The organism is Paracidovorax avenae ATCC 19860 (assembly GCF_000176855.2).
GTDB classification, from domain to species: Bacteria; Pseudomonadota; Gammaproteobacteria; order Burkholderiales; family Burkholderiaceae_C; genus Paracidovorax; species Paracidovorax avenae.
The window spans coordinates 1853785-1909915 of record NC_015138.1 but is presented as its reverse complement, the minus strand read 5'-3'; the positions used below and the strand labels follow the sequence as shown (position 1 = coordinate 1909915).

General features: G+C 69.4%; 52 protein-coding genes and 2 tRNA genes (2 of these 54 running past the window's edge). 17 read left to right on the top strand and 37 right to left on the bottom strand.

The genetic code is table 11. The features are described from left to right. From ACAV_RS08500 to ACAV_RS08475, 6 genes are all read left to right on the top strand, one after another. A protein-coding gene (locus tag ACAV_RS08500) for an aldehyde dehydrogenase family protein (protein WP_434799803.1) crosses the window boundary here: on the top strand, positions 1 to 1110 show its 3' portion. It extends 348 nt beyond the left edge of the window; 1110 of the gene's 1458 nt are visible here — the last part of the coding sequence; its start codon lies off the left edge, out of view; the stop codon is at positions 1108 to 1110. A 47-nt stretch (positions 1111 to 1157) separates the two neighbouring features. Continuing rightward, positions 1158 to 1829 (top strand): cytochrome b, encoded by a 672-nt coding sequence (locus ACAV_RS08495; RefSeq protein ID WP_013594157.1) that lies wholly within the window; start codon positions 1158 to 1160, stop codon positions 1827 to 1829. Positions 1830 to 1900: 71 nt separating this feature from the next. Next, a complete protein-coding gene (locus ACAV_RS08490) occupies positions 1901 to 3298 on the top strand; it encodes a DUF1329 domain-containing protein (protein WP_013594156.1) in 1398 nt (465 codons plus the stop codon). Between the two features lie 24 nt (positions 3299 to 3322). Then, a complete protein-coding gene (locus tag ACAV_RS08485) occupies positions 3323 to 4972 on the top strand; it encodes a DUF1302 domain-containing protein (RefSeq protein ID WP_013594155.1) in 1650 nt (549 codons plus the stop codon). Between the two features lie 39 nt (positions 4973 to 5011). Further along, complete coding sequence (locus ACAV_RS08480) at positions 5012 to 7402, top strand: efflux RND transporter permease subunit (protein ID WP_041828657.1); 2391 nt, start codon at positions 5012 to 5014, stop codon at positions 7400 to 7402. Between the two features lie 21 nt (positions 7403 to 7423). Then, on the top strand, positions 7424 to 8428 hold the full coding sequence (locus ACAV_RS08475) for a WD40/YVTN/BNR-like repeat-containing protein (protein ID WP_013594153.1): 1005 nt from the start codon (positions 7424 to 7426) through the stop codon (positions 8426 to 8428). An 86-nt stretch (positions 8429 to 8514) separates the two neighbouring features. Here ACAV_RS08475 and ACAV_RS08470 read toward each other — a convergent pair whose 3' ends face one another. From ACAV_RS08470 to ACAV_RS08415, 12 genes are read right to left on the bottom strand one after another with little or no spacing between them, the layout of a single operon-like run. After that, positions 8515 to 9129: a nitroreductase family protein gene (locus ACAV_RS08470; RefSeq protein ID WP_013594152.1), complete on the bottom strand. Its 615-nt coding sequence runs from the start codon at positions 9127 to 9129 to the stop codon at positions 8515 to 8517. A 46-nt stretch (positions 9130 to 9175) separates the two neighbouring features. Continuing rightward, positions 9176 to 10624: an NAD-dependent succinate-semialdehyde dehydrogenase gene (locus tag ACAV_RS08465; RefSeq protein WP_013594151.1), complete on the bottom strand. Its 1449-nt coding sequence runs from the start codon at positions 10622 to 10624 to the stop codon at positions 9176 to 9178. Between the two features lie 23 nt (positions 10625 to 10647). After that, positions 10648 to 12069, bottom strand: a complete 1422-nt coding sequence (locus ACAV_RS08460; RefSeq protein ID WP_013594150.1) for an NAD-dependent succinate-semialdehyde dehydrogenase — start codon at positions 12067 to 12069, stop codon at positions 10648 to 10650. Positions 12070 to 12080: 11 nt separating this feature from the next. Then, positions 12081 to 13724, bottom strand: a complete 1644-nt coding sequence (locus ACAV_RS08455; RefSeq protein WP_013594149.1) for a bifunctional 3-(3-hydroxy-phenyl)propionate/3-hydroxycinnamic acid hydroxylase — start codon at positions 13722 to 13724, stop codon at positions 12081 to 12083. A gap of 38 nt (positions 13725 to 13762) precedes the next feature. Continuing rightward, a complete protein-coding gene (locus ACAV_RS08450) occupies positions 13763 to 14059 on the bottom strand; it encodes an NIPSNAP family protein (RefSeq protein ID WP_013594148.1) in 297 nt (98 codons plus the stop codon). A gap of 22 nt (positions 14060 to 14081) precedes the next feature. Further along, the gene (locus ACAV_RS08445; RefSeq protein ID WP_013594147.1) at positions 14082 to 14942 is read right to left on the bottom strand and encodes an alpha/beta fold hydrolase; all 861 of its coding nucleotides are present in this window, start codon (positions 14940 to 14942) and stop codon (positions 14082 to 14084) included. Between the two features lie 9 nt (positions 14943 to 14951). Further along, complete coding sequence (locus ACAV_RS08440; RefSeq protein ID WP_013594146.1) at positions 14952 to 15557, bottom strand: amino acid synthesis family protein; 606 nt, start codon at positions 15555 to 15557, stop codon at positions 14952 to 14954. 59 nt (positions 15558 to 15616) lie between these two features. Continuing rightward, positions 15617 to 16096, bottom strand: a complete 480-nt coding sequence (locus ACAV_RS08435) for a VOC family protein (protein ID WP_013594145.1) — start codon at positions 16094 to 16096, stop codon at positions 15617 to 15619. After that, the gene (locus tag ACAV_RS08430) at positions 16089 to 17147 is read right to left on the bottom strand and encodes a WD40/YVTN/BNR-like repeat-containing protein (protein WP_013594144.1); all 1059 of its coding nucleotides are present in this window, start codon (positions 17145 to 17147) and stop codon (positions 16089 to 16091) included. The genes ACAV_RS08435 and ACAV_RS08430 overlap by 8 nt, the downstream gene beginning before the upstream one ends. Positions 17148 to 17170: 23 nt before the next feature. After that, positions 17171 to 17965, bottom strand: a complete 795-nt coding sequence (locus ACAV_RS08425) for an SDR family NAD(P)-dependent oxidoreductase (protein WP_013594143.1) — start codon at positions 17963 to 17965, stop codon at positions 17171 to 17173. A gap of 58 nt (positions 17966 to 18023) precedes the next feature. Continuing rightward, positions 18024 to 19607, bottom strand: a complete 1584-nt coding sequence (locus ACAV_RS08420) for an acetolactate synthase large subunit (protein WP_013594142.1) — start codon at positions 19605 to 19607, stop codon at positions 18024 to 18026. 43 nt (positions 19608 to 19650) lie between these two features. After that, positions 19651 to 20646 carry a Bug family tripartite tricarboxylate transporter substrate binding protein gene (locus tag ACAV_RS08415; protein ID WP_013594141.1) on the bottom strand — a complete coding sequence of 332 codons (996 nt, stop codon included), beginning with the start codon at positions 20644 to 20646 and terminating at the stop codon, positions 19651 to 19653. A 263-nt stretch (positions 20647 to 20909) separates the two neighbouring features. Between ACAV_RS08415 and ACAV_RS08410 the strand changes: the two genes are divergently transcribed. After that, positions 20910 to 21167 carry a ParD-like family protein gene (locus ACAV_RS08410; protein WP_013594140.1) on the top strand — a complete coding sequence of 86 codons (258 nt, stop codon included), beginning with the start codon at positions 20910 to 20912 and terminating at the stop codon, positions 21165 to 21167. After that, the gene (gene map, locus ACAV_RS08405) at positions 21167 to 21958 is read left to right on the top strand and encodes a type I methionyl aminopeptidase (RefSeq protein WP_013594139.1); all 792 of its coding nucleotides are present in this window, start codon (positions 21167 to 21169) and stop codon (positions 21956 to 21958) included. The genes ACAV_RS08410 and map overlap by 1 nt, the downstream gene beginning before the upstream one ends. A gap of 62 nt (positions 21959 to 22020) precedes the next feature. Here map and ACAV_RS24530 read toward each other — a convergent pair whose 3' ends face one another. Continuing rightward, positions 22021 to 22320: a hypothetical protein gene (locus ACAV_RS24530; RefSeq protein ID WP_128098538.1), complete on the bottom strand. Its 300-nt coding sequence runs from the start codon at positions 22318 to 22320 to the stop codon at positions 22021 to 22023. A 132-nt stretch (positions 22321 to 22452) separates the two neighbouring features. On the opposite strand from ACAV_RS24530, the gene ACAV_RS08400 reads away from it, so the two are divergent. Next, entirely contained in the window at positions 22453 to 22917 is a 465-nt protein-coding gene (locus ACAV_RS08400; protein WP_049791071.1) for a carboxymuconolactone decarboxylase family protein, read from the top strand. A gap of 54 nt (positions 22918 to 22971) precedes the next feature. Here the strand turns inward: ACAV_RS08400 and ACAV_RS08395 are convergent, their stop codons facing one another. Continuing rightward, positions 22972 to 23838, bottom strand: a complete 867-nt coding sequence (locus tag ACAV_RS08395; protein WP_013594137.1) for a LysR family transcriptional regulator — start codon at positions 23836 to 23838, stop codon at positions 22972 to 22974. Between the two features lie 140 nt (positions 23839 to 23978). On the opposite strand from ACAV_RS08395, the gene argH reads away from it, so the two are divergent. Together argH and ACAV_RS08385 are read left to right on the top strand one after the other, a co-directional pair. After that, a complete protein-coding gene (gene argH / locus ACAV_RS08390) occupies positions 23979 to 25481 on the top strand; it encodes an argininosuccinate lyase (protein ID WP_013594136.1) in 1503 nt (500 codons plus the stop codon). A gap of 53 nt (positions 25482 to 25534) precedes the next feature. Further along, positions 25535 to 26503 (top strand): Bug family tripartite tricarboxylate transporter substrate binding protein, encoded by a 969-nt coding sequence (locus ACAV_RS08385; protein WP_013594135.1) that lies wholly within the window; start codon positions 25535 to 25537, stop codon positions 26501 to 26503. Positions 26504 to 26708: 205 nt separating this feature from the next. On the opposite strand, the gene ACAV_RS08380 is transcribed toward ACAV_RS08385, so the two are convergent. From ACAV_RS08380 to ACAV_RS08290, 19 genes are all read right to left on the bottom strand, one after another. Further along, positions 26709 to 26784: transfer RNA gene (locus ACAV_RS08380), tRNA-His, on the bottom strand. A 52-nt stretch (positions 26785 to 26836) separates the two neighbouring features. Then, a complete protein-coding gene (locus tag ACAV_RS08375; protein ID WP_013594134.1) occupies positions 26837 to 28765 on the bottom strand; it encodes a SurA N-terminal domain-containing protein in 1929 nt (642 codons plus the stop codon). Positions 28766 to 28825: 60 nt separating this feature from the next. Then, positions 28826 to 28901: transfer RNA gene (locus tag ACAV_RS08370), tRNA-Val, on the bottom strand. A gap of 18 nt (positions 28902 to 28919) precedes the next feature. Then, on the bottom strand, positions 28920 to 29192 hold the full coding sequence (locus ACAV_RS08365; protein ID WP_011794801.1) for an HU family DNA-binding protein: 273 nt from the start codon (positions 29190 to 29192) through the stop codon (positions 28920 to 28922). Between the two features lie 308 nt (positions 29193 to 29500). Then, on the bottom strand, positions 29501 to 30067 hold the full coding sequence (gene pgsA, locus ACAV_RS08360; protein WP_013594133.1) for a CDP-diacylglycerol--glycerol-3-phosphate 3-phosphatidyltransferase: 567 nt from the start codon (positions 30065 to 30067) through the stop codon (positions 29501 to 29503). A gap of 37 nt (positions 30068 to 30104) precedes the next feature. Continuing rightward, complete coding sequence (uvrC, locus tag ACAV_RS08355; protein WP_013594132.1) at positions 30105 to 32117, bottom strand: excinuclease ABC subunit UvrC; 2013 nt, start codon at positions 32115 to 32117, stop codon at positions 30105 to 30107. 74 nt (positions 32118 to 32191) lie between these two features. Next, positions 32192 to 32956: an aspartate/glutamate racemase family protein gene (locus ACAV_RS08350; protein WP_013594131.1), complete on the bottom strand. Its 765-nt coding sequence runs from the start codon at positions 32954 to 32956 to the stop codon at positions 32192 to 32194. Between the two features lie 276 nt (positions 32957 to 33232). Further along, on the bottom strand, positions 33233 to 34051 hold the full coding sequence (locus tag ACAV_RS08345) for a M55 family metallopeptidase (RefSeq protein WP_013594130.1): 819 nt from the start codon (positions 34049 to 34051) through the stop codon (positions 33233 to 33235). Positions 34052 to 34109: 58 nt separating this feature from the next. After that, the gene (locus ACAV_RS08340) at positions 34110 to 35177 is read right to left on the bottom strand and encodes a DmpA family aminopeptidase (protein WP_013594129.1); all 1068 of its coding nucleotides are present in this window, start codon (positions 35175 to 35177) and stop codon (positions 34110 to 34112) included. Beyond that, positions 35174 to 36109, bottom strand: coding sequence for a glutathione ABC transporter permease GsiD (gsiD, locus tag ACAV_RS08335; RefSeq protein WP_013594128.1), 936 nt, complete (start codon positions 36107 to 36109; stop codon positions 35174 to 35176). The genes ACAV_RS08340 and gsiD overlap by 4 nt, the downstream gene beginning before the upstream one ends. A gap of 40 nt (positions 36110 to 36149) precedes the next feature. Further along, positions 36150 to 37070 (bottom strand): glutathione ABC transporter permease GsiC, encoded by a 921-nt coding sequence (gene gsiC, locus ACAV_RS08330; RefSeq protein WP_013594127.1) that lies wholly within the window; start codon positions 37068 to 37070, stop codon positions 36150 to 36152. A 96-nt stretch (positions 37071 to 37166) separates the two neighbouring features. Continuing rightward, entirely contained in the window at positions 37167 to 38717 is a 1551-nt protein-coding gene (gene gsiB / locus ACAV_RS08325) for a glutathione ABC transporter substrate-binding protein GsiB (RefSeq protein WP_013594126.1), read from the bottom strand. 26 nt (positions 38718 to 38743) lie between these two features. After that, entirely contained in the window at positions 38744 to 40639 is a 1896-nt protein-coding gene (locus ACAV_RS08320; protein ID WP_013594125.1) for a dipeptide ABC transporter ATP-binding protein, read from the bottom strand. Positions 40640 to 40691: 52 nt separating this feature from the next. Then, positions 40692 to 41681: an isoaspartyl peptidase/L-asparaginase family protein gene (locus tag ACAV_RS08315; protein ID WP_013594124.1), complete on the bottom strand. Its 990-nt coding sequence runs from the start codon at positions 41679 to 41681 to the stop codon at positions 40692 to 40694. 76 nt (positions 41682 to 41757) lie between these two features. Then, on the bottom strand, positions 41758 to 42723 hold the full coding sequence (locus ACAV_RS08310; RefSeq protein WP_013594123.1) for a MurR/RpiR family transcriptional regulator: 966 nt from the start codon (positions 42721 to 42723) through the stop codon (positions 41758 to 41760). Between the two features lie 192 nt (positions 42724 to 42915). Beyond that, positions 42916 to 43899 (bottom strand): Bug family tripartite tricarboxylate transporter substrate binding protein, encoded by a 984-nt coding sequence (locus ACAV_RS08305; RefSeq protein WP_013594122.1) that lies wholly within the window; start codon positions 43897 to 43899, stop codon positions 42916 to 42918. A gap of 51 nt (positions 43900 to 43950) precedes the next feature. Continuing rightward, entirely contained in the window at positions 43951 to 44952 is a 1002-nt protein-coding gene (locus ACAV_RS08300) for a Bug family tripartite tricarboxylate transporter substrate binding protein (RefSeq protein ID WP_013594121.1), read from the bottom strand. A gap of 85 nt (positions 44953 to 45037) precedes the next feature. After that, a complete protein-coding gene (locus tag ACAV_RS08295; RefSeq protein ID WP_013594120.1) occupies positions 45038 to 46024 on the bottom strand; it encodes a hydroxymethylglutaryl-CoA lyase in 987 nt (328 codons plus the stop codon). Continuing rightward, on the bottom strand, positions 46021 to 47259 hold the full coding sequence (locus ACAV_RS08290) for a CaiB/BaiF CoA transferase family protein (RefSeq protein WP_013594119.1): 1239 nt from the start codon (positions 47257 to 47259) through the stop codon (positions 46021 to 46023). Before ACAV_RS08290 ends, ACAV_RS08295 begins: the two co-directional genes overlap by 4 nt. 105 nt (positions 47260 to 47364) lie before the next feature. Here ACAV_RS08290 and ACAV_RS08285 point away from each other — a divergent pair, with 105 nt between their 5' ends. From ACAV_RS08285 to efp, 3 genes are all read left to right on the top strand, one after another. Then, the gene (locus tag ACAV_RS08285; RefSeq protein WP_013594118.1) at positions 47365 to 48270 is read left to right on the top strand and encodes a LysR family transcriptional regulator; all 906 of its coding nucleotides are present in this window, start codon (positions 47365 to 47367) and stop codon (positions 48268 to 48270) included. Beyond that, on the top strand, positions 48267 to 49382 hold the full coding sequence (earP, locus tag ACAV_RS08280; RefSeq protein WP_013594117.1) for an elongation factor P maturation arginine rhamnosyltransferase EarP: 1116 nt from the start codon (positions 48267 to 48269) through the stop codon (positions 49380 to 49382). The genes ACAV_RS08285 and earP overlap by 4 nt, the downstream gene beginning before the upstream one ends. A 171-nt stretch (positions 49383 to 49553) precedes the next feature. Then, complete coding sequence (efp, locus tag ACAV_RS08275; RefSeq protein ID WP_013594116.1) at positions 49554 to 50108, top strand: elongation factor P; 555 nt, start codon at positions 49554 to 49556, stop codon at positions 50106 to 50108. 112 nt (positions 50109 to 50220) lie between these two features. Here efp and ACAV_RS08270 read toward each other — a convergent pair whose 3' ends face one another. Continuing rightward, positions 50221 to 50784, bottom strand: a complete 564-nt coding sequence (locus ACAV_RS08270) for a helix-turn-helix domain-containing protein (protein WP_013594115.1) — start codon at positions 50782 to 50784, stop codon at positions 50221 to 50223. A 155-nt stretch (positions 50785 to 50939) separates the two neighbouring features. Here ACAV_RS08270 and ACAV_RS08265 point away from each other — a divergent pair, with 155 nt between their 5' ends. Continuing rightward, positions 50940 to 51821: a DMT family transporter gene (locus ACAV_RS08265; protein ID WP_013594114.1), complete on the top strand. Its 882-nt coding sequence runs from the start codon at positions 50940 to 50942 to the stop codon at positions 51819 to 51821. 36 nt (positions 51822 to 51857) lie between these two features. Here the strand turns inward: ACAV_RS08265 and ACAV_RS08260 are convergent, their stop codons facing one another. Then, complete coding sequence (locus ACAV_RS08260) at positions 51858 to 52421, bottom strand: hypothetical protein (RefSeq protein ID WP_013594113.1); 564 nt, start codon at positions 52419 to 52421, stop codon at positions 51858 to 51860. 145 nt (positions 52422 to 52566) lie between these two features. Between ACAV_RS08260 and ACAV_RS08255 the strand changes: the two genes are divergently transcribed. Then, on the top strand, positions 52567 to 53103 hold the full coding sequence (locus tag ACAV_RS08255; protein WP_013594112.1) for a hypothetical protein: 537 nt from the start codon (positions 52567 to 52569) through the stop codon (positions 53101 to 53103). Between the two features lie 7 nt (positions 53104 to 53110). Here the strand turns inward: ACAV_RS08255 and ACAV_RS08250 are convergent, their stop codons facing one another. Further along, positions 53111 to 54400, bottom strand: a complete 1290-nt coding sequence (locus ACAV_RS08250) for an MFS transporter (protein WP_013594111.1) — start codon at positions 54398 to 54400, stop codon at positions 53111 to 53113. A gap of 133 nt (positions 54401 to 54533) precedes the next feature. Continuing rightward, the gene (locus ACAV_RS08245; protein ID WP_013594110.1) at positions 54534 to 55856 is read right to left on the bottom strand and encodes an Nramp family divalent metal transporter; all 1323 of its coding nucleotides are present in this window, start codon (positions 55854 to 55856) and stop codon (positions 54534 to 54536) included. Between the two features lie 106 nt (positions 55857 to 55962). Between ACAV_RS08245 and ACAV_RS08240 the strand changes: the two genes are divergently transcribed. Then, positions 55963 to 56131, top strand: partial view of a nucleotidyltransferase domain-containing protein gene (locus ACAV_RS08240; protein WP_013594109.1) — the 5' end (the start) only. The gene runs 653 nt beyond the window's last position; only the first 169 of its 822 coding nucleotides appear in the window; it begins with the start codon at positions 55963 to 55965; its stop codon lies off the right edge, out of view.

Sequence of the window (56131 nt, the reverse complement as noted above, 5' to 3'; positions counted from 1 at the left end):
GCGGCGGCGGGCTGGGCGAACCAGCTCGAGGGACGCACCATCCCGACCAGCGGGTACATGGGCATGCGCACGCTCTCCTATACCGTGCGCGAGCCGGTGGGCGTGGTGGGGGCCATCGTTCCCTGGAACTCGCCGCTGATGATCACCACGTGGAAACTGGCCGCCCTGCTCGCGGCCGGCTGCACCGTGGTGGTGAAACCGTCGGAAGAAACGCCCCAGTCCGCACTGCACCTGGCCGCGCTGTGCAAGGAAGCCGGCTTCCCCGACGGCGTGGTCAACGTGGTGACGGGCTACGGTGCCGTGGTGGGCCGCGCGCTGTGCGAGCACCCCGACGTCGCCAAGATCAGCTTCACCGGCAGCCCCGAGGCCGGCCGCGCGATCCAGCAGATCGCCGGGGCCTCGTTCAAGCGCGTGACCCTGGAGCTGGGCGGCAAGAGCGCACAGATCGTTTTCGACGATGCCTCGTTCGAGCAGGCACTGCGCGGCTGCGCGCTGGGCCTGTTCGTGAACCAGGGCCAGGTCTGCGCGGCGGGCTCGCGCATCCTGGTGCAGCGCAGCCTGGCGCAGCGCTTCGCGGCCGCGCTGGCCGAGGCCGCCGATGCCGTGGCAGTGGGCGATCCGCGCCAGCCGGGCGTGCAGATGGGCCCCGTGGCGAAGAAGGCGCAATTCGAGCGCGTCAACCGCTACATCCGCATCGGACTGGAGGAAGGCGCCGAACTGCTCGCGGGCGGCGTCTCGTCGCCCGACAAGGGCTGGTTCGTGAAGCCCACGATCTTCGCCAACGCGACCAACGCCATGACCATCGCGCGCGAAGAGATCTTCGGCCCGGTGGGCACGGTGATCCCGTTCGACACGGAAGAGGAAGCGATCGCGCTGGCCAACGATTCCAGCTACGGCCTCGCGGCCACGGTGTGGACGAACGACCTGGCGCGCGCGCATCGCGTCGCCGCTGCGGTGCGCGTCGGTGCCGTGGGGGTCAATTGCTGGAGCCCGCTGGAGGCCAACCTGCCATGGGGCGGCGTGAAGGACAGCGGCATCGGGCGCGAGGGCGGGCTGGCCGGCGCCATCGCCTACACCGAAGAGAAGGTCATCACCATCCTGCTGCCCTGAGCCGGCGGCAGTTCTGCCCCCTGACCTCCGTGCGAAAGAGACCCACCATGCGATGGCGCAATACCCTCGATGCCTACGGCAGCGTCTCGATGCTGTTCCATTGGGCGATGGCCGCGGCCTTCATCGCCGCGTACGGGGTCGCGTACTACGTGATCTGGGTCGTCGATCCGGAGACCAGCGTGCGTCCCCCGCTGTTTGGCTGGGCACCCGATGCGCAGCGCGTGGTGCCGATCCTCAACATCCACTGGGTGCTGGGCATGACCATCGGCTTCCTGGTGCTGCCGCGGCTGCTGTGGCGCATTTTCGGCACCACCCCGCGGCACGCCCCGGCCTCCCGCCTGGAGGTACTGGCGGCGGATGCGGCGCACTGGGCGCTCTACGCGCTGCTGATCCTGATGCCCGTGTCGGGCTACATGACCACGTACGACCCCACGAACTTCGGCCTGTTCGTCATTCCCGCGTGCCGCGACACGGCGTTCGCGGAATGGATCCGCTCCCTGTTCGGCCTGACCACGCTCCAGCTTGAAGACGCCATGTGGACGGTCCACAGCTTCCTCGGCAAGAGGGTGGCCTGGGTGCTCGTGGCGCTGCATATCGGAGCCGCGCTGATGCACCACTTCATCCGGCGCGACGACGTGCTGCGCCGCATGCTGCCACTGCGCCGGCGCGCCCCTGCCGCACCGCCGGCGGGCGCCAAGGCCCCGCCGTCGCACCGCTAGACAGTGCCCCGCACGCCGCCGCCATGGCGCGCGGGCGACCGATCGAACCCACCCAACCCACGGAGAATCCCATGGTCCGCAAGCCCCCAGCCCCCTTCTTCCGCGCCACCTGCACGGCCGTCCTCGCGGCCCAGCTGCTCGCGCTTCCCCTCGCCGCCCCCGCGGCCGACCTCGCCCAGCTGGACAAGCTCACGCCGTCCGGCGCGGAAAAGGAAGGCAACAAGGACGGCTCCATTCCCGCATGGCAGGGGGCCGAAGCCCCGCAGGCCGGATGGGAATGGGGCAAGCTGCGCGTGGAATCCTGGAAGCACAAGGATGAAAAGCCGCTGCTGACCATCGACGCATCCAACGCGGACAAGTACGCGGACAAGCTCAGTGCCGGCCAGCTGGCCATGCTCAGGCAGCGCAAGGACTACCGCATGGACGTGTACCCGTCGCACCGCACCTGCGGCGTGCCGGATTTCGTCGCCGCCAACACCCGCAAGAACCTGGGCACCGCGAAGCTCAACGACGACGGCTGGAGCCTGAAGGAAGCCACCGTGCCCGGCTATCCGTTTCCCATCCCCTCCTCCGGCGTGGAGGCGATGTGGAACTCCAAGATGCGCTACCGCGGCGTGGGCATCGACTACAAGGGCACGATCACCGCGGTGTCGCCGCGGCGCGGCAGCACGGAATGGATCCGCGCCGATTCGGAGCAGACCGTGTTCATCCCCTCCGGCGCCAAGGGCTCCACCCAGCTGTCCTCGCTGCCGCCCGTGGAGTTCTACGTGTATTTCGGCTACGTGGCTCCTGCCGCACTGGCCGGCCAGGCCCTGGCGATCACGCAGTACATCAACCAGGCAGAGAACGAGACCTTCTACTACTTCCCCGGCCAGCGGCGGGTGCGGCGCATGCCCACCTATTCGCATGACGCGCCGCAGATCGGCATGGAGAACCAGTACACGCTGGACGAGCCCCAGGTGTTCAACGGCGCGCTGGACCGCTTCGACTGGAAGCTGGTCGGCAAGAAGGAAATGTACGTGCCCTACAACGCGTTCGGCGCGTTCGACTTCAAGGCGAAGTTCGAGGACGTCGCCAAACCGGACTTCATCGCGCAGACGCACCGCCGCTACGAACTGCACCGCGTGTGGGTGATCGAGGCGACGGTCAAGTCCGGCATGCGCCATTCCGCCCCGAAACGCACCATCTATCTGGACGAGGACAGCTGGGCCCCGGTGCTGATGGATGACTTCGACGGCCAGAACAAGCTGGCCAAGATGCGCGAGGGCTTCCTGATTCCCGTCTACGAGACCGGCAGCTGCGACGTGATGGCCATGGTGCAGAACAACCTGGCCGAAGGCCGCTACGTCTTCGACACGCACACGGTCGGCGTCGGCAAGGACATCCGCTGGTTCACCGAGCCCACCGGCCCGCGGTTCAAGCCGGGCTTCTACACCTCCGACAACCTCCGCGCCATCAGCGAGCGCTGATCCCCCGCCCCCCAGGAGAACAGCATGACCACCAAGCACTCCCTGCACCTGCGCACGACCGCCCTGGCCGCCGCCGCGCTGCTCGGCACCGGCGCGGACGCCATGACCTTCGAGACGGAGAACATCCGCGGAAGCTTCGATTCGACCGTCACCATCGGCACCGGCATCCGCATGAAGGACCCGGCCTGCACACTCGTCAACGCCGGCGCCACCGGCGACGGGGCACCCGCAGGCTGCCTGGCGCCCACCTCGGCCCTGGGCGACCAGGGCAACCTCAACTACGCCAAGGGCGATGCCTTCACCACCTACCTCAAGGGCAGCCACGAACTGCTGCTGAAGCTGCCGTCCGACATCACCTTCCTCGGGCGGGTGAACTGGATCAAGGACTTCACCGCCTCCGATACCACCGGCTACCTGGCTGCGGGTGCGCCTTCCGGGCTGCGGGACGGACTGGCGCCGGATGCGCGCCGTGACCTGCGGTTCAAGGCGCGGTTGCTGGACCTGTGGGTGAGCAAGTCCTTCGACATCGGAGACCAGCGCGCGCGCGTGCGCGTCGGCAACCAGGTGATCAACTGGGGCGAAAGCCTGTTCCTGTCCGGCGGCATCAACAGCACGAACGCGGTGGACGTGATGCGCGCCTCGCAGCCCGGCACCCAGCTCAAGGAGGTGCTGCTGCCCGCGCCGATGGTGAGCGTCGCCAGCGGACTGGGCCACGGCCTCAATGTCGAGGCCTACGTGCAGACGCACTGGAACGGCAACTACATGCCCCCCACGGGCAGCTACTGGTCCACTGCCAACGGCCTCGGCAAGGGCCACGACACCTACGGGCTCGTCGAGGCCAAGCCCAGGAACAGCGGGCAGTGGGGCGTGGCGCTGCGCTACCAGCCCGAGGGCACTTCGCTCAATCTCGGCGCCTACGTGCTGAATTACCAGGACAAGGGTGCGAATTTCAGCAGCAACGTGAACGGCACGGGGCGCGCGGGATGGGCGTTCGCGGAGAACCGCCGGCTCTACGGCGTGAGCGCGAACATGCCCGTGGGCGACTGGTCCGTCGGCACGGAACTGTCCTACCGGCCGCGCGATGCGGTGTCGCTGAATTCCGCCGCCACCGGGTGCGCCTCGCAGGGCGGCAACTGCTGGGTGGACGAGAAGAAGTTCCAGTGGCACCTGACCGGCCTCTACAGCGTCACGCCCAGCAACGGCCAGTGGCTGCTCGACCTGCTGGGCGCCAGCACCGCCACCCTGATGGCGGAAACCGTGGTGGTGCGCTACCCGCACCTCAGGCAGCTGTACGGCGCCGATCCGATCTCCGCGGGCGCCTGGGGCTGGGGGCAGGAGTTCGACGCGGGGGCGTCGCCCTCGCCCATGGGCTCGAAGACGGCGTGGGGATACAACCTGGACTTCAGCTGGGTGTACGACGGCACGGTCATCCCCGGCTGGCAGGTGATCCCCGAGATCTACTACTTCCAGGCCGTCAAGGGCCGCACGCCCAATGCGGCCGGCCAGCTCATGGAGGGAGCGAAGTCGATCAACCTCACGGTGAGCTTCGTGCAGAACCCGGCCAAGTGGCAGGCTTCTATCAACTATGCGGCCTTCTTCGGCGGCAAGCGGGTGTTCGACCAGCCGCTGCGCGACCGCAACTACCTGGGCTTCACCCTGTCGCGGAACTTCTGACCGCCCGCCCGCCACCCGACCGCCTGCCGAAAGCCGCCCGTGCCCGACTCCGCATCTCCTTCCCGGTCCGCCCTTGTCCGCGCCGTGCAGCGCGTCGAACAGATCGTCTTCCACCACAGGACGGTGCTGCTCGCCGCGCTGGTGCTCTTCACCGTGGTGATGGCCTGGTTCGCGGTGCAGCTGCGCATGGACGCGGGCTTCGAGAAACAGATGCCTGTCGGGCACGAGTACATCGAGACCTTCAAGGAGTACCGCAACGACGTGCTGGGCGCCAACCGCCTGAACATCGTGGTGAAGGCGCGGCACGGCAGCATCTGGACGCCCGCCGCGCTGCAGCGGGTGTACGAGGTCACCCAGGCGGTCGGCTACCTGCCCAATGTCGAGCGGCTGGGCGTGCGCTCGGTCTGGACGCCCAACAGCTTCGTCAACGAGATCACCGAGGAAGGCTTCCGGGCCGACCCGCTGATCGACAGCACCATCACGCCCGGACAGCTCACGCCCGAGTCCATCGCGGGCATCCGCCGTGCCGCCTCGCAGGGCGGATTCGTGGGTACGCTGGTCTCGCGCGACGAGACGAGCGCCATGGTCACCGCCGAGCTGCTGGAGGTGGGCGCCGACAACACGAAGCTGGACTACGTGGCCTACAACCACCTGCTGGAAGAGCGCATCCGCGCGAAGTTCGAGGACGCGGATTTCGAGATCCAGATCATCGGCTTCGCCAAGCAGATCGGCGACATCGCCGACGGCGCGCGCTCGGTGCTGAAGTTCTGCGCCATCGCCCTGGTGCTGACGGCGCTGGCGGTGTACTGGTACTGCCGGTCGGTGCGCTTCACGCTGCTGCCGATCGTGTGCTCGCTCACCTCGCTGGTGTGGCAGTTCGGCACGCTCAAGCTGCTCGGCTTCGGCCTGGATCCGCTCGGCGTGCTCGTGCCCTTCCTGGTGTTCGCCATCGGCGTATCGCATGGTGTGCAGCAGATCAACTTCATCGTGCGGCAGATATCGCACGGCCGCTCCAACTACGACGCCTGCCGCGACAGCTTCACCGGCCTGCTGATTCCGGGCACGCTGGCCCTGGTGACCGCCTTCGTCTCGTTCGTCACCCTGCTGCTCATCCCGATCCCGATGGTGCGCGAGCTGGCGATCACCGCCTCGCTGGGCGTGGCCTACAAGATCGTCACCAACCTGGTGATGCTGCCGGTGGCGGCTTCGTACTTCGACATCGGCAAGCGCTACGCCGACGCGGCGCTGGTGCAGCGCGAGCGGCGTTCAGGCTGGCTGCGGGTGCTCGCCCGCGTGGCCGAGCCGCGCAACGCCCTGCTGGTGCTGGCGGCCACAGCGGTGGTGTTCGCCGCCGCCGTCTGGCAGAGCCGCGACCGCGTGGTGGGCACGCTGCAGCCCGGCGCGCCGGAGTTGCGCGCGGACTCGCGCTTCAACCGCGACGCGGTCGCCATCTCCGGCAGCTACGACACCGGCCTGGACTGGCTGACCGTGGTCTTCGAGGCGCCACCCGACAGTTGCGGCAACGTCAATGTCGGGCTATACCAGGACCGCTTCACCTGGACCATGCAGCCGGTGGAGGGCGTGCTCTCCGTGTCTTCGTATGCGGGGCAGCTGCGGCTCTACAACGAGGGCTACAACGAAGGCAATCCGAAGATGGCGGTGATCCCGCTGGACCCCGGCAATTACGCGGCCCTGTCCACCGAGATCGCCCGCCTGCCCGGGATGATGCGCAAGGACTGCAGCATGACGGCGGTCCACCTGTTCCTGACCGACCACAAGGCGGCCACCATCCAGCGCGTGATCGACGCCGTGAAGCGCTTCCGCGAAGGCGACAGGCAGGACGGCATCGTCATCCGCCTCGCCTCAGGCAACGCCGGCGTGCTGGCGGCGATCGACGACGAGGTGGAAAAGAGCGAACTGCCGATGATGCTCTACGTGTATGCCGCCATCATCGTGCTGGTGTTCCTGGTCTACCGCGACCTGCGCGCCGTCGTGGCCTGCTGCCTGCCCCTGACCGTGGGCACCTTCATCGGCTACTGGTTCATGAAAGAGCTGGAGATCGGCCTGACCGTGGCCACGCTGCCGGTGATGGTGCTGGCGGTGGGCATCGGCGTGGACTACGCCTTCTACATCTACAACCGGCTGCTGATGCACCTGGCCCACGGCCAGAGCATCGTCAAGGCCGTGGAATCGGCCATCCTCGAGGTCGGCACGGCGACCATCTTCACGGCCATCACGCTGGCCATCGGCGTGGCGACCTGGTCGTTCTCGCAGCTGAAGTTCCAGGCCGACATGGGCAAGCTGCTGGCCTTCATGTTCATGGTGAACATGGTGATGGCCATGACGGCCCTGCCAGCGGTGGCCGTCTGGCTGGAACGCCTGTTTCCCCGCCGCAAGCCCGTGCTGGCCACCGGGCTGCAGCACGATTGACTCCTTTTCAGGACCCGCCCCATGCGCCCCAGCATCCCCCCCCTCCTGCTGTCCGCGGCCCTGTGCCTGCAGGGAACTGCCATTGCCCAGCCCGCGCCGGCCACGGGCTCCGCGACCATGCCGCACATCTCCGCGGCGCGGCAGGCTACCTACGCCGCCCAGGCCATGGTGCTGGCCAGCGCCCTGGCGGGCTCACGGCTGGTGGCGGTCGGCGACCACGGCGTGGTGCTGCTGTCCGACGATGGCGGCCGCACGCACCGCCAGGCCCGTTCGGTGCCCGTGGACGTGACGCTGACGTCCGTGGCCTTCGCGGACGCGCTCAACGGCTGGGCAGCGGGCCATGCCGGCGTGATCCTGCACACCGCCGACGGCGGCGAGACCTGGACACTGCAGCGCAAGGACCTGCAGGAAGACCGCCCGCTCTTCGCCGTGCACTTCTTCGACGCCGCCCACGGCGTGGCGGTCGGCCTGTGGTCGCTGGTGCTGACCACGGACGACGGTGGGGCGACGTGGCGGAAGGTGGACCTGGCCCCGCCCGAGGGCGCCCGCAAGGCCGACCTGAACCTGCTGGGCCTGTTCACGGATGCCCGTGGCCGGCTGTTCGCCGCCGCAGAGAAAGGCAATGTGCTGCGCTCGGACGACCAGGGCCGCAGCTGGACCTATCTTCCCACCGGATACCAGGGTTCGTTCTGGACCGGGGCGGCCACGCCGGACGGCACGCTGCTGGCGGCCGGCCTGCGCGGCTCCCTCTACCGCAGCGGCGACGACGGCCGCACCTGGCAGCGCGTGGAAACGCACAGCCAGTCCTCCATCACCGCGCTGCAAGCCCGCGGCAGCACCGTCGTGGGTGCTGGCCTGGACGGGTTGGTGCTGCGCAGCACCGACGGCGGCGCCACCTTCTCCACCGAAGTCCGGCCGGACCGGCTGGCCCTGACCAGCGTGGTGGCCGGTGCCGGCACTCCGGACCGGCCCGATGTGTTCTATTCGCGGCAGGGGCCGGTCGCGACGCCCGCCACCGCCCGCTGACGCCACGCAGGCAAAAGAAAACCCGCGGCGCCAGGCACGGCACCGCGGGCAGCCCATGGGCCGGGCAGGAGACAGCCTGCGGAATGTCAGGCGCCCGCAGCCCCTGCAGGAAAGCGCCCTTCCGAGGCCAGTTGCGCCAGCGGCAGGCGGCCGTTGGGCGACTCGCGCGACTGCAGGCCTTCGGGCAGCACGCCCTTGTCACCGCGCCGGCCTATCGCCACCACCGCCTGGACCGCATAGCCCCCGGGAATGGCCGCCGCCTCCCGCACGAGGGCGGCATCGAAGCCGGCCATGGCATGGGCCGACCAGCCCGATAGCGTCGCCTGCAGCGCAAGGTTGGCCCAGGCGGCACCCGCATCGAAGGCATGCCAGGCATTCGGCGCGGGCGCGGATTCGCCCGGGAACACGGCCTGCTCGGCCGAGACGATCACCACCAGGGCGGCCGCCCGCTGGGCCCATCCCTGGTTGAAAGGCTCCAGCGCCTGGAAGATGGGATCCCAGCTCGGGGTATCGCGCCGGGCATAGATGAACCGCCACGGCTGGGCGTTGTAGGCCGAAGGTGCCCAGCGGGCCGCCTCGAGCAAGGCCAGCAGGCCGGACTCGGGAATGGGCTCGCCGGTGAAGGCACGGGGCGACCACCGGTCGGTGAACACGCTGTGGATCGCATGGTCGGGCTGCCGGGACGAGAGCGACTGGGACATGGAAAACTCCTGGTTGCTTGAAAGAAAAGAGCGCTCGCGGGCCGCGTCAGATGCCGGCCATGTTGATGTACTTGAGGGTGAGGTAATCGTCCATGCCATGGCGCGAGCCCTCGCGCCCCAGGCCGGACTGCTTGATGCCGCCGAACGGAGCGACCTCGTTGGAGATCAGTCCCGTGTTCACGCCCACCATGCCGTACTCCAGGCGCTCGGCCACTCGCCATGCGCGGCCGATATCGCGGGCGTAGAAATAGCTCGCCAGTCCGAACTCGGTGTCGTTGGCCATCGCCACCACTTCGTCCTCGGTCTCGAAGCGGAACAGCGGCGCCAGCGGCCCGAAGGTTTCCTCGCGCGCCACGCGCATGCCCTGCGTCACGCCCGTGAGCACCGTCGGCTCGAAGAAGCTGCGGCCCAGCGCATGGCGCCGCCCGCCCAGGGCCACCTGCGCGCCGCCGGCGACGGCGTCCGCGATGTGCTCCTCCACCTTGCGCACCGCGGCCTCGTCGATCAGCGGGCCGATCCGCACGCCCTCTTCGGCGCCCGGGCCGACACGCAGCGCCCGCAGGGCCTCCACGAGCTTGCGAGCGAACGCGTCGTACACGCGCGCGTGCACGTAGAGCCGGTTGGCGCACACGCAGGTCTGGCCGGCATTGCGGAACTTCGAGACCAGGGCGCGCTCCACTGCGGCGTCCAGGTCGGCATCGTCGAACACGATGAAGGGCGCGTTCCCGCCCAGCTCCATCGACACCTTCTTCACCGTGGCCGCCGTCTGCTGCATCAGGTGCCGGCCCACCTCGGTGGAGCCGGTGAAGCTCAGCTTGCGCACCAGCGGATTCGTCGCCAGCTCGGTGCCGACCTCTCCGGCCGGTCCGGTCACCACCGACAGCACGCCCGGGGGCATCCCCGCGCGCTCGGCCAGCACCGCCAGGGCGAGCGCGGTGAGCGGTGTCTGGCTGGCGGGCTTCACGACGATGGTGCAGCCGGCCGCCAGGGCCGGCCCGGCCTTGCGGGTGATCATCGCGGCAGGAAAGTTCCACGGCGTGATGGCGGCGCACACGCCCACGGGCTCCCGGACCACCACGATGCGCTGCGAGGCCACGGGCGCGGGAACGGTCTCGCCATAGACACGCTTGGCCTCCTCGGCGAACCACTGGATGAAGGAAGCCGCGTAGCCGATCTCGCCGCGCGCCTCGGCCAGGGGCTTGCCCTGCTCCGCAGTCATGATGCGCGCCAGATCGTCCTGGTTCGCCAGGATCAGCGCATGCCAGCGCGCGAGCAGCGCGGCACGCTCGCCGGCGGTGCGCGCGCGCCACGCGGGCCATGCGCGGTGCGCCGCATCGATGGCCTCGCGGGTTTCCGCAGGGCCCATGCGGGGCACGTGGCCCACGGTGGCGCCGGTGGCAGGGTCGGCCACGGCCAGGGAGCGCTCGCTGGCGGTCCAGCGGCCGTCCACGAAGCAGCGGTCGCGCAGCAGGGAAGGATCTTGCAGGTTCAACATAGAGGAAGCCGTGCCATGCCGGCTCAGAGTTGGGTGACCATCTTGGTCACGAGAAAGCTGTCGAAGGACTCGGTGCCGCCCTCGCTGCCGAAGCCGCTGTCCTTCACGCCGCCGAAGGGCAGCTCGGGATGGGCCATGCCGGAATGGTTGATGTTGACCATGCCGGCCTCCAGTCCGCGCGCCACGCGCGTGGACACCGGCAGCGATTGCGTGAAGACGTACGACGCCAGCCCGAAGGGCAGCGCATTGGCCTGGCGCAACGCATCGTCCACGGTGTCGAAGCGTGCGAGTACCGCCAGGGGGCCGAAGGGCTCCTCCCGCAGGATGCGCGCGCCCGGGGGCACGTCCCGCAGCACGGTGGGGGCCAGGAAGTGGCCGCGCCCACGCACGCGCTGTCCGCCGGTGAACGCCTTCGCGCCCGCGCCGACGGCATCGTCCACCAGCCCCTGCACCGCCTGCAGCCGGCGCGCATGGATGAGCGGCCCCATCTGCACGCCCTCCTCCAGGCCGGGGCCCATCTTCACCGTGCCCAGCGCGTCCATGAAACGATCGGCGAACCGGTCGTAGATGCCGGATTGCACGAAAAAGCGCGAGGGCGACACGCACACCTGCCCGGCGTTGCGCACCTTCATGCGCGCCAGCGCGGCGGCGGCCTCGTCCACGTCGGCATCGTCGAACACCAGTACGGGGGCATGTCCGCCCAGCTCCATCGTGGTGCGCTTGAGGTGGGTTCCGGCCAGGGCGGCGATCTGCCGGCCCACGGGCACCGAACCGGTGAAAGACACGACCCGCACGCGCGGCGATTCGATCAACTGGCGGGAGATGTCCGCCGGTACGCCCCACACCAGGTTGAGCGCCCCGGCGGGCAGGCCGGCGTCGTGGAACAGCCGCGCCAGCGCGACGATGGCGCTCGGCGACTCCTCGGGCCCCTTGAGCACCACCGTGCAACCCGCGCCCAGCGCGGCGGCCAGCTTCTTCGCGGCCTGGCCGAAAGGAAAGTTCCAGGGGCTGAACGCAGCCACCACGCCGGCGGGTTCGCGCACCACCCACTGCCGCACCGACGGATGGCGCGGCGGTACCACGCGGCCGTAGATGCGCCGGCATTCCTCCGCGTGCCACTCCAGGTGCTCCGCGGCGTTGAGCACCTCGGCCACGGCCTCGGCCAGGGGCTTGCCGTTGTCCATGGTGATGCCGCGGCCGATGTCCTGGGCCCGCTCGCGCGCGAGGCCGGCGGCCTTGCGCAGCACGGCGGACCGCTCCATCGGCGAGCTGTCGCGCCAGTCGGGAAAGGCGCGGTACGCCGCCTCGATGGCTGCATCGACCTCGGCAGGGCCGGCCCAGGGCAGGTGCCCCAGCACCTCGAGCGTGGCCGGATCGTGCACGGGCTGCCCGGCACCTCCACCCTGGAAGCAGCCGCCGATGAACAGGGAAAGTTCGGGATACATCTCGGAATCTTTCACGCCGGCAGGGCCGGCTCTGCCAGGGGCTGGAGCACGGGCGGCAGCACGGCCTGGCAAAACGCCGCGAGCTGCGCGACCGCATCGCCCCGGCGGCCGGCGGCCGCCACGAAGCGGTCGGGTCGGATCAGCACCCAGTCCACGCCCCGGTCCTGGAACCAGAAATGCAGCGTGTTCTCCACGTCCTCGATGCGTCCTCCGCGGGCCGGCGTGCAGGCATCCGCCGCGGCGCCGCGCGAGCGCACCGCCACGTAGCGCCCGCAGCCCAGCCGTTCCAGTTGCTCCAGCAACTCTGCGGGCGCATCGGCCAGCGCGTCCTCGCACCAGCTCAGCACCGCGAAGCGCGGGCCGACCACGTCGTCCAGGCGCTGGTGGCGGCCGGGCGCGCACTCCACCACGGGCTGGATGAACATGCGGCCCACCACCTCGTCGCGCCGCGCGTCTCCGCTGTCCTGCACAATGCCCCGCGTGAAGCGCGGCATGGGCTTGAACTTCATCTGCAGCACGTAGTCGCGCACCCGCGGGATGTTGCGCACCGACAGGAAGAAGCGGTCGCGCAGCCAGGCCAGGGCCCGGTTGCGCTGCGACAGCATGGCCCCGAACAGGTCCGCGAGGTCGATCATCGCCCTGGCATGCGCATGGCGTTCGTCGTGGTAGCTCGAGAGCAGCTCGGGGCGCAGGCGCCCCTGCAGGATCCAGGCGAGCTTCCACGACAGGTTGAACGCATCGCGCAGCCCTGCGTTCAGCCCCTGGCCGATCCAGGGCGGGGTGATGTGCGCTGCATCGCCCGCCAGGCACACGCGCCCGACCACGAAAGATCCCGCCACGCGCGAGTTGTGGGTATAGACACGCGCCCGGATCACGTTCAGCGACTCCGGCCGCGCCACGTGCCGGCCCAGCAGTTCGCGCACCTTGGCCGGAGCCAGCATCTGCTCGCCGTCCTCGCCGGGAAACAGCATGAATTCCCAGCGGCGCAGGCCGTACGGCAGGCGCAGGCACACGTAGGGCCGCTCGGGGTCGCAGTGCAGCGCCGTGTAGGGCGCGTCCAGCGGATCCTGGTCGCACTCGATGACCACCCACTTCGCGGGATGGGTGCGCCCCTCGAAAGGCAGTTTCAGGATGCCCTCGCGCACGCGGCTGCGCCCGCCGTCGCATCCGACCAGGTACCCCGCGCGCACCCGGTGCTCCGCCCCCTGCGCGTCGCGCAGCACCGCAGTCACGCCATGCGCATCCTGCTGCAGGTCCAGCAGCTCCGTCTCCAGGCACAGGTGCACATGCGCAAATCGCTGCAGCCCTTCGCGCAGCACCGCCTCGCCCAGCGGCTGGGAAAACAGATTGCGCCGGAACCAGCCGAACTCGCGCGTGCTGGGCAGGATCTCCGCGAAGCAGCGGCGCGACGCGGTGTACATGCGCATGGGCACGTTCTGGATCATGTCGCGCAGCATGCGCTCTGCGAGGCCCGCCGCCTGGAAGGTGCGCAGCGCCTCGTCGTCGAGCCCGACCGCGCGCGGATAGTCGAGCACCTGCGGGCTGCGGTCCACGGCCAGCACGGACACGCCGTAGCCGCCCAGCAAGTTCGCGATCGTGGCCCCGACCGGCCCCGCGCCGACGACGAGGACCTGGACTTCAGTGGGAAATGTCATTGCCTTGCAGCCTTTCGTGGACACACGCCCCGGGCCGTTCAGGCCGGGCTGAGCAGCCGGCTGTCCTGGCTCACCAGCAGGTGGCGCACCGACTTGCGGAACTCGGTGAAGGCCGGGTCGGCGATCAGTTGGGCGCGGCGGCGCACGCGCTCCTCGTAGCTGTCGAAGACCCAGTGGTAGATGAGCTGGTTCAGGTCGCCGCTCTCCGGCGTGAGCACCGCCACCAGGCCGCCCAGCAGGCGGGTCTGCACTTCGCGGCCCGCTTCGTTGTACAGGCGCAGGTACTCGCGCGTGCCGCCGGGCACCAGCGTGTAGGTGCGGATTTCATGGATCATGAGGCTCTTTCTTTTCAGTGGATCAGGCGGCTTCGCGGACCGCCGCGCTCCGCAGGAATCCGGCCACCGCCTGCGCGAAAAGCGCCGACTGGTCGTCGTGGATGTAGTGCCCGGCATCCGGGATCTCGATGGCCTCGATGCGCGGGTTCAGCGCGCGCATGCGCTCGGCCATGGCCGGCTGCAGGTAGTCGGAGCGCCCGCCCCGCACCACCAGCGTGGGGCACGCGATCGCGCGCAGGCTGGCCTCCAGGTCCACCGCCCGCGTGGGATCGGGATGCAGCCGCGTCGCGGTGATGCCCGCATGGTCGTAGCGCCAGGTGAAGCCGCCCTGCGGCAGCGGCGAGAGCATGCTCTGCAGCCGCTGCAGGCGTGCCTCCTCGGTCACCGTGGGCCGCAGCGCACGCATGAAGTCCGCCGCCGCCTCCCAGTCCGGGAAGGACGCGGGCGTCATGGCCAGCTCCCTGCGGATGCGGGTCGCGCCCTCGCTGGCATCGAAGGCGCCCGGGCCGGCATCCTCGATCACCAGCCGCCGCACGCGCTCCCGGTGCCGGCCCGCATAGACGATGGCGTTCATCCCGCCCATCGAATGGCCCAGCAGGTCGAAGGCGTCCAGGCCCAGCGCATCCACGATGCCCTCCAGGTCGGCCACGTAGGTGTCCGTGTAGTAGTTGCCCGCCGGATCCCAGTCGGTCTGGCCGCGCCCCCGCTGGTCGAAGGCGATCACGCGGAAATCCGGCTGCAGCGCTGCGGCCAGGCCCGCGAAGGTCTCGGCATAGCCGCGGATGCCGTGCAGCATCACCACGGGCCGGGCCGCCGGGCTGCCCCACTCGGTGAGGTGGAACCGCAGCCCCTGGAGGGACATCACCTGTTCGCGCCGTTCCATGGCCCGCCCTCAGACCAGGCCGTCCCGGCCCTGGATTTCCGAGGCTTTCAGTCCGCCCAGGCGGGCATTGAGCCGGCCGCGGGTGGCGAAGGCCCAGATCAGCACCACCTCGTCGCGGTTGGGGCCGTCCGCGAACTGCGCAGTGACGGTGTCGTAGTGCGAGCGCACGTACAACGCATCCTTGTGCGCGAGCGGGATGTCGATCGAGGTGCCCGGGCCACCACGCTTGCCGGACGACGGCACCCAGGACTTTCCGCCCCCGATGGCGTCGCGGATGGGATTGGCCGCGGGGTTGGTCAGCAGCGCATTGCCGTGCTCGTACTCGCCGTCGATGCCCACCACGATCGCCTTGCCGTAGCTCTCGATCGCGCGGCCCGCGGCGGCTTCCTGGATGCGGCGGCCGAACTCGCGGCCCAGCTCCGGGGAAGGATCGATCCAGGACGACAGGTCCGGCTCGTAGCGGCCAGCGAACGGGTTGTGGAGGCACGCGGCGATGACGATCTTGCGCAGCGGTTCGCCGTCCGCGGGCGCACCGGTCTCGCCGGCCAGGGTGTCCTCGATCTGGAGATACCACTTGCGGATATGGAAGACGCTGAAATTGGCAGCCTTGGTCATGATGGTGTGGAAGGAATGGAGGGGAATGGAAGGGAGGACGGAATCCGGCGCGGGCCGCGTCAGTCGAACAGCGGCTCGAGCCGGAACGGCTCGCTGGGCGCGTGGTGGGCCTGCAGCACGCGCTTGCCCTCCTCGTCGTCGTGCACCATCTCCAGGAAGAATTCGAAGCGGTGCCCGTCCGGGTCGTTGAAATAGAGGCCGTAGCCCACCTTGTGGTCGGTGGTCTTCACCACCTCCACGCCGGCACGCAGCAACTGGCCGTAGAGCCGGCGCAGCTCGTCCATGTCGCCCTCGATCTCCAGGCCATAGTGCTGCAGCGCGCAGCCGCCCACCACCTGCCCGGGCTCGGGCTTGATCAGGGCGATGTCGTGGTGCTTGCGGCCGAAGCTCATGAACACCCAGCGCTCGCCCCGGGCGGTTTCCTGCATGCCCAGGATGCGCTCGTACCAGGCGGCCGAGGCGAACGGGTCGGTCACGAACAGCGACAGGTGGGTGCGTCGGATGCGGGGTCGCACCACCCCGGCCTGGGCGTCAGTCATGGTGGGGCTTCGCTCCGAGAGTGGACTTCGGGTGGGCCTTCACGGCGGCGGCGACAGGGGTCCACGCCACGGCCGTGATCTCGCTGAAATCGCGCCAGTCCTTGAACCAGCTCCGCCCCCCGTCCATGGAGCGGAAGAGATGGCCGTACTTGGTGCCCGCGAACACGAGGTCCGGATCGGCGGCATGCGTGCCCAGCGCCCAGAACGTCGAGTTGGGCACGGCATGCAGCAGCGACGGGGCCCAGGTCCGGCCGCGGTCCTGCGAGCGGTAGATTTGCGTGCGCGTGCCCGGCGTGCCGTCGCCGATGGCCGCCAGCAGCACCTCGCGGTCGCCTTCCAGCGGCGTGAGGATGCGCGTGTAGTACATGCCGTCGAATCGGTCGGCGGAACTCTCCGCGGCCCAGGGCCCGGCCGGCCCCTCGGTGCTCGTATAGACCGAATTGACCGTGGCGATGATGTGCGTTTTCGGCTGGCCGGCCGCGGCCGGCAGGATGCGAATGCAATGGATGTCGCTGTTGGCGATGCCGCTCTCCGCATCGTCCACGCGCCGCCAGGTGTCGCCGCGGTCGGTGCTGTGCCAGGCGCCGCCTTCTTCCACGCCGAACCAGACGGAGCCGTCGTCCGGGTCCACCGCGATCGCGAGGATGCGGGGGCGGTTCACGCCCGCGCAGAACTCCGGCAGCTCGATGGGCAGGCGCGTCCAGCTGGCGCCACCGTCCAGCGAGCGGAACATCACCGCCCGCGACGGCGCGCCCGTGCCCGCGTAGATGACGCGCGCATCGCGCGGATCGATCGCCAGCGCCCACACGTGCATGCCGTTGGCCGGCGACTCCAGGCGCCGGAAATGCGCGCCCGCATCCTCGCTCAGGCAGATGCCGGCGTCCGCGCCCGCGAAGATCCGCTGCGGATCGTGCGGATCCACCAGCAGGCTGCGCACCACGCCGTCGAATTCGATGGCCTCCTTCAGGCCGAGGCGGTGCCAGCTCGCGCCGTCGTCCGCGCTGCGCAGGATGCCCTGCCCGGCCGTCCCCACGAGAATCGTTCCCTGCATGATCGGGTCCTTCCTGGATGCGTTCAGATGAAGATGCCGCGGGTGATGCCGCCATCCACCGCGATGGATTCGCCGGTGATCGCGCCGGCGCGCTCGGAAGCGAGGAACAGCACCGCGTCGGCGATCTCTTGCGGCTGCAGCACGCGGCGGATCGGCGTGGCCTTGGCGTAGTTCGCCTCGACCTGCTCCGGCGTCAGGCCCTGCAGGCGCGCCTCCTTGGCGTAGAGCTCGTGGATGTGCGGCGTCTCCACCACCCCGGGGTGGATCACGTTCACCGTGATGCCCGAGGGGCCGAGCTGGTCCGACAGCGTCTTGGTGAGGTGGCAGATCGCCACATTGCGCATGCCCGAGAGCTGCTTGCTGCCGCGCCCCGTGAGCCCGCCGATATTGATGATCCGGCCGAAGCCGCCCTCCCTCATGTGCGCCGCAGCCGCCTTGGCGCAACGCATGTAGCCCACCACCTTGATGTTGATGTCCTCCAGCAGGCCATCGGGGTCGGCGTTCTCGATCTCGCTGCGCACCAGGCCGCCCGGGTGGGCCGCGCCGTTCACCAGGATGTCGATGCGCCCGAAATGCGCCGCCACCTTCGCCATCATCGCCTCCACCTGCGCGGTGCTGCCCACGTCCGCGGGCGCGGCGAGGATCTCCACGCCCGTCTTCTCGCCGATCTCGCGCGCCGCCTGCTCCAGTGCGCCCTGGCTGCGCGCCACGATCGCCACGCGCACGCCCTCTGCAGCCAGCGCTTCGGTCACCGCCCGGCCGATGCCGAGGCTGCCTCCGGTCACCACCGCGACCTTGCCCTTCAGTTTCAGATCCATTGCACACTCCTTTGGATGGATGGAAGGCCGCGGCACGCGCCCCGGCCGATGAACCCCGTCACAGCGCCATCTCGATCAGCGCCGGCCCCTTGCGCCCGAACGCGCGGCGCAGCTCGCCGGCCAGCGCCTGGGCCGTGGACACGCGTGCCGCCGGCACGCCGTACGACTGCGCCAGCCCCACCCAGTCGATGCGGGGGTGGTCCAGCGCCGTGAGCGCCTCGGCGCGCGCGCCCAGCACGCCGCCGTCGCGGCGCAGTTCGTTGCGCAGGATCGCGTACTGGTGGTTGGCCGCGATCAGCACCACCACATCCAGTTGCTCATGGGCCAGCGACCACAGCGCCTGGACCGTGTATTGCGTGCTGCCGTCCGACAGCAGTCCCACCACCGGACGGTCCGGACACGCGATGGCCGCGCCCAGCGCCACCGGCAGGCCCTGCCCGATCGCGCCGCCGGTGTTGGTGAGCGTGGTGTGCGGCCGCGCCGCCGCCGAGGCGGCGTAGAACGGATAGCCGCAGGTGCCGCCTTCCACCGACACGATGGCGCGCTCCGGCAGCTCGCGCGCCAGCACCGCCGCGATGCGCGCAGGCGTCAGCTCGCCCTCCGGCATCGCGGGCATCTCTGCCGCCGGAGCCTCGTAGGCCGGCGCTCCCAGCGCATCCGCCAGTTGCTCCAGCCGCTCGGCCACGGCATGGCCCGGCGCTGCGAGCACCAGCAGCCGCTCCGCCGGCACCAGCGCGCTCGGATGCCCCGCATATCCAAAGTACGTGATGGGCGGCAGCGCGCCGGCCAGCACCACCAGGTCCGCCGCATCCAGCACCGCGCGCGCCGGCTCGGGAAAATACGGCAGCCGGTCGAATGCCGGCAGGCCCTGGCCCCGCTCCGACCGGGCGGGAAAGGTCTCGGCATAGGCCGAAGCGCCCAACTGCCCGCACAGCCGCGCCGCGGCGCGCTGGGCGCGTGCGCCCAGGCCGCTGTGCTCGCCGCCGCCGCCCAGCAGGAAGACCACCCGGCCCACAGTACGCAGACGCTCCAGGGCCAGCGCAGGGTCGTAGCCGTCCGGCGCGCCCTCTTCGGCGGGGCGGGACGGCGCGGGGGATGGCGTGGATGCCGGCACGCCCGCGACGGCGTCCGGCAGCGCCGCGGCCTGGAAGTCCGCCGGAAAGATCAGGGTGGCGCCCTGCCCGCCCTGCGCCAGGCTCTCGCGCACCGCCTCCGCGCCGGCCTGCGCGCATTCCTGCACGCCGCCGATGCGGCGCACCCAGCCCGATACCGGCCGCGCCAGCGATTCGATGTCCGAGGTCAGCGGCGCGTCGTAGGGCAGGTGCCAGCTCGTGTGGTCGCCGATGACGTTGACGATGGGCGTATGCGCACGCCGCGCGTTGTGCAGGTTCGCGATCCCGTTGGCGAAGCCGGGCCCCAGGTGCAGCAGCGTCGCCGCGGGCCGGCCGAGCATGCGGCCGTAGCCGTCGGCAGCGCCGGTACATATGTTTTCCTGCAGGCCCACCACGCAGCGGATGCCGTCCAGGGGCTCCAGCGCACGCACGAGGTCGAGTTCGGTGGTGCCGGGGTTGGCGAAGCAGGTATCCACCCCTTCGGCGGCGAGCGCGGTCCATAGCGCGTGCGCGCCGGTCAGTCGGTTCATGGTCTTGGGTCCTTTGGAGAGAATCGGAAGGCGCGCGGTCCGGCTACTGCGCCTGGATGTGCTGCTCGCGCACCAGCCGCCCGACACGCTCCGCATCGGCCGCGATCCGGGCGTCGAGTTCCTGCGGCGACGATGCACCGGCCCGCAGCCCGCGGTCGGACGCCCAGGTCCGCAGCGCGGGGGCGGACAGCACCTTGTCCAGCGCCGCATGCATGCGCTCCAGCACCTGGGGCGGCGTGCCGGCACGAGCATGCAGCGAATACGAGGTGGACAGCAGCATGCCGGGGGCCCCTGCCTCGGCCATCGTGGGCACGTCGGGCGCCACCGGCGTGCGCGCATCCGCCCCCACCGCGAGCAGCTTCAGCGTACCCTTGCGCACATGCGGCAGCAGGGCCTCCACTCCGCCGGAAGTCGCATCCACCTGCCCGCCGAGCAGCGCCGGGATCACTTCGGCCAGCGCCTTGTAGGGCACGTGCAGGAACTGCGCGCCCGTGCCGGCCTGCAGCAGCTCCATGTTCAGGTGCATCACGCTGCCCACGCCGCCGGTGCCGAAGGGCACCTGCCCGGGTCGTGCCTTCGCATAGTCGATGAACGAGCGGAAGTCGCCGGCCGGCACCCGCGCGCTCACCACCAGGTAGAGATCCACGTCGGCGATGTTGCTGACCGGCACGAGGTCTTTCTTCGGATCGAACGGCAGCGGCTTGTAGAGCAGCGGGTTCACCGACAGCGTGAGCCGGTCCACCAGCAGGAAGGTGTGGCCGTCGGCCGGAGCCTTCGCCACCTCGCCCGTGCCGATGATGGCGTTGGCGCCCGGCTTGTTCTCCACGACGAAGGTCGCCTTCAGCTCGCGGGCCAGTCCTTCGGACACCAGCCGCGCCATCACGTCGGGGCCCGTCCCCGGGGGATAGGGCACCACGATGCGGATCGGCCGCGCGGGCCATTCGGCCGCGGGTTGCGCCTGCGCCACGCCAGGCGCCAGGCACACGGCCAGCCAGGCCGCAGAGACCGCCCAGGCCCGCTGCAAGAAATGCCTTCTCATCGCCCACCTCCACACCGAACGTTGACGCCAACGGCAAGAGGCTGCCGGTGGCCTGCATAAAAAACAGGCCATCCGAACCAGACTTTCACCACCGAATTTGACGCAAGTTTATCGTTTAGACAAAAACATGCAATATTTTCGACTCAGCACAATCCCTTGGAATGCGGAATTTCCGCAGTCTGCGAGCGGGTGCACAGGAGGGCTTCAGGGCATCAACATACGAAATACATACAATTCATCTGCGTTTCATACAAAGGAAGACCATGGGCATCGTCAAGATCTCCGACCGAATGCACGAAAACCTGCGCGTCGCCGCAAGCGCGCTGAGCCGTTCCATCAATGCCCAGGCGGAGCACTGGATGCGCATCGGCATGCTGAGCGAGCTGTATCCGGACCTCGACCACCGGCAGATCTGCCAATGGCTGGTCCGCACCGAACTCGCGGGGGGACTGGACGTCGCCACCGCCGTCGGTTCGGGCACATCCCCGGCGCCCATCTCCGTGGCGCAAGGCGCACGCTGATGGCGCGCACCATCTCACTCAAGTCGGCACAGGACCTGAACCAGGCGCGCGAGGCCGGCAGGCTCGCCGCGGAGGTGCTGGCCATGATCGGCCCGCATGTCGTACCGGGCGTGAGCACGGAGACGCTGGACCGCCTCTGCCACGAGCACATCGTCGGCGTGCAGGGCACGGTGCCGGCCAACGTCGGCTACCTGGGCTACCCGAAAACCATCCTCACTTCGGTGAATCACGTGGTCTGCCATGGCATCCCCTCGGCCAACACGGTCCTGCAGGACGGCGACATCGTCAACATCGACGTCGCCGTGCAGCACGGCGGCTGGTTCGGCGACACGAGCCGGATGTTCTACGTGGGCACTCCGGGTGCGCAGGCCCGGCGACTGGTCGAGGGCACCTACGAGGCCCTGTGTGCCGGCATCCGCCAGGTGCGGCCCGGCGCGACCCTGGGCGACATCGGCCATGCGATCGAAACGGTGGCCCGCCGGGAACGCTTCAGCGTCGTGCGCGAATACTGCGGCCACGGCATCGGCCGCGCCTACCACGAAGCCCCGGACGTGCTGCACTACGGCAACCGCGGCGAGGGCCTGCGGCTGGAACCCGGCATGGTCTTCACCATCGAACCCATGCTCAACGCCGGCCGCGCCGCAACCCGGCAGCTCGACGACGGCTGGACCGTCGTCACGCGGGACCGGTCGCTATCCGCCCAGTGGGAACACATGGTGGCCGTGACGCACGAGGGCTTCGAGGTGCTGACGCGCTGGCCCGACGGGACGGGCGGACATGCGGGGATCTGAGCTTGCGCCATGCATGGGCAAGCCCCTTGGGGGGCCAGTGCCGCAACGCCCAGCCCGGACCATCAGGCCCATTGCGCGGCCAGAATGGCAGCAGCGATGAGCAATGAAGACGCGAGGGCGATCCATGCGACGGCAGATTTGAACCCCTCGTTGTCAGCGCAAGGCCGGCAGTACAGATAGGTACCGCCTTTGCCATGGCTGACCGGGCGCAATGTCCGGCTCTTGTTACCGCAGGCATAGCACCGTTCCGACGCATTGCGGCGCCCTCCCCGGAGGTCGCGCCACACGTGCCATGCAAGGACAATGGCTGGAAGGCTCAGCAGGACCACGAGGGCGACGAGGGCGATCAGGGAAGAATGCACGGGCTGATTGTCGCGGGCACGGGCGCCAGCCACCAGCACCACACCAACCCCATCTCCATCCGTCGGCCTCGCCCACCACGCCGTTACGCGCCGCACAGGCCTCCACTGCCCCGCATGACCACCATGACACAAATGCCTCTTCCTCCACAGGACTCCGCCGCCTCTTCCGCTTCCACCACCCGCAGCGAGGATTTCGAGGCCGGCCTGCGCAACCGCCGCCGCATCCTGGGCGACGCCTGGGTTGACCGCTCGCTGGAAAACCGCACGCCGTTCAATGCCGAATTCCAGGAGCTCATCACCCGCCACGCCTGGCAGGACATCTGGGGACGGCCGGCGCTGGGCGACCGCACGAGGCGCTTCATGGTGCTGTCGATGATGCTGGGCATCCATGCCTACGAAGAGTTCGCGCTGCACGTGCGCGCCGCGCTCGACGGCCCGCCCGAGTCGCGCCTCACGCCCGACGAGATCAAGGAGGTGATCCTCATGGCCGCCATCTACTGCGGCGTGCCGGTCGCCAACCATGCCTTCGGGATCGCGACCGGCATCCTGCGCGAGAAGGGGCTGCTGCCGCCACCGGGGCCGGTGCCGCAAGGCTGAGCGCCCCTTTTCGCTCGCTTCAGGCCCCGCCGGCGCACCTGCCCCCGGTCCGGCTCACACCTCGGCCAGGCATTCCAGGAATGCCGCCATCAGGGCGGATTCCACGTGCTGCTGCGACAGCAGGATGTACCGCGGGAACGGCACCTGCGGCCGGAACGCAATCGCCTTGATGCCGGGGATGTTCAGATGCCGCACCACCAGCGGATTCACGACGCTGACGCCCAGGCCGATCGCGACCATGCGGCAGATGGTCGCGGCATACGGCGTGTCGAGCGTCAGCCTGCGCCGGTCGGGCTCGAATGCCCCGTCGATCGCCGCGCGCGTGCCATCGCCGGGGGACAGGGACACGAACGGCTCGTCGTCCAGGTCCCCGGCCACGATCCGGCGCTTGCGGGCGAGCCGGTGCCCGAGCGGAACGATGCACACGCCTTCATCCGTGGCCCAGTGCCGGGCCTGGACGCCCGGCGTGTCCGCCAGGTAGGACGCCAGACCGATGTCGCAGTAACGGGTCGCCGTCCACTTCGCCACGGCCGGTGAATCGCTGGTCTGGATGGACACCGGCGCCTCCGGATAGCGCTGCCGGAAGGCCCGGATCACCTGGGGCATCACGCTCATGGCGATGGATGGCGACGCGGCCACGCGCAGGGTACCCGTGCCCAGCCGGCGGATCAGGCGCACCGACTCCTCCAGCGTATCCAGCCCGATGAACGACCGCTGCACCTCCTGGTAGAAGGCCTCGGCCTCCGGCGTGGGGCTCAGCCCCCCGGCCTTGCGTTCGAACAGCTTCATGCCCGTCTCGGCCTCGAGCTGGGTGATGAAGCGGCTGATGTTGGGCTGCGAGGTATGCAGTTCGCTGGCGGCCAGCGTCATGGAGCGGGTCAGCATCACCACGCGGAACGCCTCGATCTGCTTGAACTTCATGGATAGGTGGCTTTCGTGTTTGGTGGATAGCGCATAACAAAACCGTATGGACTTGACGGAACCTCGTATTTGACCGCATGTTACGAGGTTTCGATACTGGCCCCATCGTCACAGCGCATGGATGCGCATCGAGAAGGCCCATGGAATCGAAAGTCAGCCGCCGCCTGCAGCAGGCCACCGCCCAGGAGGTTTGCGAGCACATCTACCTGCCACGCCTGGAACGCGAGTTCGCCAGCGGCTTCGCCTGCCTCTCCGACATCAACCAGGCACACCTGGTGATGCTCCACAAGGCGGGTCTGGTTCCCGGGGACATCGCCGCACGTCTGGCCGAAGCGCTGCTGCGGATGGAAGAGGAAGGCCCCGGCGCCGTGGCGCTCGACCCGCAGCGCGAGGATGCCTACTTCAATTACGAGGCCCACCTGATGACCCTGGCCGGCGCAGACACCGGCGGGCGGCTGCACGTGGCGCGCAGCCGCAACGACATCCTGGCGACCTCCGACCGGATGCGTGCGCGGGACGCCGGGCTGCGGGTACTGGAAGGGCTGAATGCAGTCCGCGAGGTGGCCATCGAACGCGCCTCGGAGCATGCCGGCGTGGTCATGCCGGGCTACACCCACCTGCAGTCGGCGCAACCCATCACGTATGGCCACTACCTGGCCGCCCTGGCGGATGCGCTGGCCCGCGATGCCCGGCGCATCGAGGTCGCCATCGAAGGCTTCGACGCCTGTCCGCTGGGCGCCGGCGCCATCGCGGGCACGGCGTTCCCGATCCAGCGGCAGGAAACGGCCCGGCTGCTGGGCTTCTCGGGATGCGTCGGCAACTCCCTGGATGCAGTCGCGTCCCGCGATTTCGCCTGGGAGCTGATGTCGTCGATGGCCATCGCCGCTGTGACATGGGGACGCATCGCCCAGGATTTCTACGTGTGGGCCACACCGGAATTCGGCCTGATCGAGTTCCCGGACAGCGTCGCGGGCACCTCCAGCATCATGCCGCAGAAGAAGAATCCGGTGGTGATCGAATACCTCAAGGGCAAGACCGGCCATCTCATCGGCCTGCTCAATGCCGCGATGGCGACGGTCAAGGGCACGCACTTCACGCACAGCGGAGACGGTAACCGCGAAAGCATGCGCAGCCTCTGGGAGAGCGCGGAGGAATGCGCGCGCTGCCTCGCGCTGTTCAGGCTCGTGGTGGACTCCGCCCGGCCCCTGCATGAGGCAATGCTGCGCAAGGCCCGGGCCGATTTCTCCACGGCGACGGACCTCGCGGACGCACTGGTGCGCGAAGCAGGCCTGTCGTTCCGGCAGGCACACCACGTGGTCGGCGCGGTGGTGCGCGAGGCGCTCGATGCCGGGCTTCCGGCGGACGCGATCACGGCGGACATGGTGAACACCACCGCCACCGCGCAGACCGGACGCACCATCGAGCTGGACAGCGCAGCCGTACAGCGGTGCCTGGACCCCGTGGCCAGCGTCACGGACCGATGCGTCGAAGGCGGCCCTGCGCCATCGCTGGTCCGGCTGCGCGCCGCCGGGCAACTCCAGGCCCTCCGGCAATCCACGGCACGGGCCGCCGCCCGGCGGGACGCCCTGGCCCGCGCCCGCGCGGCGCTCAAGGCCGAGATCGCCGCCCTAGCGGCCCGTTGAGAGTCCGCCCCCCTCTTCCCTCCTGCCCTGCACCGCTTCCCAAGGACCACGCCATGAAGCCCCTGCCAAAACTCGCTGCCCTGGCCGCCTTCGCGCTCGGCACTGCCGGCGCTTGCGCCGACACCTATCCTTCCAAGCCCATCCGCCTCATCGTGCCCTTCGCTGCCGGAGGCACCACGGACAACCTCGGCCGCCTGCTGGCCGCGCGACTGTCCGGAAAGCTGGGGCAGCAGGTCGTCGTCGACAACCGCGGCGGAGCCGGCGGCAACATCGGGGCGGATCTGGTCGCCAAATCGCCCGCGGACGGCTACACCCTGCTGTTCGCCACGGTCGGCACCCAGTCCATCAACGGATCGCTCTACAGGAAACTGCCGTTCGACCCCGCGAAGGACTTCACGCCCGTCGCGCCCTTCGCCAGCGTGCCGAACATCCTGGTGGTCAACCCGCAGTTGCCGGTCCGGTCCGTCGCGGAACTGGTCGCCTACACAAAGTCCCGGCCGGACTCCATCAACATGGGCTCCGCCGGCAACGGATCCACCAACCACCTCTCCGGCGAACTGTTCAAGTCGATGACCGGGGCATCCTTCCTGCACGTTCCATACAAAGGCAGCGGCCCCGCGATGGCGGACCTGCTGGCCAACCAGATCCAGCTCATGTTCGACAACCTGCCGGGCTCGCTGCCCCAGGTGAAGGCCGGCGGCGTGCGTGCCCTGGCCGTGACCAGCCCGGCACGCTCCCCCGTGCTGCCCGACGTGCCAACCATGGCCGAAGCAGGCGTGCCGGGCTATGCAGTGGAGGTGTGGTTCGGCGTCGTGGGCCCGAAGAACCTGCCCCGGGACATCGTGGAGCGCCTGTCCAAGGACATCACCGCCATCGCGCAGGAGAAGGCCACCACGGACAAGCTGCTGGCGCAGGGCGCGACGCCGATGACCTCGACCCCGGAGGAATTCGCGGGCCGCATCCAGGCCGACACGGAGAAATGGGCCAGGCTCGTGCGGTCGTCCGGGGCGAGCGTGGATTGAGGGCGGCACCGGGGTACGCCTAGGTTGGCGTAATCGGAATAGCCGCCTGCCTGCGAGCTGCAGCCCGCCGCGTCAGCGATGCCGCGCAGGGCCTGGATGGAGAAAAGCGTCGCGCGCACCTCGTGCATGAAGCAGGGATTCCCACCATGGGGAACAAAAGACAAAAGCCGCTACAGCTTTCATAGCTGTAGCGGCTTTGCTTATCTGGGGTGGCTGATGGGACTCGAACCCACGACGACAGGAATCACAATCCTGGACTCTACCAACTGAGCTACAGCCACCGTAGCCTCGAATTATAGCCGGATAAAAACCTATCCGCCTATATTCCCGGCATCAATTTTCCGCGGCGGGGGTGCCGTCGCCCGTCGGGCGGGCCACCTTGAACTGGACCTTGAAGCGGTCCTTGAGCAGTTCGTAGTAGGCCATGGCTTCGGCCTGGGCCTCGGCTTCGGCGTACTGCTGTTGCTGCTGGCGCGCCACGGCCGGGTCCGCGGGGTCGCGCGGCACGATGCGGTCCACCTTGATGACGGCGTAGCCCTGGGCGCCCAGGGGGGTGCCGGCGAAGGTGGGCAGCGTGTCGGCATTCACCTGCAGCGCGGCATCCACCACGGGGCGGGGCTGGCCTTCGGGCTTGTCGCGCGAGACGGTCACGGGGGCGCCCAGGCCGGTGGCGCTGGCCGGAGCGGCCTTCCAGGCGGCCACCTTGGCCTCGCCTTCCTTGCGCGCCAGCTCGGCGGAGCGCTCGGCCACGAAGAGTTCGCGCACGCGGGTCTTCACCTGGTCGAAGGACGGGGTGGACGCCGGCGTGTAGGCAGCGATGCGGCCAGCCACCAGGGTGCTGGGCGCCGTCTCGATGGCCTCGGTGTTGCGCTTGTTCTGCACGGAGTCGGACGAGAACAGGGCCTCCAGGAAGCGGCCGTTGGCCAGCGGGCCCTGGGCGCCGGGGCGCGGCGTACGCGTCACGTCGCTGGCAGTCTGCACCTTCAGCTTGAGCTTGTCGGCCACGGGCTGCAGGCTGTCGGCCTGCTCGTACACGGTGTTGGAGAACACCTCGGCCAGTTCGGCGAACTTGCGCTGTGCCTGCTGCTGCTTGGCCTCCGTCTCCAGCTTGGCGCGCACTTCCTCGAAGGTCGGCTGCTTCGGCGTCTTGACGTCGTTGAGCTGGATGATGTGGTAGCCGTATTCGCTTTCCACCAAGTCGCTGATGTCGCCCTTCTTCATCGAGAAGGCAGCGTCCTCGAACGGCTTGACCATGTCGCCGCGCTTGAAGAAGCCCAGGTCGCCACCGGAGGGCGCGGAGCCGCTGTCCTGCGAGTTCTTGCGGGCCACCTCGGCAAACGTGTTCGGCGCCTTGCGCACCTGCTCCAGCAGCGCCTGCGCGCGGGCCTTGGCCTTCTCGCGGTCGGCGGCGGGAGCGTCCTTGGGCGCGTTGATCAGGATGTGGCTGGCGCGGCGCTCCTCCTTGCCGGCGAGGCGCTCCAGGTTTTCCTTGTAGTAGCTGCGCAGGTCGTCCTCGCTCAGCGTGATGCTGGCGCGCACGGCGTCCAGGTCGAGCACCACGTACTGCACGTCGGCATGCTCGGGCTGGCGGAACTGCGCCTCGTGGGCCTTGTAGTAGGCCTGGAGTTCGTCGTCGGTCGGCGTGACCTTGGCGGCGAAGTCCTTGGCGTCGAAGCGGGCGACGCGGATCTCGCGGCGCTGGTAGAGCGAATCCAGCGCGAGGCGCGCCGGCTCCTGGGCCGCGAAGGCGGAGCCCATCACGCCGCCCATCACCTGGCTGAGGGAGAGCTCGCGGCGCACGTTGTTTTCGAAGCCCTCGGGCGTGAGGCCCTGGGAACCCACCAGCGCCCGGTAGGCCTCGGCATCCAGCGAGCCATCGGGGCGCTTGAGCGCGGCGATGGCGGGAATGCCCTGCAGCGTGCGGGCCAGCTGGGCGTCGCTCGTGACCAGGTGCATCTTGACGGCGGCGGCCTGCATCACGCGGTCGCGCACCAGGCGCTCCAGCGTGGCGTAGCGCGCGCGGGGCGAATCGAGCAGCCTGGCATCGACCGAGGGCGACTGCGCGCGGATGCGGTCCGTCTCCATCCGGTGCGCGTTGTCCCAGTCGTCCTGGGTGATGTCATGGCCATCCACGCGCGCCACCACGGCGCTCTTGCTGGTGAAGTAGTTCCGGTCGATGCCCACGAGCACAAACGACGGAATGATCAGCAAGAACAGCACGATCATGACGACCTTGGAGTGCTTGCGGATGGATTCGAACATGGTTTCGATCTTTCAATGGCGACAAAAGAAAAGGCGAACTCTCGTTCGCCTTTTGATCGGTGGTGGGTGCTGACGGGGTCGAACCGCCGACCTACGCCTTGTAAGGGCGCCGCTCTACCAACTGAGCTAAGCACCCCACCTTGAACCTTGAGCCTCAGTTGAGGGCATCCTTCAATGCCTTGCCGGGGCGGAACTTCGGAACTTTAGCAGCCTTGATCTTAATCGTATCGCCCGTACGGGGATTGCGGCCCGTGCGCGCAGCGCGCTTGCCCACCGCGAAGGTGCCGAAACCGACCAGAGACACCGTGCCGCCCTTCTTCAGGGTCTTCTTGACCGACTCGATCATGGATTCCAGGGCGCGCGCAGCGGCTGCCTTGGAGATGTCGGCGTTGGTCGCAATTTGCTCAATCAGTTCGGACTTGTTCACAAGAAGCCTCTCGGGAAAGGATGTGGAGGAAATGTCTGGCGCGAATCTGGCCTTCACACGCGCCGGAACAGCCGCTGCTGCGCGGGGTTCGTACGGGTCGTGAAAGGGGCTGGCATGGGGCAGATGCCGCTGTGCCAGATTAAAGCCATCGACTTTCCGGGTGTCAATACAACGGGCCGTTTTGCGACGGCGGAAACTGTGGATTTTAGCGGCAATTCCGGAGGCGCCAGGCGATGCGCGGGGTTTGCGCAACGGGCGCCGCGCGCTCTATCGCAAGCCCCCATTGACATGCGGCAGCGCCTGCACGGTCAGCGCTTGACGCGCGCGCGGATCTCCGGCAAAGCCTTCTGCAGGTAATAGACCATGGACCACACGGTGAGCACCGCGGCCAGCCAGATCAGCCACGTGCCCCAGACACCCGTGTCGATGGCGCCGGCGCGCCCGTCGTAGAGCAGGAACGGGATGGCGACCATCTGCACCGTGGTCTTCACCTTGCCCAGCATGTGCACCGCCACGCTGCGGGAGGCGCCGATCTGCGCCATCCACTCTCGCAGGGCGGAAATCGCGATCTCCCGGCCGATGATGATGAGCGCCACGAACACGTCGGCACGCTGCAGGTGCACGAGCACGAGCAGCGACGCGCAGACGAGGAATTTGTCGGCGACCGGGTCGAGGAAGGCGCCGAAGGAGGAGGTCTGGTTCAGCTTGCGCGCCAGGTAGCCGTCGAGCCAGTCGGTCGCTGCGAAGACCACGAACATCACCGTGGCGATGAGGTTGCGCGTGGCCGGCTCCAGCGGCGCGTAGAACACGCCCACGATCAAGGGTATCGCGACGATGCGCGTCCAGGTCATGATGGTGGGGATGGTCAGGAACATGGGGCGATTGTGTCATGCCACCATGGCAGCCGCCCGCTCAGCGCAGCGCCCGGTAGATCTCCTGCGCGAGCTCCAGCGAGATGCCGTCCACCGTGGCCAGGTCCTCCACGCTGGCCGCCGCCACGCCCCGCACCCCGCCGAAGCGCTGCAGCAGGCGCGCGCGCTTCTTGGGCCCCACGCCGGGGATCTCCTCCAGCTGCCCGCCGCCCACGCGCACCTTGGCGCGCGCGGCGCGCATGCCGGTGATGGCGAAGCGGTGGGCCTCGTCGCGGATCTGGGCCACCAGCATGAGCGCGGCGGAGTCGCGCCCGAGGTAGATCTTCTCGCGGCCGTCGGCGAAGACGAGTTCCTCCAGCCCGACCTTGCGGCCCTCGCCTTTCTCCACGCCGACGATGCGCGACAGCTCCAGGCCCAGCTCGGTGAACACTTCGCGCGCCATGCTCACCTGCCCCTTGCCTCCGTCGATCAGCACCAGGTCCGGCAGGCGCGCCTGCCCGGGGGCCGGCTCGGCACCGCCGGCCTCGCGCTGCGCCTCCACCACCTTGCTGTAGCGCCGCGTGAGCACCTGCCGCATGGCGGCGTAATCGTCGCCGCCGGTGATGCCTTCGATCTTGTAGCGGCGGTATTCGCTGCTCTGCATGCGGTGGTGGTGGAAGACCACGCACGACGCCTGCGTGGCCTCGCCCGCCGTGTGGGAGATGTCGAAACACTCGATGGTGAGCGATTCCAGGTCGTCCATGGGCAGGTCCAGGGCCTCGGCCAGCGCGCGCGTGCGCGCCTGCTGGGAGCCCTCTTCGGAGAGCAGCCGCGCGAGCTGGATGTCGGCGTTCTTCTGCGCCATGTCCAGCCAGGCGCGGCGCTGCTCGCGCGGCTGGTGCACCGCACCCACGCGGATGCCGGCCTGCAGCGAGAGCGCCTCCAGCAGCGCGCGGTCCACCGGCTCGCTGGTGACGAGCACGGGCGGCACCGGCACGCCGATGTAGTGCTGGGCGATGAAGGCCTCCAGCACCTGCACTTCCAGCGAGCGCTGGGGTGTGCGGGGCGCGGCGGGCGACGCCTCCGCCGGGCCTGCCGTTTCGGCAGCGCCATCGGGGCCATCGCTCCCGTCAGCCCCCTCCTCCAGCTGGTACACCGCGGCCGCGTCTTCCACGTGGACGGGGAAGTACGGCCGGTCGCCCAGGTGGCGGCCGCCGCGCACCATGGCGAGGTTGACGCAGGCGCGGCCGCCCAGCACCTTCACGGCCAGGATGTCCACGTCCTTGTCGGAGACCGTCTCGATCGCCTGCTGGTGCAGCACGCGCGAGAGCGCCGTGATCTGGTTGCGGATATCCGCCGCCTGCTCGAACTCCAGCCGTTCGGAGTGCGCCATCATGCGCGCCTCCAGGGCTTCGAGCAGTTCTTTGGTCTCGCCACGCAGCATGGCGTCGGCGTTGCGCACGTCCAGTGCGTAGGCTTCGGGAGAGATGAGGTCCACGCAAGGGCCCGAGCAACGCTTGATCTGGTAGAGCAGGCAGGGGCGCGTGCGGTTGGCGAAGACAGTGTCCTCGCAGGTGCGCAGCCGGAACACCTTCTGCAGCAGCAGGATGGTCTCCTTCACCGCCCAGGCGCCGGGATAGGGGCCGAAGTACCGGTGCCGCTTGTCCACGGACCCGCGGTAGTAGGCCACGCGCGGAAAGCGCTGGCCGGGCGGCTCGCCGGTGCCGTCGCGCGCGGCAACGCCCGTGATCTTCAGGTAGGGATAGCTCTTGTCGTCGCGGAACAGGATGTTGTAGCGCGGGTTCAGCGACTTGATGAGGTTGTTTTCCAGCAGCAGCGCCTCGGCCTCGGAGCGCACCACGGTGGTCTCCAGCCGCGCGATCTTGCCGACCATGTGGCCGATGCGCGTGCCCCCATGGGTCTTGGTGAAGTAGCTGGAAACGCGCTTTTTCAGGTTGCGGGCCTTGCCCACGTAGAGCAGCCCGCCCTGGGCGTCGAAATAGCGGTACACGCCCGGCAGGGGTGGCAGCGAGGCCACCTGCGCGAGCAGTTCATCGGAGTGCACATCGGACATGGTGCGTATTGTGGCCGGCACGCACGGCCGCGCCGGGCGGGGCCGTGCGATGGCCCGTGCCCGGCCGGGCTTTGTCAGTACCCGCCGTAGGCGCGGCGCACCAGGGCAGCCGCGAGGATTCCGGACGGATCCACCAGCGTCCAGCCGGCGGCCTCCGGCGCATCGGGCAGCGCCAGGGGAATTTCCGTGCAGGCCATGACGAGCGGAACGTCGCCATGCTGCGCGCGCACCGCCTGGCCCACCTCGGCGAACCGCCGGCGCGCCAGGGCCATGTCGCCGGCCTTCACGCCGTCGTAGATGCCTTCCATGAGCCATTCCTTCGCCTCGGCGGAGGGCAGCACGCACTCCACGCCATGCGTGTCGAAGGCCTCGTCGTACAGGCCCATGCCGTAGGTGCCCTGCGTGGCCAGCAGCGCCGCGCGGCGGATCCCGCGGCGCTGCAGTTCGGCGGCGGTCTCCCGCGCGATATGCAGCAGCTCCACGCCCGGCACGCGCTCCTGCAGCGCCGCATGCCAGGCATGCGCCGTATTGCACGACATGGCCGCGGCGCGGGCGCCCACCGCGGCCAGGCGCTCCAGCGCCGACACCAGCCCCTCGAGCGGCTGCGGCGCCCCCGGATCACGCAGGGCCTGTGTGCGGTCCGCCACCGGTACCTGGGCGATCCAGTGCTCGGGGAACGACTGATCGCGCACGGCCTGGCCATGGTCGCGCAGCCATTGTTCCGACGCGCGCACGAACAGCCGCGCGAAATCCACGCCCGCGGCCGGGCCCATGCCGGCCAGGATGCCGACGGTCATCGCGGGCATGGCAGCCACGGACGAATTCTCAGGTGCGTTCATTTCTTTGACTCAGGAAACATCAGCATTGTGCGCAATCCAGGCAACCGGCGCTGCCGCAACCTTCAGAAGGCCGCGGAGCAGGCCACGCCAGCAGACGCCGTGGAATCGGCTTCGCCGGGCCACCGGCGTCGTCACCCTGCCCGCCGTGCCATGCACGGCGGGAAAGGGGCTGAGGGCCGCGGCTCCGAGCCTGCCTGTGCAGGCTTGGACGTGCCCGAAGGGCTGCCGCCTCCGGCGGCTGCATGGAAGGCGCGTAGCGCCTCAGGGGGGTGTTCCCTATCTCAGCATGCTGGACATGGCGGAGAGCCCATTGATCATCCGCACCGCCGATTCGGTATCGGGCGCGGTGAAGCGCAGCGCGTCGGGCGCCGTGCGCTCCAGCGTGGGCCACTGGCAGAACAGGTCCGCCAGCGCCACCGACTGCGCCTCCAGATCCACCGTGACGGGGCCCTCGATGCGGAACGGCCGGGCCTGTCCGGCCCGGGCGGTGGCCTGGGACACGCCTTCCCGGATGGCCGCGCAGGCGCGTTCCGGTGACAGGCTGATGCCGCTGTTGGCGCCCGTGGCGCGCTTGGTCTGCACGAAATGCGCGTGCGGGAACAGGTCCCGCGTCTCCGCGATGAAGGCATCGTCGCCGGAAGCGGCGATCACCGGCGCGCCATAGGCCCCCGCCAGGGCGCCGTAGATGCCGGCTTCGCCCAGTTCGCGCCCGTTGAGCGAGATGCGGGCGAACGCGAAGCTGTTGATGGTGTGGGCCAGGATGCCGTGGGCCCGCGATTTCGCGTGGTAGCCGATGAAGCATACGCCGTCCACGCCCAGTTCAACGCCGGCCACCATGCTCAGGTAGCGCGGCTTGCCCTGGATGGCCTGGGCGCGCGGATCGAGCAGGTCCGGCGGCATGTTCCTAAAGCCCCCGTGCGAATCGTTGACGAACACCTCGGCGGCACCGCCGTCGAACGCCCCGGCGATGGCGGCATTCGCCTCCGCGGCCATGAGGCGCCGTGCGCGCTCGTATTCCGGGTTGCCGGCGCGCACCTGCTCGGGGTGATAGACGCCGGCCACGCCTTCGATATCAACGGAGATGAGGATTTTCATGGACTGCACTGGACGGAAAAAGGGAAACGACGGACGTGCCCGGTTGGGATGGATGGGATCAGCCGGCCCTGGAAAGCAGGTCGCGCAGCGCGCGGCGGCAATGCCCGTCCCTGCCGGTGACGGTTTCCGCATGCCAGAGCGCGTGGACGATGGCCTGCTCCACGCTGTCGGCCGCGGCCTGGAACAGTCCGTCGAGCAGGCCTTCGTGCACCATCGCCACAGCCGGCATCGGCTCCTGCGGCAGGTGCGGCAGGGTGTAGGCGGTCGAGAACGCCAGGGCGATGTCGCCGCTGCCGTGGCCATAGACCGAGCCCGTGCGCGCGAGGCCTGCGGCGGCCCGCCAGGCCAGGCGGCGCAGCTGGCGGGCGTCCAGGGGCGCATCGGTGGCGAGCACCATGATGATGGAGCCCTTCTCCGCGGCGCGGGCAGCGGCCTGCTCTTCGGCATGGAGCGCGCCGGCCAGGGCCGCACCGATCGGTGCGCCGCCCCAGACCAGGTTCGGCAGCAGGCCGTAGTTGGCCAGCACCACCGCACCCACGGTGCAGGTACCGCGGCCGTGCAGGGGCACGCGGCGCGACGCGGTGCCGACGCCGCCCTTGCACTGGAAGCTGGACATGCCCCGCCCCGCGCCGACCGCACCCTGGGCCATCTGCACGCCCGCGCCGTCGCAGGCCGCGCGGTAGTGGCTCTCGCCCACGGCCATGCGCTGGATGTCGTTCAGGTAGCCGTCGTTGCACTCCAGCACCAGCGGATTGACGGTGGGCAGGGCGCGCCCGGTCTCGGGGTTGGTGCGCACGCAGTCGCGGATCTGCGCCTGCGCCAGCGCGCCGACGGAGAAGGTATTGGTGAGTGCGATCGGCGTCTCGAGCTGGCCCAGCTCTTCCAGCTGCACCAGGCCCGTGCTCTTGCCGAAACCGTTGATGACCGCGGCGCCGGCCGGCACCTTGTGGCGGTACGGATCCTGCGCGTGGGCATGGATCACCGTCACGCCGGTCTGCACCGGGCCGTCGTCCAGCGTGGCATGGCCGACGGTGACACCGGCCACGTCCGTGATCGCGTCCCGGGGGCCGGCATCCAGCAGGCCGATGCGCGGCGGCGCCATGGCGGCGGGGTCGCGCACGCTCATGTCTGCCGGTCGATCTTGGGGTCCAGCGCGTCGCGCAGGCCGTCGCCCAGCAGGTTGAAGGCCAGCACCGTGAGGAAGATGGCGAGGCTCGGGAACAGCGCGACGTGCGGCGCGTTCACCATGTCGGCGCGTGCCTCGTTGAGCATGGCGCCCCACTCCGGCGTCGGCGGCTGCGCGCCCATGCCGAGGAACGACAGGCTGGCAGCCGTGATGATCGAGGTGCCCACGCGCATCGTGAAATACACGACGATGGACGAGATGGTGCCGGGCAGGATGTGCCGCACGATGATGGTCCAGTCCGATGCGCCGATGCTGCGCGCGGACTCGATGTAGGTCATCTGCTTGAGCACCAGCGTGTTGCCGCGCACCAGCCGCGCGAAGGCGGGCACGCTGAACACTGCCACGGCCACCACCACGTTGGTCATGCTGCTGCCGAGGATGGCCACCACGCCCAGCGCCAGCAGGATGCCGGGGAAGGCGAACAGCACGTCGGAGATGCGCATCACGATGCGGTCCCACCAGCCTTCGTAGTAGCCGGCGAGCAGGCCCAGCGTGGTGCCGATCAGGCAGCCGATCGCCACGGAGAGGAAGCCCGCGGCCAGCGAGATGCGCGCGCCCATCAGGATGCGGCTGAAGATGTCGCGGCCGAGCGGATCGACGCCGAACCAGTGCATGGCCGAGGGGCCGTCGTTGATCCGGTCGTAGTCGAAGAAGTTCTCCGCATCGAACGGCACGATGGCGGGGGCCAGCACGGCCACGGCGACGAGCAGAACGACGAACACCAGCGCGGCCACCGCGACGTGCTGCTTCTTGAATTTGCGCCAGAACTCGCGCCAGGGCGTGCGCACCGTGGAGGCGCCGGCGGCGGGGGCCACCGAGGCCGCCGCGAGCTGGGCGGCGTCGGGAGGCGTGGGAATGGAGGGCGTGGTCATACCGAGTCTTCGTCAGTGGGAGGGGTCCGGTCCGTGCGCTTCACTTGTAGCGGATGGTCGGGTTGATGAAGCCGTAGAGCATGTCCACCACCAGGTTGATGAGGATGAACTCCAGCGAGAAAAGCAGCACCAGCGTCTGGATGACGGGGTAGTCGCGCATGGTCACGGCGTCCACCAGCAGGCGGCCGAGGCCGGGCCAGTTGAAGACCGCCTCCACCACGATCGAGCCGCCCAGCAGGAAGCCGAACTGCAGGCCCATCATGGTGACGACCGGGATGAGCGCGTTGCGCAGGCAGTGCTTGAGCACCACGGTGCGCTCGTTGAGGCCCTTGGCGCGCGCGGTGCGCACGAAGTCCTCCTGCACCACCTCGACGAAGGAGGCGCGCGTGAAGCGCGCCATCACCGCGGCCACCGCGGCGCCCAACGTGATGGAGGGCAGGATGTAGTGCTTCCAGCTGTCGGCGCCCACGGTGGGCAGCCAGCCGAGCTCCACCGAGAACACCTGCATCAGCGTCATGCCCAGCGCGAAGGCGGGAAAGGAAATGCCGGACACCGCGAGCGTCATGCCCAGCCGGTCGGGCCAGCGGTTGCGATAGACGGCCGAGAGGATGCCGATGCCCATGCCCAGCACCACCGACCAGGCCATGGCGGCCAGGGTGAGCAGCAGCGTGGGCATGAAACGCTCGCCGATCTCGGCGGCCACGGGGCGGCGGGTGCGGATGGACGTGCCGAAATCCCCCTGCACCATGCGCGAGAAGAAGTGCACGAACTGCTCGGGCAGGGGCTTGTCGAGACCCAGCTCATGGCGCACGACCTGCACGGTGGCCTCGTCGGCGTCCACCCCGGCGGCCAGGCGCGCGGGGTCGCCCGGCAGCATGTGGACGAAGAGGAACACCAGTACCGCCACGATCAGCAGCGTGGGCAGGAGCCCCAGCAGTCGTTTGAGGAAATAGTTCAGCATGGGTGCGGCGCTGCGGTGCGCAGCGAGGGGAAAACGGGAGCGGAACGAAAACGGGAAAAGGGCCCCCGCGGCATGCGGGGGGCCGGACACCGGGGCTTACTTCAGCGAGATCTCGTCGCTGTTGATGTTGCCGTCGGGCATCACGTACACGCCAGAGAGGCGCTTGGCGTGGGCGTAGAGCACTTCCTCGGTCACCAGCGGGATGCGCGGCAGGTCCTTGGCGATCTGCTCCTGCGCGGCCTTGTAGAGCGCGGCACGCTCACCGCCGTCGGTGGTCAGCAGGGCCTTGGCGATGGAGTCATCCACCACGGGGTTGCTGTAGAAGGCGTAGTTGGCCAGCTTCGGTGCCCACGATTCGGTCGAGAACAGCGGGCGCAGCGCCCAGTCGGCCTCGCCGGTGGAGGACGACCAGCCGATGTAGTAGAGGCGCGCCTTGGCGGTCTTCGGATCGGGCCAGGCATCGACCAGCTCCGCCCGCTTGCCGGGCTCCAGCGCCTCCACCGACACCTTGATGCCCACCTGCTGCAGCTGCTGCTGCAGGAACTGGATCACCTTCTGGCTGGTGGTGTTGTTGTAGCCGCTCCACAGCGTGGTCTCGAAGCCGTTGGGGTAGCCGGCTTCCTTGAGCAGTTCCTTGGCCTTGGCGACGTTGTAGGGAATCGGCTGCATCTTCACGGCGTACTCCACGCCCTGCGGCACGAAGCCCTGGGCCGGGAAAGCGTAGCCATTGAAGGCCACCTTGGACAGCGCCTCCTTGTTGATGGCGTAGCCGATGGCCTCGCGCACCTTCAGGTTGTCGAAGGGCTTCTGCAGCATGTTGAACGTCAGGAAGCGCTGGATGATGGAGGGTGCCGTCACCACATCCACCTTGTCGCTCTTCTTGAGCGTGGCGACCTGCTCATAGGGCAGCGTGAAGGCGAAGTCGGCCTCGCCCGTCTGCAGCATGGCGGCGCGGGTGTTGTTCTCGGTCACCGGCTTCCAGGTCACCTGGTCGACCTTGGGGTAGCCCTTCTTCCAGTAGTTGGCGAACTTCTTGCCGACGATGGCTTCGGTCTGCTTCCACTCGACGAATTCGAACGGGCCCGTGCCCACGGGGTGGAAGGCGATGTCCTTGTTGCCCCACTTGGCGAGTGCGGCGGGGGAGATCATCGCGGCGGAGGCGTGGCCCAGCGCGTTGATGAAGGGGCCGAAGGGCTCCTTGAGCGTGATGCGCAGGGTCTGCGGGTTCACGGCCTCGACCTTGGCCACGCGGTTGAACTGGTTGGCGCGCAGCAGGCGGTTGGCCGGATCCATCACGCGGTCCAGGTTGGCCTTGGCAGCGGCGGCATTGAAGTCGGTGCCGTCGTGGAACTTCACGCCCGAACGCAGCTTGAAGGTGTACACCAGGCCGTCCTTGGAGACTTCGTAGCTCTCGGCCAGTACGTTCTTGAGCTTCATGTCCTTGTCGAAAGCGAACAGGCCTTCGTAGAAGCTCTTGGTGACGGCCGTGGTGATGGTCGTGTTGGTGTTGTACGGATCCAGCGTTTCGGGCTGCTGGTAGATGGCCAGCACGGCATTGCCGGCGGCCAGCGCCGAGCCGGTGGCGGACAGGGCGGCCAGTGCCAGCAGGCTGGCGGCGACGCGGCGGGAAGCGGGGGTCTTCTTCATGGTGGACTCCGGTTGGGAAAGGAACATCAGTACAGGTTGGCGATGGAGTGGCGCGCGACGAAATGCCCCGGCCCCACTTCCACCAGCGGCTGCACCGCGGGCTCGTCGCCGATGGCGCGGATGGGGCTGGGAATATCGCCGTCCAGCAGCGCCCGCTTGAGATGGCGGCGCGCCGGATCGGCGATGGGCACGGCAGCCATGAGCTTCTTCGTGTAGGCGTGCTGCGGGTTCTCGAAGATCGCCCGGCGCGGGCCGATCTCCACGATCTGGCCGAGGAACATCACCGCCACGCGGTGGCTGATGCGCTCCACCACCGCCATGTCGTGCGAGATGAAGAGGAAGGCCACGCCGAGCTCGCGCTGCAGGTCCAGCATCAGGTTGACGATCTGCGCCTGGATGGAGACGTCGAGCGCCGAGACGGATTCGTCGGCCACCACCACCTTGGGGTTGAGCGCCAGGGCGCGTGCGATGGCGATGCGCTGGCGCTGGCCGCCGGAGAACTCGTGCGGGTAGCGCTGCGCATGCTCGCGCGGCAGTCCCACCTTCTCCATGAGCCAGTCCACGCGGGCCTGGGCCTCTTCGCGGGTGCCGATCTTGTGCACCAGCAGCGGCTCCATGATCGAGAAGCCCACCGTGAGGCGCGGGTCGAGCGACGCGAACGGATCCTGGAAGATGAACTGGATGTCGCGGCGCAGGGCCTGCACCTCGGACGTGGGCAGGTCGAGGATGTTGCGGCCGCCGAACTCGATGGCACCGCTCTGGCTCTCCACCAGGCGCAGCAGCGAGCGGCCGGTGGTGGACTTGCCGCAGCCGGACTCGCCCACCAGGGCCAGGGTCTCGCCGGGATAGAGGTCGAAGCTCACGCGCTCCACCGCGTGCACGCGGCGCTTCACGCGGTTGAGCAGGCCGGCGCGCAGGTCGAAGCGCGTCACCAGGTCCTTCACGCGCAGGATGGGCTGCACGCCTGCCGGGCGGGTGTCCGCGGGCGTGGATTCGAGCACCGGCTGCGCCTGGACCGTGCCATCGGCGCCGAGCAGTTCGAAATGGCGCGGCAGGTCCGTGCCCTGCATGGCGCCGAGCTTGGGCACGGCCGACAGCAGCGCGCGGGTGTAGGTATGCTGCGGCGCGGCGAAGATGCGGTCCGACGCGCCCTCTTCCACCTTGTCGCCGCGGTACATCACCAGCACGCGGTCGGCCACCTCGGCCACCACCCCCATGTCGTGGGTGATGAAGATCACGCCCATGTGCATCTCGTCCTGCAGCTGCCGGATGAGCTGCAGGATCTGCGCCTGGATGGTCACGTCCAGCGCGGTGGTGGGCTCGTCGGCGATCAGCAGCTGCGGCTTGCACGACAGCGCCATGGCGATCATCACGCGCTGGCGCATGCCGCCCGAGAGCTGGTGCGGGAAGCGGTCCAGCACGTTGCGCGCCTCGGGGATGCGCACCAGCTCCAGCATGCGCAGCGCCTCGGCCCGCGCGGCGGCCCGGTCCTTGCCCTGGTGCACGCGGATGGATTCGGCGATCTGCTCGCCCGCGGTGAACACGGGGTTGAGCGAGGTCATCGGCTCCTGAAAGATCATGGCCACGTCGGCACCGCGCACGTCGCGCATCACGGCGTTGCTGGCGCGTGCCACGTCCAGCACCTGGCCGTTGCGGCGGCGCAATGCCACCGAACCGCCGATGATCCTGCCGCCGCCGTGCTCCACGAGCCGCATCAGCGCCAGGGAGGTGACGGACTTGCCCGAGCCCGATTCGCCCACGATGGCCAGCGTCTCGCCGCGGTCCACGTGGAAGGACAGGTTCCGCACGGCATCCACCGTGCGCTCGGAATTCGCGAAGCGGATGGTCAGGTCATCGACGGCCAGCACGCGCTGCTCGGGCAGGACGAGGGTCGAGGGAGAGGTCGGGACGTTGGATTTCATGGGGCCGGGAGGAAATGCGGTCGTTGGCGGCGTACAGGCGGATGCCGGGTGCTCAGCGGTAGATGAAGGTTTCGGGCGATGCGCCCACGCGGGCCAGACCGCGGTACATGCCCTCGGTGTTGAACGGCAGGCAGACATTGCCCAGGCGGTCCACGGCGATCAGGCCGCCGGTGCCACCGATGGCGGCCAGGGCGCCGTGCACCACGGCATCTGCGGCCTGCGCGAGGCCGAGGCCGCCGTAGGCCATGCGCGCGCACACATCGTGCGCGGCCGCCGCGCGGATGAAGCTCTCGCCGTGCCCGGTGCAGGAGACGGCCGCCGTGCGGTCGTCGGCATAGGTGCCCGCGCCGATCAGCGGGCTGTCGCCCACGCGGCCGGGGCGCTTGTTGGTCATGCCGCCCGTGGAGGTGGCAGCGGCGATGTGCCCGTGCACGTCCAGCGCCACGGCGCCCACCGTGCCCATCTTGCGGCCTTCGTCCAGCGGGCGCTCCGCCAGCGCGGCGGCGCCGTCGTGGTCCAGCACGGCACCGCGCTGGCTGGCGCGCGCGGCCTCCAGCTGCGCGCGGCGCGCATCCGTCGAGAAATAGGGCGGCTCCACCATCGCCAGGCCCGCGTCGCGCGCCATGCGCTCGGCGCCGTCGCCGGCCATGAGCACATGCTGGCCGTGCTGCATCACCGCGCGGGCGGCCAGCACCGGATTGCGCACGTGCGCCACGCCCGCCACGGCGCCGGCGGCCAGGCCCGCGCCGTCCATCACCGCCGCGTCCAGCTCGTGCGTGGCATCGGCCGTGAACACCGCGCCATGGCCGGCATTGAACAGCGGGCATTCCTCCAGCAGGCGCACGGCTTCGCACACCGCATCCACCGCGCTGCCGCCCTGCGCGAGCACGGCCTGGCCCGCGCGCAGCACATCCTGCAGCGCGGCGTGGTAGGCCTGCTCCTGCGCGGGGCTGATGTGCGCGCGGCTCAGCGTGCCCGCACCGCCATGGATGGCGATTACCGGCGCGGCGGGAGTCGAAGGAGATGCGTGGAAAGCGTTCATGCGGGCAGGCGGCGGCAAAGCGAAAGAAGGGCCAGGCGGCGGACAGGCAGCGAAAAGGCAGTGGGGGGGCGGCTTCTCAGCGCCCCGGGCCCCGTGGGGCGGGCCGGAGCTCCGCCTTGCGGATTCCGGCCTCGGCAGACCGCGGCGAGAGCCGGCTGTGCGCGCTGTCGTGCAGCCACGGCAGCACCGCCTCGGTCATGCGCGCGGCGGTCTTGACGGACCCGCGGGACTGGTGCGCCACGGCACTGGTGAGTGCCTCGATCAGCGCCAGTGCCGAGGATTCGGAGTTGGCCGCGTACTGGTTCTCGGTCTGCGCGAACAGGCAGACGCGCGCGAAGGGCACGAGCGGCGAGCGTGCGCCGTCGGTGAGCGCCAGCACGGGCACGCCGCGCTCGAAGGCGCCCTGCGCCAGCACGACGGTGTCGGTGAGATAGCGCGGGTAGCTGATCGCGACGAACAGGTCTTCGGAGCCCATGCGCGGCAGCAGGCGCGCGCCGTACGACGCGCCGCCCACGCCCGAGAGCAGGTGCACGTTGTCGCAGTACGCATCCAGCCCGCGCTGCAGCAGGCCGGCCAGCCAGCCGCTCGCGCCGAAGCCCGCCAGGTAGATGCGCCGTGCGCCCAGCAGCGCCTGCACCGCGGCTTCGCAGGCGGCAGGATCCAGCGCGTCGCGCGTGGCGGCGATGTTGCGCTGGCTTTCCTCCAGTGCGGCCGCGAACACGTCGTGGATGGACGTGGGCTTTTCCAGCTTGATGCGCATCTTCTCGATGGGCGCCAGCATGGCCTCGAAACCCTTGACCAGTTCGGCCCGCAGCATCGGGTAGCCATCCAGGCCCACGGCCCGCGCGAAGCGGTTGGCCGTGGCGATGGACACCCCCACCGCCGACGCCAGTTCGTCGATCGGCATCGTTGCCGCCTGCAGCGGATGCGCGAGCACGTAGTCCGCCATCTGCTGGTGCGAACGCGTCAGCGTGGGGCGCGCGCGGCCGATGCGGATCGCGATCGACACGGCTTCGCTGGCGGTTTCGGGAAAGTCGGACATGAGTGTGGGGCGTTGAGAAAAAATTTACAACGGCGTCATATTAAAGAAAAAAATCAATCATTCAAAGCGATTTCGCCACTGCACCCGCATGGTGCGGCGCAGCAAGAAAAAAGCCCCCATGCGGTGCATGGAGGCCCTGAAATGCGGCACGTGGCCGCAATGGGGAAAACCCTGAAACAAGGTGCGCAGGCTTTATTCCGCCTGGATATTCGCGGCCTTCACCACCTGCGCCCAGTTGGCGAGGTCGGCCTTCACGCGCGCGCCCAGTTGCTGCGGCCCCTGGTAGTCCGCCGTGGCGCCCTGCTCCAGCGCTTTCTGCTGGAATGCGGGGTTCTGCACCACGGTGCGCACGTCGGCCACCAGCTTGTCCACCACTGCGCGCGGCGTGGCGGCCGGCGCGAACAGTGCGAACCACGACGTGGCATCCACCTTCGGATAGCCCGCTTCCGCCGTGGTGGGCACGTTGGGCAGGCTGGGCAGCCGCTCCCGGCCCGTCACGGCCAGCACGCGCAGCTTGCCCGACTGGATGTGCGGCATGAAGGGCGGGGCCGTGCCGAAGGTCAGGTCCACCTGCCCGCCCAGCAGGTCCTGCAGCGCGGGGCCCGTGCCCTTGTAGGGGACGTGCACCATCTTCACGCCGCCCTGCTGTTCCAGCATGGCGCCCGTCACGTGCTGCAGCGAGCCGTTGCCCGACGAGGCGTAGTTGAGCTTGCCGGGATTCGCTTTCGCGTAGGCGATCAGTTCGCCCAGCGTCTTCACGGGCAGGCCGTCGCGCACCACGATGATCTGCGGCGCGGAGAGCACGTTCGCCACCGGCTGGAAGTCACCCATGTCCCAGGTCTTCTGCGCCGTGAGCAGCGGAGAGATCACGTGGTAGCCCGAATACTGCATGAGCAGCGTGTAGCCGTCCGGCTCCGCGCGCTTCACGGCGCCGGCCGCGATGTTGCCGTTGCCGCCGCCTTTGTTGTCCACCACCACCGACTGTCCCAGCACGGGGCCCAGCGCCTGCGCGAGCATGCGTGCCGACAGGTCGGTGGTACCGCCGGCCGCGGTGGGCACGACGAGGGTGACCGGCTTGGAGGGGTAGTTGCCCTGCGCCGCCGCGGCCAGCGGCAGGGCTGCGCAGGCGGCCAGGGCGGCCAGCGCGAGCCGGCGGCGTGGAAGGGAATGTCGCATGTCGATGTCTCCTGGGTTGCTATCTGTTGCGTTGCGCGGCGCCGTGCCCCGTCAATCCACGGTGGCGCCGGTTTCCTTCACCACGCGCGCCCATTGCGGCAGTTCCGCCCGCACCAGCGCACCGAGCTGCGCGGACGTGCCCTTGAACGGCTCGCAGCCCACGCCGGCCAGCTTGTCCACCACGTCCTTTTGCTCCAGCGCGCGGGCCACCTCGGCCTGCAGGCGCGCGACGATGGGCGCGGGCGTGCCGGCCGGCGCGAACAGCGCATACCAGGGCGACTGGCCGAAGCCCGGCAGCGTCTGGCCGATGGTAGGCACGCCCGGCAGCGCGGCCACGGGGCGGCTGTTGACCACGCCCAGCACCTTGAGCTTGCCGGCCTTGATGAAGGCGATGCAGGAAGGCAGGCTCTGCACCGACAGCGGCACCTGCCCGCCGGCCACGTCCGTCGCGGCGGCGGCCGATCCCTTGTAGGGCACGTGCTGCAGCCGGATGCCCGCGGCCTTCTGCAGCATCTCGCCGATCAGGTGGTTGAGCGTGCCGTTGCCCGCCGAGGCGATCGCGTATTCCCCGGGCTTCGCCTTGGCGAGCGCGATCAGGCCCGCGATGTCGTTCGCGGGGAACGACGGGTGCGCGACCAGCACGTAGCCCGCCGTGGCCACGGGCGCGACCGGCTCGAAATCCTTCACCGGATCGAAGCCGGGATTGCGGTAGAGCGCCGGGCCGATCACATGGGCGCTGTCGGCCGTGAGCAGCAGGGTGTAGCCGTCGTGCTTCGCGCGTGCCGTGGCCGCGGTGGCGAGGGTGCCGCCCGCGCCGGGGCGGTTGTCCACCACCACGCTCTGGCCCATTTGCTCGGACAGGCGCTGCGCCACCACCCGCGCGATCGCGTCGTTGGCGCCGCCGGCGGCCTGCGGCACGACCAGCGTGATGGGCTTGGAGGGGTAGCCGTCCTGCGCCCGGGCGAACGGGGCGGGAGCGCAGAGGGCTGCGGCGAGGGCCTGCAGCGCGCGGCGGCGCGGCAGGTGGCCGGAGGGGAATGGGAGCGTGGGCATGGGTTTTTGTCTCCTGTCGTCGTTGTGTTTTCTGGTCTGCTCTGCCCGGCGTTTGCGCACCCGCCATGGCTGTCTTGGCCGGGTGCTATCGCGCCATCGCACGCTCCCGGATGGCCTCGAAATCCGCAGGCGCCGGATGCAGGTCCAGGCGCCGGCCGGCCTTGGCGAGCTGGCCGGGAATGTCATGGCCGATGAGCGCCGGCAGGCGCCGCGCGGCCGCGAGCAGCGCGGGCAGGTCCACGCCCGTGTCGTAGCCCATGAGCTCCAGCGCATGCACGACCTCCTCGCTGCAGACGTTGCCCGAGGCCCCCGGCGCATAGGGGCAGCCGCCCAGGCCGCCCAGCGATGCGTCGAAACGGTCCGCGCCAGCGTCGATCGCCGCCAGCACGTTGGCCAGGCCCATGCCGCGCGTGTTATGGAAATGCAGGGTGAAGACCATGCCAGGCCAGCGCGCGCGCGCCGCTGCCACCAGTGCCACCACCTGCGCCGGGTACGCCATGCCGGTCGTGTCGCACAGCGTGATGCCGCCCACGCCCAGGTCCGCGAAACGCTGCACCCACCCGAACACTTCGGATTCGGCCACATCGCCTTCCATCGGGCATCCGAACACGCACGAGAGCGACACGTTCACCGCCACGCCCGCGCCCTGCGCCGTGGCCACCACCTGCGCGAGCGATGCGAAGGACTGCGCGCGCATCATGCGCAGGTTGGCCAGGTTGTGCGTCTCGCTGGCGGACATCACCAGGTTCAGCTCGTCGGTGCGCGCCTCGATCGCGCGCTCCGCGCCGCGCACGTTCGGCACCAGCGCGGCATAGACGACGCCGGGGCGGCGCGCGATCTCGCGCATCACGATCTCGGCGTCGCGCAGCGCCGGGATCGCCGTGGGCGACACGAAGGCCGTCACCTCGATCTTGGCCAAGCCCGCATCCGACAGGGCGTCCACCAGTGCGATCTTGTCTTCGGTGCGCACGAAGGCCTGCTCCATCTGCAAGCCATCGCGCGTGCCTACCTCCTGCATGCGGATGCGGCGCCCGGCGCCGTGCCACACGGGTTGGGTCGCGTTGCCGTTCATTGCACCACCCCCTTTTCGCGCAGCAGCGCGATCTGGGCATCGCTCAGGCCGGCCTCGCGCAGCACCGCGTCGGTGTCGTCGCCCAAGTGCGGGGCGCTGGAGCGGATGGTGCCCGGCGTGGCCGAGAGCTTGGGCACGATGCCCGGCACCTCCACCGTGTAGCCGTCGCGCGTCGCCTGCGGCAGCAGCATGCCTCGGGCCCGGTAGTGCGGGTCTTCCGCGATGTCCCGCGCCGTATAGACCTTGCCGGCGGGCACGCGCGCGGCGGCGAGCGTCTCCATCACCTCGGCCACGGTGCGCTGCGCCGTCCAGGCACCGATCGCGGCGTCGATTTCCTGCACGCGCGCCACGCGGCCGGCATTGCTCGCGAGGTCGGGCGCCGCGGCCAGGTCCGGCCGGCCGATGGCCTCCATCAGCCGCCGGAAGATGCTGTCGCCATTGCCCGCCACCAGCACCCAGCCGTCCGTGCAGGGGTAGGCGTTGGACGGAGCGATGCCCGGCAGCGCGCTGCCGGCGGCGTCGCGGACCGCGCCGAAGGCGCTGTATTCGGGGATCAAGCTTTCCATCACGTTGAACACCGCCTCGTGCAGCGCCACGTCGATCACCTGCCCCTGTCCGCCGTTCACCTTGCGGTGGTAGAGCGCCGTGAGCACGCCGATGGCGCCGTGCAGCGCCGCCAGCGTGTCGCCGATCGACACCCCCACGCGCACCGGCACGCGGCCCGGCTCGCCCGTCAGGTGCCGCAGGCCGCCCATGGCCTCGCCGATCACGCCGAAGCCCGGCAGGTCGCGGTACGGCCCCGTCTGGCCGTAGCCCGAGATGCGCAGGATGACCAGGCCGGGGTTGAGCGCATGCAGTTCCTCGGGCGACATGCCCCAGCCTTCCAGCGTGCCGGGGCGGAAATTCTCGATCAGCACGTCGGCCTCGGCGATGAGCCGGCGCGCGATGTCCTGCCCTTCGGGCACGCGCAGGTCCAGCGCCACCGAGCGCTTGTTGCGCGACTGCACCTGCCACCAGACCGACGTGCCCTCCTTGAGCATGCGCCAGTTGCGCAGCGGATCGCCCGTGCCGGTGGCTTCGATCTTCACCACCTCGGCACCGAATTCGCCCAGGGTCTTGCCGCAGAACGGCCCGGCGATGAGCTGGCCCATCTCGATCACCCGTACACCGGCCAGGGCCGCGGGGGTCGTCGGGGTGGCGGACGGGGCGGGTGCCTGCGCGTGCCTGGATTCCATGGATGTCGTCTCCTGCATGGCGCGCATCATGCCCAGCACCGGCACGGCCGCAAAACGCCCAATCGAGAAGGTGCCATCGCAAAACGGCATGGCAGACTAGCGCCCATGAAACTCGATCCCGTGTCCCTGCGCCTGTTCGTGGCGGTGATGGAAGAGAACGCCATCGCCCGCGCCGCCGCGCGCGAGCACATCGCCGCCTCGGCCGCCAGCCGCCGGCTCGCGGAACTGGAGGATGCCCTCGGCGTGGACCTGTTCGCGCGCAGCAACCGCGGCAGCGAGCCCACGGCCGCCGCCTACGCGCTGTTGCACCTGGCGCGCGGCGTGCTCAACGACCTGGACGGCATCGCCGCACAGATGGGCGACTTCCGCGCCGGGGTGCGGGGCCAGGTGCGCGTGGTGGCCAACATATCGGCCATCACCCAGTTCCTGCCCGGAGACCTGCAGCGCTTCATGGCGGCCCACCCCCAGGTGCAGGTGCGGCTGGAGGAACAGATCAGCAGCGCCATCGCCCGCTCCGTGGCGGAAAACGCGGCCGACATCGGCATCCTCAACCACGGCAACTACGGCGACCGCGTGGCGCTGCTGCCCTACCGGGAGGACGAGCTGGTGCTGGTGGCGCCGCGGGGCCATGCCCTGGCGCGGCGCCGCAGCGTGCGCCTGGCCGAGGCGCTGCATTGCGACTTCGTCGGCGTGCACCCGGGCAGCGCCATCAACAACCTGCTCACGCGCGCCGCCGCGGAAGCCGGCCAGCCCCTGCGGCTGCGCATCCAGGTGACCAGCTACGACGCCCTCTGCCTGATGGTGTCCGCCGGGCTCGGCGTCGGCGTGCTGCCGCGCGGCAGTGCGCGGCTCTACCTGGGCACCCTGCCGCTGCGCACCGTAGCGCTCGCCGAGCCCTGGGCACGGCGCCAGCTGTCGCTGTGCGTGCGGGAAGGCGATGCGCTCTCCAGCGCGGCGCGCCTGCTCGTGGACCACCTGCGCGCGGCGCCACCCGCGGAGGCCGCGCCATGACCGCCGCCCGCCCCCTGTCCTGGGACCTCTTCTGCCGCGTCATCGACAACTTCGGCGACATCGGCGTCTGCTGGCGCCTCGCGGCCCAGCTTGGCGCCCTGGGCCACCGCGTGCGTCTGTGGACCGACGACGCTACCGCCCTCGCCTGGATGGCGCCCGAGGGCGCACCGGGCGTGCAGGTGCGGCCCTGGCCCGCCGCCGGTGCGATGTCCGCCGCATCGATGTCCGCCGGGCCTGGCGACGTGCTCGTCGAGGCCTTCGGCTGCGACATCCCCGAGGCCTTCCTCGCCCGCCTGCCCGCCGCCGACGGGCCGCAGGCCGACCAGCGCCCCCTGTGGATCAACCTGGAATACCTCTCGGCCGAAGCGTACGTCGAGCGCAGCCACCGCCTGCCTTCGCCGCTTTTCTCCGGCCCCGCCGCCGGACGCACCCGCTGGTTCTTCTACCCGGGCTTCACGCCGCGCACGGGCGGGCTGCTGCGCGAGCCGGACCTGGCCGCGCGCCAGGCAGCCTTCGACCGCACCGCCTGGCGGGCCCGCCACGGCGTGGCCCCGGACGCACTGGCCGTCTCGCTGTTCTGCTATGAGCCCGCCGGGCTGCTCGCCCTGCTGCGCCGCCTCGGCGAAGCGCCGCGCGCCCACCTGCTGGCCACCCCGGGGCGCGCCACGGCCGCCGTGCGAGCCGCGCTGGCGGGCAGCCCGGCCGCGGAGGCCCCGCCCCCCGGCCGGCCGGCCATCACCTGGCTGCCGCACTGCCCCCAGCCCGGATTCGACGAAATGCTGTGGGCCTGCGACCTGAACGCCGTGCGCGGCGAGGATTCGCTGGTGCGCGCGCTCTGGGCCGGGCAGCCCTTCGTCTGGCACATCTATCCGCAGGACGACGGCGCGCACCATGCCAAGCTCGACGCCTTCCTCGACTGGCTGCAGGCGCCGGCCGCGCTGCGGCATTTCCACCACGCCTGGAACGGCATCGCGGACCCGGCCGCCCTGCCCTCACTGACAGCCTCCCACCTCGCCGAGTGGCACGACTGCGTGCAGGCGGCACGCGGCCGCCTGTTCGCGCAGGACGACCTCGTGACGCAGTTGCTCGGGTTCGTCCAGGAAAAAAGCTAAAATCCGGGGTTTTGCGCCCAAAAGGGGCGGCACGCGTAGTTCCGCATGCCGGCCGGCGCATCCCTCCGCCGCGGAACCTGCCCGGCGCCCTTGCCGCACCGCCGCGCTCGCCGCCCGGCCTTCGGCGGGCGCTCCGGTGCGTTGAGCGGCCCCAACCCAGGCAGACCTGCTATGAAAATCGCTCAAGAAATCCGCGCCGGCAACGTGATCATGCACGGCAAGGACCCGATGATCGTCCTCAAGACCGAATACGCACGCGGTGGCCGCGGCGCCGCCACCGTGCGCATGAAGCTCAAGGCCCTGCTGAACAACATGGGCACCGAAGTGGTGTTCAAGGCCGACGACAAGATCGACAACGTGATCCTGGACAAGAAGGAGTGCACCTACTCCTACTTCGCCGACCCGATGTACGTGTGCATGGACTCCGAGTACAACCAGTACGAAGTCGAAGCCGAGAACATGGGCGACGCGCTGAACTACCTGGAAGACGGCATGTCCGTCGAAGTGGTGTTCTACGACGGCAAGGCCATCTCGGTCGAACTGCCCACCAGCGTCGAGCGCGAAATCACCTGGACCGAGCCCGCCGTCAAGGGCGACACGTCCGGCAAGGTGCTCAAGCCCGCCAAGATCGCCACCGGCTTCGAAGTGCCGGTGCCCCTGTTCGTGAACCAGGGCGACAAGATCGAAATCGACACCCGCACGGGCGAATACCGCAAGCGCGTCTGAGCGGGCTGCGCGCCGCGCGGCGCGCCCATCCCGTCCGCCCCGGAAGAAGGCACCCGCCATTCACATGGCCGGTGCCTTTTTCGTTGCACGGCCAGGGCAGGCGCGTGGGGGCTCAGGGATGCTCGATCAGCAGGACTGCCGTGGTGTTCGGCTCGAGCGCCTCGAATACATGCCTCGCGTCCGCCGCATACCGGGCATAGTCCCCCGGGGCCAGTTCCACCGGCCGGCCGGCCGGCCCGACACGGGCGCGGCCGCTGCACAGCACGACATGCTCCACCGTACCGGGCAGGTGGCTGTCCGATGCCCGGGGTTCCCCAGGCTGCACCGCCAGGCGGTAGAGGTCGCGCTGCATGCCGGCGGGACACACGGCCAGGAGCGTTGCGGCGTAGTTCGCCTGCTCGGACGCCAGCGCCACGCCTTCGTTCGCCCGGACGACATGCACGTCCGCCAGGGGCTCGGCGATCAGCCGCGTCACCTGCACACCCAGCGCCGTCGCCAGTGCCCAGAGCGTTTCCAGGCTGGGGTTGCCGCTGCCGGCCTCGAGCTGCGACAGGGTGGATTTGGCGATCCGGGCGCGCTTGGCCAGTTCCGACACGGAAAGGCCGAGCCGCTCCCGTTCACGCCGGACGGCGGATGCCAGCAAGTCGATCGGCGATGCAAGGGGCAAGGAAGCCATGGTTCTCATCCAACAAAGAAAACAATCGTTCGACTTGACGAACAGACAGTAAAAACACATCATACCGATCACCTGTTCTTTTTGAAGAACAGGCACACGAACATCCCCCTTCCCCGCTTGGCGCCGATCCCGGCGTAACCCTACGGAGTCCGCCCATGAATCCGAGAACCGCCGGCATGCTGCAGATGACCACGGCGATGGTCATCGCCGGCACCGTAGGCTGGTGCGTACTGCTGACCGGAATGCCGGCGGCCTCGGTGGTGTTCTGGCGCTGCGCCTTCGGGGCCCTGGCACTTGCATTGATCTGCATCGGCAAGCATCGGGAAAGCCTTCGTGGCATCGGCCTGCGGCAGGCCGGGATGGCGGCCCTCGGTGGCGTGGCGCTCGCCGCCAGCTGGGCCCTGCTCTTCGCAGCCTATTCGCATGCCTCCATCGCCATTGCGACCGTCACCTACCACACCCAGCCTTTCATGCTGTCGGCGCTCGGCGCGCTGTTCTTCGGCGAAAGGATGACGCCTTCCCAAGGGGCGTGGCTGGGCCTGGCATTCGTCGGGCTGGTGCTCATCGTCATCGGCGGAACGGCGTCCGGCACGCCGCCGCCGGGCTATCTTTTCGGGTTCGGGCTCGCGCTGGCCGCCGCATTCTTCTACGCGCTGGCGGCCGCCGTCACCAAGCGACTGCGCGACGTGCCGGCCCGCCTGATCGTTCTGATCCAGCTCGTCGTGGGCAGCGTGCTTCTGCTGCCGTTCGCCGCCCTGCCCACGGGCGCCCCGGCCCCGGCCACCTGGGCCCTGCTGGCAGCTATCGGGGGCATCCATACGGGCCTCATGTCCACGCTGCTCTACAGCGCCATCCAGAAGCTGCCGACGTCCACGGTCGGCGTGCTGTCGTTCATCTATCCCATCGTGGCCATCCTGGTCGATGCCTGGGCCTTCGGGCATCGGCTCGGGCCGGTGCAGATCGGCGGCGCGTTGGCGATCCTGTGGGCCGTGGCGGGGACCCACTTCGGCTGGCGGATCGGCTCCCTGCTCCGTTGAGCGTGGCCCGGAGCCTGCAGCGGGCCGATAACGCCGTCAGGAGGGAAGAGGCTGCAGCGCCGCGTCATGCGCGCGCTGGAGCAGGCGCCGGCGGATCAGCCCGCTCGCCGGCCTGATCAGCAGCCAGTACAGGCGGAATCGCCGCAGTGCCGCCTCGTCGCCGCACCAGACGCGGGTGCGCGTCGTCAGCCGCGTTCCGGCGCCTTCCGGAGCCGCCGTGAAGTTCATCACCAGCTTGGCGATGCCCGCCGGATCCAGGGCCTCGAAAGCTGCCGCGTCGCGCATCCCGACCAGTCCATAGTCCGATTGCCAGAATCGGCCCGCCAGGCCATACGCCACCTCGCGGTCGCCGTCCCGCCCGAGGGGCGTGAAGTTGGCAATGCTGAACGAGGGGCGGTGCTGCAGGCGGGAGGCGAATCCCAGCCGGCCGGCGAGGCGGTCGGGCGTCTCGCGCAGCGCGATCAATCCGCGGGCGATCGGGTCGTCCAGCACTTCCGGGCGACCGAGCACATCGAGCACGCGGGCCGGCGACGCCGGGATGTGCCGGCTGTGCTCCTCGGCGAACTGGTGGCGCGGCAGGTAGTGGTCGATCAGGCTCATGCGCCCATTATTGGACCGGAAATCTCCCTGTCGAGGCCGCGCCAGCCGTTCAGCGCTTTTCAGAACGATTCAGCCGCCCTTCAGTGCCGGGCGCCGGGCACCGCCAAAAATGGCCATGGAGCTTTTTCTCCAGGGAGAACACACCATGACCACCACCGACCCGACCCAGGCCACGCGCTTTCCCCGCCCCACCCGCGGGCCCGCCGCCACGCCCCTGCTCGCCGCGCTGCTTCTTGCCACAGGCCTGCACACGCAAGGCGCGCAGGCCGAGCCGTGCCGCGCGATCGCCTCCGTACAGCAAAGCGGGGTCTCGGCCAACAACAATGCCGCGGGCGGCCATCTCAACCAGCACATCTTCGGCGCCACGCCGCCACAAGGCAGCAGCCAGGCCACCAAGACCCTGTTCTCCAGCGTGGAGGAATACAAGGGTTTCTGGAACAACTACCTCGACCCGAAGAAATACACCGGCAATGCGGTCAATTGCTCCGGAAACAGCGCGCGCCAGAAGGTGACCGTCTACAGCGTGCTCAAGAAGGACCGGATCGGGGGCTTCAACTGCACGGCCGCGGATGCCCAGGGTCGATGCACCACCAAGACGGCCTCGCAGTACTCGAACGTCCAGCTCGATTTCGAGGTGGTCGGCGGCCAGTGGATCCTCCTCACGGCCTATCCGACCAACTGAGGTCGGGCTATCGACCGGCCGCCCGGCGGTACAGCCGCAGCGTGGCCAGCAGGCCGCAGACCGCGGCGGCCGTCATCCACCAGCCCGGCGCGGCCTTGTCGCCCGACCATTCGATCAGGCCCGTGGCGACGGCCGGCGTGAAGCCGCCGAATACCGCGGTCGCCAGGCTGTACGCCAGCGAGAAGCCCACCGTGCGCACGTCCACCGGCATCACCTCGGTCAGCGCGACGACCATCGCGCCGTTGTAGCTCGCGTAGAGGAAGGACAGCCACAGCTCCACCTCCAGCATGCGCGCGAAATCCGGGGCGGCCACCAGCCACTTCAGCGCCGGATAGGCGGTGAAGATGGTCAGCACGGTGAAGGCCACCAGCAGCGGCTTGCGGCCGACGCGGTCGGACAGCGCGCCCATCACCGGCAGCCAGAAGAAGTTGGACAGCGCCACGCACAGCGTCACGATCAGTGCATCGGTCGTGCTCAGGTGCAGCACGCTCTTGCCGAAGGTGGGCGTGTACACGGTGATGAGGTAGAACGACACGGTCGTCATCGACACCATCATCATCCCCGCGATCACCAGGCCCCAGTTGGACATGATGGAGCGGAAGATCTCGCGCGTGGAAGGACGGTGCTTGCGCGCCTTGAATTCCTCGGTCTCCTGCAGCGAGCGGCGGATGATGAACAGCACCGGCACGATCAGGCAGCCCACGAAGAACGGCACGCGCCAGTAGAAGTCGGCGATCTCCTGCGGCACGAAGGTCACGTTGAGCCAGTAGCCCAGCGCCGCCGCGACGATGATCGCCACCTGCTGGCTGGCCGACTGCCAGCTCACGTAGAAGCCCTTGCGGCCCGGCGTGGCCATCTCGGACAGGTACACGGACACGCCGCCCAGCTCCACGCCGGCCGAGAAGCCCTGCAGCAGGCGCCCGATCAGCACCAGCAGCGGTGCCGCCAGGCCGATGGTGGCGTAGCCCGGCACGCAGGCGATGAGCAGCGTGCCCAGCGCCATCAGCGCCAGCGTCACGATCAGCCCCTGCCGGCGGCCCACCCGGTCCACATAGGCGCCCAGGAAGACCGCGCCCAGCGGACGCATCAGGAAGCCCGCGCCGAAGGTCATGAACGTCAGCATCAGCGACGCGAACTCATTGCCGGCCGGGAAGAAGGCCTTGGAAATCTGCGTGGCGTAGAAGCCGAACAGGAAGAAGTCGAACATCTCCATGAAATTGCCGCCCGTCACCCGCAGGACGGTGGCCAGCTTCGACGAAGCGGGCGCGGAAGGAGCGGCTTCGCTGCCGGAAGCCATGGAGGAATGGGGAGTGGGAGTCATGGAAGGCAGGAGGCACCGCCATCGACGGAGGCGGCGCGACCAAAAGTGGACACCCTGAAATTAGAGCCCAACCGTACGCGAAAGCATTACGTGGAAATGCGTACGCCGCTCACCCCGCCAGCACGGAACCCACCAGCCACACATTGGCCGCCGAGATCACGCCGAACAGGCCCCAGGCCAGCACGCGCACCGTCCGGCCGCTGGCGAACGGGCCCATGACCGTGCGGTCGCCCGTGAACCGGATCAGCGGCCACATCGCGAACGGCAGCTGGAAGCTCAGCACCACCTGGCTCAGCACCAGCATCTTGCCCACGCCCTCGTCACCCAGCCACCACACGCCCACCAGGGCCGGCACCAGCGCCAGCACGCGCGTGATGAGGCGGCGCTGCCAGCAGGGAATCTTCAAGTCCAGAAACCCTTCCATCACGATCTGCCCGGCGATCGTGCCGGTAAAGGTCGAACTCTGGCCCGACGCGAGCAGCGCGATGCCGAACAGCGTGGCGGCGAGCGCGCTGCCCACCAGCGGCTCGATCAGGCGGTAAGCGTCCGCGATATCGGCGACGTCCTGGCGACCATGGTCGTGGAAGGCGCTCGCGGCCAGCACCATGATGGCCGCGTTCACCAGCAGCGCGAGCGACAGGGACAGCACCGCGTCCAGCGTGCAGAAGCGGATCGCCTCGCGGCGGCCGGCGTCGCTGTCTTCCACCAGCCGGGTCTGCACCACCGAGGAATGCAGATACAGGTTGTGCGGCATCACCGTGGCGCCCACGATGCCGATGGCGAGGTACAGCGCGCCCGGCTGCTGCAGGCGCTCCAGGCTGGGCGCGAAGCCGATCGCCACCTCGGACCACAGCGGCTGGGCGAAGGCCAGTTCCACCGCGAAACAGGCCGCGATCGTGCCCACCAGCCCCAGCACTATCGCTTCCACCCGCCGGAAGCCCGCACCCTGCAGGCCCAGCACCAGCACCGTATCGAACGCCGTGATGCCGATGCCCACGGGAATCGACACCCCGAAGAGCAGGTGCAGGGCCAGCGCCCCGCCCAGCACCTCGGCCAGGTCGCAGGCGATGATCGCCAGTTCGGCCCCCGCCCACAGGAAACGGTTGGCCGCGGGCCCGTAGCGCTCGCGGCACAGCTGCGCCAGATCCTTCTGCGCCACCAACCCCAGACGCACGCACAGCGCCTGCAGCAGCATCGCCGCCAGGCTGGCCAGCAGCACGATGAAGAGCAGCCCGTAGCCGAACCGCGACCCCGCCTCGATGTCCGTCGCCCAGTTGCCCGGGTCCATGTAGCCCACGGACACCAGCAGCCCGGGGCCCGCGTACCGCAGCAGCTTCTTGTGGAACGGCAGGCCGGGATCGATGCGAACGGAGCCCTTCACCTCCGAAGGGCAGAACGGGGCGGTGGCGGTGCGCGGCAACGGGAAGAACATTCCGCGATCTTATGCAGGCCACGGGCGCGCAGGGAGCCGGGTGCGGCTATCGTGCGGATAGGCGCAGCCCCCTTGCCGCCGCTTCTTACTGGAGATTTTCTTTCCCATGGGCAGCCCTTTCACCCTGCCGGGGGTCGATGAGCGGGGTTTCATCCTCGCGGTGGCGGACGCGCGCCTGCAGCCCTCGTTGACGCCCCTGCTCGCCGACGCCTGCGGCACGCTCGCGGCGCAGGCACCCGGCCTGGACGGCATCTACGCCTATGGCAGTGTCGCCC

Bases quoted from the DNA above. Each gene is read 5' to 3' on its own strand.
- ACAV_RS08495 (WP_013594157.1), top strand. From the start codon at position 1,158: ATGCGATGGCGCAATACCCTCGATGCCTACGGCAGCGTCTCGATGCTG.
- ACAV_RS08490 (WP_013594156.1), top strand. From the start codon at position 1,901: ATGGTCCGCAAGCCCCCAGCCCCCTTCTTCCGCGCCACCTGCACGGCC.
- ACAV_RS08485 (WP_013594155.1), top strand. From the start codon at position 3,323: ATGACCACCAAGCACTCCCTGCACCTGCGCACGACCGCCCTGGCCGCC.
- ACAV_RS08475 (WP_013594153.1), top strand. From the start codon at position 7,424: ATGCGCCCCAGCATCCCCCCCCTCCTGCTGTCCGCGGCCCTGTGCCTG.
- ACAV_RS08470 (WP_013594152.1), bottom strand. From the start codon at position 9,129: ATGTCCCAGTCGCTCTCGTCCCGGCAGCCCGACCATGCGATCCACAGC.
- ACAV_RS08465 (WP_013594151.1), bottom strand. From the start codon at position 10,624: ATGTTGAACCTGCAAGATCCTTCCCTGCTGCGCGACCGCTGCTTCGTG.
- ACAV_RS08460 (WP_013594150.1), bottom strand. From the start codon at position 12,069: ATGTATCCCGAACTTTCCCTGTTCATCGGCGGCTGCTTCCAGGGTGGA.
- ACAV_RS08455 (WP_013594149.1), bottom strand. From the start codon at position 13,724: ATGACATTTCCCACTGAAGTCCAGGTCCTCGTCGTCGGCGCGGGGCCG.
- ACAV_RS08450 (WP_013594148.1), bottom strand. From the start codon at position 14,059: ATGATCCATGAAATCCGCACCTACACGCTGGTGCCCGGCGGCACGCGC.
- ACAV_RS08445 (WP_013594147.1), bottom strand. From the start codon at position 14,942: ATGGAACGGCGCGAACAGGTGATGTCCCTCCAGGGGCTGCGGTTCCAC.
- ACAV_RS08440 (WP_013594146.1), bottom strand. From the start codon at position 15,557: ATGACCAAGGCTGCCAATTTCAGCGTCTTCCATATCCGCAAGTGGTAT.
- ACAV_RS08435 (WP_013594145.1), bottom strand. From the start codon at position 16,096: ATGACTGACGCCCAGGCCGGGGTGGTGCGACCCCGCATCCGACGCACC.
- ACAV_RS08430 (WP_013594144.1), bottom strand. From the start codon at position 17,147: ATGCAGGGAACGATTCTCGTGGGGACGGCCGGGCAGGGCATCCTGCGC.
- ACAV_RS08425 (WP_013594143.1), bottom strand. From the start codon at position 17,965: ATGGATCTGAAACTGAAGGGCAAGGTCGCGGTGGTGACCGGAGGCAGC.
- ACAV_RS08420 (WP_013594142.1), bottom strand. From the start codon at position 19,607: ATGAACCGACTGACCGGCGCGCACGCGCTATGGACCGCGCTCGCCGCC.
- ACAV_RS08415 (WP_013594141.1), bottom strand. From the start codon at position 20,646: ATGAGAAGGCATTTCTTGCAGCGGGCCTGGGCGGTCTCTGCGGCCTGG.
- ACAV_RS08410 (WP_013594140.1), top strand. From the start codon at position 20,910: ATGGGCATCGTCAAGATCTCCGACCGAATGCACGAAAACCTGCGCGTC.
- map (WP_013594139.1), top strand. From the start codon at position 21,167: ATGGCGCGCACCATCTCACTCAAGTCGGCACAGGACCTGAACCAGGCG.
- ACAV_RS08400 (WP_049791071.1), top strand. From the start codon at position 22,453: ATGCCTCTTCCTCCACAGGACTCCGCCGCCTCTTCCGCTTCCACCACC.
- ACAV_RS08395 (WP_013594137.1), bottom strand. From the start codon at position 23,838: ATGAAGTTCAAGCAGATCGAGGCGTTCCGCGTGGTGATGCTGACCCGC.
- argH (WP_013594136.1), top strand. From the start codon at position 23,979: ATGGAATCGAAAGTCAGCCGCCGCCTGCAGCAGGCCACCGCCCAGGAG.
- ACAV_RS08385 (WP_013594135.1), top strand. From the start codon at position 25,535: ATGAAGCCCCTGCCAAAACTCGCTGCCCTGGCCGCCTTCGCGCTCGGC.
- ACAV_RS08375 (WP_013594134.1), bottom strand. From the start codon at position 28,765: ATGTTCGAATCCATCCGCAAGCACTCCAAGGTCGTCATGATCGTGCTG.
- pgsA (WP_013594133.1), bottom strand. From the start codon at position 30,067: ATGTTCCTGACCATCCCCACCATCATGACCTGGACGCGCATCGTCGCG.
- uvrC (WP_013594132.1), bottom strand. From the start codon at position 32,117: ATGTCCGATGTGCACTCCGATGAACTGCTCGCGCAGGTGGCCTCGCTG.
- ACAV_RS08350 (WP_013594131.1), bottom strand. From the start codon at position 32,956: ATGAACGCACCTGAGAATTCGTCCGTGGCTGCCATGCCCGCGATGACC.
- ACAV_RS08345 (WP_013594130.1), bottom strand. From the start codon at position 34,051: ATGAAAATCCTCATCTCCGTTGATATCGAAGGCGTGGCCGGCGTCTAT.
- ACAV_RS08340 (WP_013594129.1), bottom strand. From the start codon at position 35,177: ATGAGCGTGCGCGACCCCGCCGCCATGGCGCCGCCGCGCATCGGCCTG.
- gsiD (WP_013594128.1), bottom strand. From the start codon at position 36,109: ATGACCACGCCCTCCATTCCCACGCCTCCCGACGCCGCCCAGCTCGCG.
- gsiC (WP_013594127.1), bottom strand. From the start codon at position 37,070: ATGCTGAACTATTTCCTCAAACGACTGCTGGGGCTCCTGCCCACGCTG.
- gsiB (WP_013594126.1), bottom strand. From the start codon at position 38,717: ATGAAGAAGACCCCCGCTTCCCGCCGCGTCGCCGCCAGCCTGCTGGCA.
- ACAV_RS08320 (WP_013594125.1), bottom strand. From the start codon at position 40,639: ATGAAATCCAACGTCCCGACCTCTCCCTCGACCCTCGTCCTGCCCGAG.
- ACAV_RS08315 (WP_013594124.1), bottom strand. From the start codon at position 41,681: ATGAACGCTTTCCACGCATCTCCTTCGACTCCCGCCGCGCCGGTAATC.
- ACAV_RS08310 (WP_013594123.1), bottom strand. From the start codon at position 42,723: ATGTCCGACTTTCCCGAAACCGCCAGCGAAGCCGTGTCGATCGCGATC.
- ACAV_RS08305 (WP_013594122.1), bottom strand. From the start codon at position 43,899: ATGCGACATTCCCTTCCACGCCGCCGGCTCGCGCTGGCCGCCCTGGCC.
- ACAV_RS08300 (WP_013594121.1), bottom strand. From the start codon at position 44,952: ATGCCCACGCTCCCATTCCCCTCCGGCCACCTGCCGCGCCGCCGCGCG.
- ACAV_RS08295 (WP_013594120.1), bottom strand. From the start codon at position 46,024: ATGAACGGCAACGCGACCCAACCCGTGTGGCACGGCGCCGGGCGCCGC.
- ACAV_RS08290 (WP_013594119.1), bottom strand. From the start codon at position 47,259: ATGGAATCCAGGCACGCGCAGGCACCCGCCCCGTCCGCCACCCCGACG.
- ACAV_RS08285 (WP_013594118.1), top strand. From the start codon at position 47,365: ATGAAACTCGATCCCGTGTCCCTGCGCCTGTTCGTGGCGGTGATGGAA.
- earP (WP_013594117.1), top strand. From the start codon at position 48,267: ATGACCGCCGCCCGCCCCCTGTCCTGGGACCTCTTCTGCCGCGTCATC.
- efp (WP_013594116.1), top strand. From the start codon at position 49,554: ATGAAAATCGCTCAAGAAATCCGCGCCGGCAACGTGATCATGCACGGC.
- ACAV_RS08270 (WP_013594115.1), bottom strand. From the start codon at position 50,784: ATGGCTTCCTTGCCCCTTGCATCGCCGATCGACTTGCTGGCATCCGCC.
- ACAV_RS08265 (WP_013594114.1), top strand. From the start codon at position 50,940: ATGAATCCGAGAACCGCCGGCATGCTGCAGATGACCACGGCGATGGTC.
- ACAV_RS08260 (WP_013594113.1), bottom strand. From the start codon at position 52,421: ATGAGCCTGATCGACCACTACCTGCCGCGCCACCAGTTCGCCGAGGAG.
- ACAV_RS08255 (WP_013594112.1), top strand. From the start codon at position 52,567: ATGACCACCACCGACCCGACCCAGGCCACGCGCTTTCCCCGCCCCACC.
- ACAV_RS08250 (WP_013594111.1), bottom strand. From the start codon at position 54,400: ATGGCTTCCGGCAGCGAAGCCGCTCCTTCCGCGCCCGCTTCGTCGAAG.
- ACAV_RS08245 (WP_013594110.1), bottom strand. From the start codon at position 55,856: ATGTTCTTCCCGTTGCCGCGCACCGCCACCGCCCCGTTCTGCCCTTCG.